This is a genomic window from Brucella pseudintermedia, from assembly GCF_008932435.1.
Lineage (GTDB): Bacteria > Pseudomonadota > Alphaproteobacteria > Rhizobiales > Rhizobiaceae > Brucella > Brucella pseudintermedia.
Genome location: NZ_WBWE01000013.1, coordinates 50,515 through 105,504, shown reverse-complemented (window position 1 = coordinate 105,504; position 54,990 = coordinate 50,515). Strand labels below are relative to the sequence as shown.

Here is a 54,990-nt window from a genome sequence, read left to right as displayed (position 1 = left end):
GCAGGACGCGCGGAATATTGTCCGGAAAACCGCCGCCAGTGATGTGCGCCAGCGCCTTGATGCCATCCGAAGCGCGGATCGTGGCGAGAAGCGGCTTCACATAGATACGTGTGGGGGTGAGCAGCGCTTCACCGAGCGTCGCGCCCGGCTGGAACGGTGCATCGGACTTCCAGCCGAGGCCGGAAAGCTCGACGATGCGGCGTACCAGCGAAAATCCGTTGGAATGAACACCGGACGAGGCAAGTCCCAGAATGACGTCACCTTCGGCAATGTCGCCGCGCGGCAGCAGGCGGTCGCGCTCAGCCGCGCCAACCGCGAAACCGGCAAGATCATAATCGCCGTCGCGGTACATGCCCGGCATTTCAGCGGTTTCGCCGCCGATCAGCGCGCAACCGGCCTGACGGCATCCTTCGGCAATGCCCGCAACGATATCGACACCCTGATCCGGCGAAAGCTTGCCGGTGGCAAAATAGTCGAGGAAAAAGAGCGGTTCGGCACCCTGCACGACCAGATCGTTGACGCACATGGCAACCAGATCGATGCCCACCGTGTCGTGCTTGTCGGCGTCGATGGCGATCTTCAGCTTGGTGCCAACGCCATCGTTGGCGGCAACGAGCACCGGGTCCTTGAAGCCAGCAGCCTTGAGGTCGAACAGGCCGCCAAAGCCGCCAATCTCTCCGTCCGCACCGGGGCGGCGCGTGGAGCGCACGAGGGGCTTGATCTTCTCGACCATCAGGTTACCGGCATCGATGTCGACACCAGCCTGCGCGTAGGTCAGGCCATTATGGCCGGCGGGCTTGTTTTCCATGGTCATGGCCTGCTCCTGAAAGGGGGTGCTTATCCACGCAGTTGTCTAATGCATTTTCGGCAAAAGCGTATAACGGTTTTGCTTGAGAAAATGCGATAAACAGAGAATGTGCGCGCAATGCCATGAGACGGCGCTGCCCGCAAGGCCACAAAGCCGGAAAAGAGCGAAATTGCGCAGGATTCTGCCTGGAATCGTGATGGATCATTCCTCTTGCGGTAGAGGGTTGTGCCTCGAGCGGTCTTTCGATCAGCCATTGCAATTCATGCAGGCCGTTCTAACTTGTCGCCGTTCGCACTAAGATATCCGTAACGCCATCCTGCTATCAGGGCAGGCTTATCGAGCTCATTTCCTGGAAAACAGACGGCTATGGTCAAGAAACCGACACCCACGCGCACCACCGCCAGCCGAACGATCCGTCAATCGGATGCAAAGGTTCGCGATGGCGACATTCACGTCAATGTGGAAGTCGGTGCGCTGACCGGCTCTTCGGTGCGCCGTCAGGCGATGTTCTGGGTGGGCGCAGTTGCGGTCTTCGTCCTGTTTCTGGTCGTGTTCAGTTCCGTCCTGTTGCCTTTTGTTGCGGGTATGGCGCTGGCCTATTTCCTTGATCCCGTTGCAGACCGGCTGGAGCGCCTCGGCCTTTCGCGGCTTGCAGCCACCGTCGTCATCCTGCTCATCTTCCTGATGGCGCTGATCCTCGGCCTGATGATCGTCGTGCCGATCCTCGCAACGCAGCTTGCGGATTTCATTTCCAAAATCCCCGAATACATCACCCAGCTGCAATCGCTGCTGGCAAATGAGGATTCGCAGTGGCTGAAGAAATATATCGGCATTGACAGTTCCGTCATTCAGCAGAATCTGAGCTCGCTGCTCCAGCAGGGCGCGGGTTTCCTCTCGACCTTGCTTCAGTCCCTGTGGAATTCGGGGAAATCGCTGATCGATATTGCGGGGCTTTTCGTCGTTACGCCGGTGGTCGCGTTCTACATGCTTCTGGACTGGGACCGCATGGTCTCAAGCATCGATTCATGGGTGCCGCGCCGCCAGCTTCACACCGTGCGCCGCATCGCACGCGAGATGAACGCCGCCGTTGCCGGTTTCATTCGCGGGCAGGGCACGCTCTGCCTTATTCTCGGAACCTATTACGCCATTGGCCTTACGCTGACGGGGCTCAATTTCGGCCTGCTGATCGGCTTTTTCGCCGGTCTCATCAGCTTTATTCCCTATATCGGCTCCTTTGTCGGGCTGGCGCTCGCCATCGGCGTGGCGCTGGTCCAATTCTGGCCCGACTGGATCATGATCTGTGCCGTTGCGGGCGTGTTTTTCCTTGGCCAGTTCGTGGAAGGCAACATCCTCCAGCCGAAGCTCGTCGGCTCGTCCGTGGGGCTGCATCCGGTCTGGCTCATGTTCGCGCTTTTCGCCTTTGGTTCGCTGTTCGGCTTCACCGGAATGCTGGTCGCGGTGCCTGCCGCGGCTGCGGTCGGGGTGCTTGTGCGCTTCGCATTGAATAGCTATCTCCAGTCACCGATGTATGATCCTGCCTATCATCAGCCGGACCCGGATGCCGGACCGCTGATCGAGGCAGGCGAGAATGCGGGCAGAGAGAAATGAGATTGGGTCGTAACCGGCCAGGCGTTACAACAGGATGTGCAGGAGGCTGCGATGCGTGAGGCACCGCGCCAGATTCCGTTGAACCTTGAGCATCAGCCCGGTTATCACCGGGAGGACCTGATCGTCACGGGCTCCAACCGCGCTGCCGTCGATCTCATTGATCGCTGGCCGAACTGGCTGTCGCCGGTCACCATTCTTGCCGGGCCGACTGGCTCGGGCAAGACGCATCTTGCGGAAATCTGGCGTGCCGGAACGGGCGCGCTTCTGGTCGACCCATCCAACATCACCGAAGAAGCCGTGAATGGCGCTGCCGAATATCCGGTGCTGATCGACGATATCGGCGGTACGCCTTTCGACGAAACCGGGCTTTTCCATCTCATCAACAGCGTCCGGCAGCACGCGGCGCAGGGGCTTGGGCCTTCACTGCTGATGACGTCCCGCCTGTGGCCCGCGAACTGGAACGTCAAGCTTCCCGATCTTGCCTCGCGCCTCAAGGCCGCAACCGTCGTGGAAATTGCCGAACCGGACGACCTCTTGCTTTCCGGCGTCATTCACAAGCTTTTCGCGGACCGGCAAGTGAGCGTGGAGCCGCATGTCGTCGCCTATCTGGTCAGCCGGATCGAGCGTTCGCTTCTGTCTGCAATCCGCATTGTCGACAAGCTCGACCGCGCGGCGCTGGAGCAGAAAAGCCGCATCACGCGCACGCTTGCCGCACAGGTTCTGGCCGACAGCGAACAGCCGGAACGCTGAGGATGAGGATAGCGGTCACCGGGGCAGGCGGTTTTATCGGAAGCGCATTGACGCAAATGCTGGCTGGGGAGGGGCACGAAGTGCTGCCTTTGTCCCGCAATGACCTGTCAGATCCGGACTTTTCAGGCGTGGAAACAATCGTTCATTGTGCAGCGCTCGCGCATCGCACCGGCGCGGAACGCCCGGATGCAGCAACGTTCGACGCGGTCAATCATCGGCTGGCGGTGGAGCTTGCCGTCAAGGCAAAAGCTGCCGGTGTCAGGCGCTTCGTCTTTGTCTCGACGATCTATACGATTGCCGGAAACCCGTCGCCGCTGACGCCGGACATGCGGCTGAACCCTCGCGATGATTATGGTCGCGCCAAGGCCAAGGCGGAAGCTGATCTGCGGGAATTAAGCGGGATCGAGATTGTCATCGCACGCCCGGTTCTCGTTTACGGTCCCGGAGCGCGGGCGAACCTGAAAGCGTTGATAAAGCTTTGCGATAGCGGATTGCCGTTGCCTTTCGGCCTGGCAAACAACAGGCGCAGTTTCGTGTCTCTTGAGAACGTCGCGCGTGCGCTGACGTTTTTAAGCGTTGCGCCTGCGGACAAGGTCGCCGGGCGCGTGTTCCATCTTGCCGAGCCGCAACCGCGCTCCACAAAGGAACTCGTGACGAAGCTTCGGGCTGCCTTGGGAAAGCCTTCGCGGCTTTTGCCCCTTCCGCCGGTCTTCATGCGGCTCCTGCTCACGGCTGCGGGCAAAAGCGGTCTTTACGATCAGCTTTATGGCGATCTGGTCGCGGACAGTTCATCGCTGATCGAAGCAGGGTTCGACTATCTGCCGGGCGACCGGCAACTGGAGGCAATGGTACGTCGTCCGGATTAGTTCTTCTGGCCGACAGCCTTGGGCGGCTCCATGCGCGAATGCGCTGGTCGGGGAGCCTGTTTGGGCGCGGCTGCGGTTGCAGTTTGCTGCTTCTTCGCAACGGAGCCGGTGATCAGGCTGGCGCTGTCCGGCTTGTTGCGTCCGCCGATAAGCTGGTCCTCGTGCACCCAGCCGATCATGTTGGTCTTCGGGACGATCACGCGATGCCAGCGCCCGGTCTTCCCATAGGAACGCATCTCGCGGCCTTTTTCCACGACGCCGATGGATGGTGACTTGTCCCAGGCGTTCTTGTGAATGGTGAGGCGCGCCTTGGCATAGATCACCGATGGCGAGCTTGCCGGCGTGTTGATGCCGCGCGGCGGCATTGAGCGCAGCGCAGCCGCTGGCGGCGGGGGCGGAGGCGCAACAACCTGACTTGCGGGGCGCGGCGGGGTGGCGGTCTGGATGGCAGCCTGCTGGACAGGCTTTTGCGGCGCGGGGGCCGCAACGGGCGCGGACGGGCGCGGCACAGGGCCGACGGCAGCGCCATAATCCTTCGCCGGTGCCTTGCTTTCAGGCGTGTTGCTGGTGACGGTCGCCTTCGGTTCCGTTCTCGCGGCGGGCTGCGCAACCGGCTTGGAGGCAGGGCGCTGGAACAGCGCTGTTAACGCGGCTTGCGGGCTCTTGTGCTGGGTGGTGGCCCACAGGCTGAAAGCACCGAGGCCCAGAATGGCGGCTAGCGCGAGCAGGGGGGCAGACGAGCCGGAAGACTGGCCCGACGACTTGCTTGAACGCTTGGGGGAGCGCTTGGGCGAGCGGGTGGTGCGTTTGCGTGCAGCCATCGTCTGTCTCCTGTTCGAATCGCAATGGGGAGACGCTACCAATTGTTCCTTCGCATTTGGTTACCGCAGCTTTCGGCGGGTGCGGCCCGGCCGATGCATCGCAAACAAAAAACGCCGCTTTCGCGGCGTTTCGAGGCAGGTTGGTAAGACTTACTGGTGGCCAGACGTCTTGTGATCGCAGGAAGTCTGGCCCGATGCCTTTTCCTGCTGCCGTTGGTTGGCTTCGCTTGCTTCAACCGCGTTGCGCAGCTCTGCCCATTCGCGTTCATGACGACGATAAAGCTCATCGGAAACAGTCTGGATACCCATTTGGTCCTCCGTTTTATCTGGTGCCCCAAATAACATGGCGAGGGCGAAAACGTTTCATCACAAAGCGTAAGCGCTTGAAATCTTAATCGGTTTATATGTTTATAACTTCGTTTCGATCCTAATTTTCCTGAATGGAAACGCCGTCTTCTCCGATTTTCATCTCGATCCCGGCGGGTTTGGTCTCTTCGCGATAGACATACACCGCCAAGCCGGCGGCCACGACGATCAGCGCGCCAATAATCAGATAAAGCCCGTTTCTGTTCACATTCAGTCTCCAGCTGGTTGCTCGTGAAGTGAGAACGCCAACCCGCGCGATTTGGTTCCGCCGGGCAAATCGTCGAAAAAGACGGATGTCCATCAATGAAATGCGCGTGGTGCGGGGAAAAAGCGCAATCTGATAATTTTGCCTCTTGCTTTATCCCGTTTGATTATCTAGTGAAGCCGCACCCGCTTGAAAGCGACGGAGCGTAGCGCAGTCTGGTAGCGCACCTGATTTGGGATCAGGGGGTCGCAGGTTCGAATCCTGCCGCTCCGACCATCTTCCCCAAGATTAAATGACCGACATATGAACGCTAGCCGCGGTTTGTGGCGTGCGTCTTTATCGCGTTGACATGCATTGCCGTGTAAACTATTGCCTTGGTGGATTTTCAGCTCCCCGGCGGGGCAAGAGAGTGGTTCAGGGTTCTTCAAATGGTTGCACGTATTTACCGTCCAGCTAAGACTGCAATGCAGTCCGGTCAGGCCAAAACAGACCAGTGGCTTCTGGAATATGAGCCGGAAAGCCCGCGCGTGGTCGAGCCTTTGATGGGCTACACTTCTTCCGGCGATATGAAGAGCCAGATTCGTCTGTTCTTCGCCACTCAGGAAGAAGCCGTCGATTATGCAAAGCGCAACGGCATTGCATATCGCGTTTTCGAGCCGAACGAGCCGAAGCGCCGCAAGGTTTCCTATTCGGACAATTTCCGTTTCGATCGGACAATGCCCTGGACCCACTGATTGCCTGTTCGGCCTGACACTTGTTTCAGGCCAAACAAAGCGATAATTCGGCAAGGCTTTGCCTTCAAAGCCTTGCATTCATTGAAATATCTTCGATTTTTTTCGAGGTCCCGTAGCTCAGCTGGATAGAGCACCGGCCTTCTAAGCCGATGGTCACAGGTTCGAATCCTGTCGGGATCGCCACCTTACTTTTCATGTCGATTGCCACACCGCGCGCAAACGCCACGAGGCGGCTCTTTTCGCGGCGTTGCTGTCTCTACCTGAATTGGCTGTTTACTGCCCGTGCGGTCCGTCAGGTCCGCGCTGCCTCAGGTAAACACGCGGACCGTGATTGCCATGCCAGCGGGGACGGTCGCGCCAGTCGCGGCGATCCCAATGTCTGTTCCGATAATAGCGACGGTCGCGATACCAATAGTCGTCACGGTCGTTGAGTGCCGAGCCTATGGCGACGCCAGCGATAAGCGGAATGCCGATCAGCGCAGCCGTTCGACCGAAATCGCCGGAATAACCGCCCGAGGTTCCCTCCCGGAATGCCAGATAACGCGACGAAGCCCAGCCAAAGGTCGGGCCGTAGCTAACCTGGCACCAGCCGTAACCCGACGTGCAGCCGCGCACCGTTACGGGCGCGCCGCTCGGAATGGAACCCAAAGTGGCATAGCGCGTACCGGGACCGGTGCGGATATTGAGATTGGTGGTGGATATGGCGTTTGCCGCCTGCGCTGCGCCCGCCGCAAAAACGCCAAGTGCGACAAGGGCGGCCTTGAGAACAAGCTTCATCGGAATTCTCCTCAACTGTCTCGATTGCGTATAGAACGACATCGGCGGTCAAAGGTTCCAATCAGGGTAGGCAGATCGAGGATATCGAAACGCAAAAGCGCCGGAAAACCGGCGCTTTCTGTAAGTATTGAAGTGCAGGACTATCGTCTGCAGCGAGCCACATAAATGCGGCCGTGGCGGTCGCGATACTGGCAATTGCCATTGCGCAGTTCACGCACCAGCAAGCCTCCCAGCGCGCCCGCGCCGGCACCAATCAATGCGCCGCGTCCGCCGCCGGCAATGCCGCCGATGATGGCACCTGCGCCGGTGCCGATGGAAAGATCTTTTTCCGTGGTGGTGCAGCCCGTGATCGCGAGCAGGGCAACCAACCCAAGCGCTACCTTCCGCATTCTTGTCTCCTCCTCAGGAATACCAGACCAAGCTTAAACGATCGACTTCATGTTCCGTTGCTTCGGAACTGGCGGGCCGTGCGAAAATACTGCGGATCGCCTGTCAGTGGCGGCGATGCCGCAGAATGACTGCGATGGCCAGTGCGGCCAGTCCGAACGCGATAACGCCCTGCAGAATGAAAACCCAGTTCATCATGATCCAGTCCTCTGACAATTCCCTCTTTTCGGGGTGCGCACGAATATGGCTTCTACCTAGCGCATTTCAGGCAAATGGGAAACGCAGGAACTCGATTTCGTTCCAGACCGGTGAAATCATTAAACTTATTTAATGCTCCCATTCACTTGGCATTCACATTAGCGGGCGCATTGTCACCCCATCGAATACAACAAAGGAAGCCGACATGAAGCGGATCGTTATTGCTCTCACTGCCCTTTCATTTCTTGCTGCGCCTGCTGCGATGGCCCAGTCTTATCCGTCGCAACACGGCAAGCCGTCCTACGGCCAGATGCACAAGAACGGCCCGAAATACGATGCGCGCAAATACGACAACCGCCGTCAGCACAACTGGAAGAAGGGCAACCGACTGCCGCCGAACTATCGCGGCCACGTGGTGAACAACTATTCGCGCTACAAGCTGCGCAAGCCGCCGCGCGGTTATCATTGGGTGAAGGTCAATAACGACTACATGCTGATCGGCATCGCAACCGGCATCATTTCGTCCATCGTCGCGGGACGGTAAAAATCCTCTGCGAGAATGAAAAAAGGCGGCCTATGGTCGCCTTTTTGCGTCCGTGTCATCAATTCTCGGGGCCGAAATATTTGGCTTTCAGCTTGGCGATTTCCTCATTCTCATGGGCGCTGATGATCGCCACGCTCGCCGGTTTGACAAGTTCGCTCTGGCGCGGGAAGCCGAAGCCATATTTGTCCGGGCTGAACACATTGCCGACGAGATCAATCGGCTGGTCGGCATGCTGATGGGCATAATAGTCCAGGACAGGGCCATCGCCGACGATTGCCGCAATTTCGTCATTCACGAGGGCCGCGACCGCGTCCGGCAAATGGTCGAAAGGGACGGTCGCGATGGAGCGCGATTTGAGGAACTGCTCCGCGACACTGCCCGCACGCACGCCGACCGATTTCCCTTGCAGGTCGGACAGGCTGGAAATGTTGTTGTCGATATGCGCAACGGTCATGACGCTGGTGATTGATGAAGTCAGGTAGGCGATAATCGCAATACCGAACACCATCCAGAATGTCTGCCAGATGCGCCCCACCCAGCCGAACAGGTTCTTGCGCGAGGTTTTGCCGGAGGTCGCAATTGAAACCACGTGGTAGAAGCTCTCGGCCAGCCCCTCGCGCCAGCGCTTTGGAAAGCCTTCGTCGAAACGCCGGTCGAATATCGTCAGCACCACAGTGGCGGCGATGAGAATGAACAATATCCAGGCATAGGTCGCCAAGTGCCCGGCATCATCCAGGCGATTAACAAGATCGTCCCATCCGCTGCCCGCCTGAGTGTGGATCATGATGCGCAAGCCCGCATCGAACCACGGATGCGTGAAATCGATGATTTCTGCCCGGCTCTCGGTAATCGTGAGATTGGTGACGGCGGCTTCGACCTTGCCTTCGGAAACGGCCTTCACCAGTTCCCCATAGTTGGGATATTCCACATATTGCGAAGCAAGCTTCATGCGTGTGGCGATATCGTGCCAAATGTCGATGGCCATGCCGGAGTAAGAATCGCCCTCCTTATTGACGAAAGGCTCGCTGACATACACGCCGACCTGAACAGGTCGAGGCGTTTGCTGGGCGTGTGCGAATGAAGAAGTTACCACCAAAAGTAGAGCGAGCAGAACTTTCCATAAATCGCGACTGAATAAACTCATTGCTGGCATTAATGACATAACGTCCCCCATAATTTTCCTGCATATTCTCCAATCCGGATCATTTATGTATTTAATTCATATTAATATTTACTTCCATTGAGGTAATAATTTTATCGAAATATTATCATTAGTATCCGCTAATTAAAGTTATTATTTGCTCCCTCGATCTATGGAACCGAACGCTCCTTTTTCAGTTACCCGGCTGACAAGCCGAAAGCCATAAAGCGGCAAGAGAGGGGTTCAATGGAGAATATCGACAATCCGGATTCTGCCGTTCGCCCGATCACGTCGGCGCCGCCGCGTCTGCCCACACTGGCTGCAATGGCGGTCGCTGTCGCCATTCTCTATTTTGCAAAGGATGTGTTTCTGCCGCTGGCCATCGCGGTGCTGCTGACATTCGCGCTGGCGCCGATTGTCGCCTTTCTGCGCAGGGCTGGTCTTCCGCGCCTGTTCGCGGTGATTACCAGCGTGGCGGGCGGCTTCCTGATCGTGGCCGTATTCAGTGCCGTGGTTGCCTTTCAGGTTTCCGAAGTCGCGCAGAATGTTACATTCTATCAGTACAACATCATCGAGAAGATCAGGACACTCAAGGAAGCAGGGTCTGACAACAGTTTCTTCGACAGGCTGAACAGCTTCGCCGAGCGCATCGGCACGGAAATAAACAGACCCGAGCAGAAAACGAAGGCTTTGCCTTCCGATGAACCGGAAGAAAAGCCGCTTCTTGTCCAGATATTCGCGCCGCGCCACCCGGTTGAAACATTGAGGAGCATCATTGAACCGCTCATCGGGCCGCTGGCGACGACAGGTCTCGTCGTTGTCGTGGTGATTTTCATGCTGCTCGAAAGGGAGGAGCTGCGCGACCGCTTCATAAGGCTAGTGGGCTACGGCGATCTTCACCGCACGACCGAGGCCTTGCAGGATGCGGGAAAGCGTGTCGGGCAATATCTGCTGACGCAGCTTGTGGTGAATATAACCTATGGCGTGCCTCTTGCCTTCGGCCTGTGGATTCTGGGCATTCCCAACGCGGCCCTGTGGGGGATGCTGGCAATTGTCCTGCGGTTCGTTCCCTATATAGGCCCGGTCATTGCGGCCATCCTGCCGATTTTCCTTGCCTTTGCCGTGGCGCCGGGCTGGAATCTGCTGCTCTGGACGATCGGGCTCTTCATCGTCATCGAGCTCCTTATCAATAACGTGGTTGAGCCATGGCTTTATGGCTCGCGCACCGGCCTTTCGCCGCTTGCGATCATTGTATCGGCCATTTTCTGGACGTGGCTTTGGGGGCCGGTCGGGCTTGTCCTGTCGACACCTTTGACAGTCTGCCTCGTGGTGCTCGGCCGTCATGTTCCGAAATTCGAGTTTCTGGAAATCCTGTTCGGCAACGAGCCTGTGCTTGACCCGAAGGAACGTCTCTATCAGCGGCTTCTGGCAGGTGATCCCGACGAAGCCACCGACAATGCAGAGGAAATGCTGGAACAGAAATATCTCGTCGAGTTTTATGGTTCGGTTGCGATTCCGGCACTTCTGATGGCGGAACGCGACCGGCTTCGCGGCGTGCTCACCGAACAGCAGTTGCAGATCGTCACCGAAAGCACGAAAACGCTGGTGGCCAATCTGGAGCAGATTGCCAGCGAGGAGGAGGGCGGTGACGAAGAGATCGCGATTGAAAGTCCCGATGGCGATGACAGCACAGCCGGTCTGGAACTGCCCTCCGGCGAAGGCCGGTCGCTTCTGACCTTCGGCGGACGAAGAGGGCTCGATGACACGGCTGCGGTCATGCTGGCGCAGGTGCTTGCCGTGCAGGGCGCTTCGGCAGAAGCCCTCGCCTACGATGCGCTCACGCCTGCAAGGCTGAAGGCGCTCGATGTTTCCGGCAGGGATACGCTGATAATCTGTTTTCTGGACCGGCAAGCGGCGCGCCATGCCCGGTTCGCGGTGCGCCGTCTGCGACGCCTGCAACCCGCAGTGAGGATTGGCGTGGTGCTTTGGCACGAGCCGAACGAAGCACGGTCTGTCGACCGGGAGGCGTTGCGGGAGGAGATGCAGGCGGATTTCGTCGCCTGCACCATGATAGAGGCCATTGTGGAAGGACTCTCCAAGGGAGAGCCGAAACCACTGAAGGCCGCAAGGAAGACGGCTGGCGCGCGGTCACGCAGGGTGACTGCGGCAAAACCGGCCTAGATTGCCGCGAAACCTTTCTCGAGATCGGCAATGAGGTCCGGCACGTCTTCCAGGCCGATCTGCAGGCGGATCACCGGTCCCGGATAGTTGCCCTTGGCTACCGTCCGGTCATTGAGGCGGACGTGAACCGCGAGGCTTTCATAGCCGCCCCAGGAATAGCCAAGGCCGAAAATCTTCAGCGCGTCGAGGAAGGCATGGGCTTCCTTCTGCCCGCCCTTGGCAAGCACGATGGAGAAAATGCCGGAAGAGCCGGAAAAATCCCGCTTCCAGATTTCATGGCCGGGATGACTTTCCAGCGCCGGATGCAGAACACGGTCAACCGCCGGGTGGCCTTCCAGCCATCGCGCGATTTCCAGCGCGCTTTTGCGGTGATGTTCCAGCCGCACGCCCATCGTGCGCATGCCGCGCAGGATTTGGTAGGTGTCGTCGGCCGAAGTGCAAAGGCCAAGCGTGCCGTGGGTTTCCAGAAGCTGCGGCCAGCATTTTTCATTGGCCGATACCGTGCCGAACAGAATATCGGAATGGCCGGACGGATATTTGGTCGAGGCATGGATGGAAATGTCCACCCCGAAATCCAGCGCCTTGAAGTAGAGCGGCGTGGCCCATGTATTGTCCATCATGACGATGGCGCCGCCCTTGTGCGCCTCTTCGACGATGGCCGGAATATCCTGCACCTCGAACGTGTTCGAGGCAGGCGATTCCGTGAATACGACCTTGGTGTTCGCCCGCATCAGCTTCGCGATGCCTGAACCGATCTCCGGATCGTAATATTCGACATCCACGCCCATGCGCTTGAGGATCGTATCGGCAAAATGGCGGGTCGGATTATAAATCGAATCGACAAACAGCGCGTGATCGCCGGGGGAGAGGAAAGCGAGAAGTGGAACCGTGACGGCCGCAAGCCCCGACGGGACGCAGACCGTGCCCGCCGAACCTTCCAGCGCGTCGATTGCCTTGCAAAGCGCATCGCTGGTCGGCGTGCCGCGCGTGCCGTAGGTATATTTCTGGTTGCCGGTCGCCATCGTTTCCGCATCGGGAAAAAGCACGGTTGAGGCGCGGACAACGGGTGGGTTCACGAAGCCATGATAATCACGCGGCTGATAACCGTCGTGAGCCAGCCGCGTGTTTATACCCAGCTTCTCTGTTTTCACCTGCTGCTTAGTCACGAAAATGCCTCCAGGCCATGTTGCATGCTATCCCGCCGATTCCCGCCCGCCGATTCTCGAAAGAGAGGATTCTGCCCGGTCGCATCAAGGTCGGCTGCGGCAAAAATATCTGCGGTTTCGGTTGCGGCGGAACTTTGAATATCTGGATAGGATGCGCGCGTGCCGGATGCAACCTCGCGTGCTGTTTGTTGCGTAATAAGCTTGTGAAAGGACATTTCAGTATGGCGGCGTCAGGCACGGGAAGCATGTTTCTTTATCCCTTTCGCGCGGCGCTGGAACTTCTCCAGGCTCTTTTGCGCCCGGCCCATAAGGGCGCACCATCCTCCTGGACGATGGAAATGACGGCAGTCGTCGTCCTTCTGCCCTTCATCATTCTCGTGCTGCATCTGTGGGATGCCGACATTATCCGCGTGACTGCGCAAAGCACCAATTTCGTCATGCAATTCCTGCGGACGGTCACGGATGCGATTCGCACCGTCGTCTGGCTCGCAATAGGCATCGTCGTGTGGCTCGCCACCGCGATCCTGCTTTCACCGAAACTGCGCACTGGCACAGGATCGTGGTTGGTGAGGCTCCACAGCTGGGCGACGCTCATCTTGCTCTCGATCGTTGTCGCAAGCGTGCCGGTGGAAATCGGCAAACTTGCAATTGGCCGGGCCCGCCCGTTTCTGCTCGATGACAGGGGCGCGGCCTATTTCTCGCCTTTCAACGGCCAGTTTCTTTATGAAAGCTTCCCCTCCGGTCACTCCATGATGGCAGGCGTCATGATGGTTTCGCTCTGGATATTCCTTCCCCGCTGGCGCATCCTTACGGTTCCGGTCTGCCTTCTCTTCGGGATTAGCAGGCTCGCCGCAGGCGCACATTATCCGACAGACGTCATTGCCGGTCTGACGATCGGATTCGTGGCCGCCTGGTGGGTTTCCCGCTACATGGCCACGCGAAATATTATTTTTTCTTTGGATGACGATGGCGTGATGCCGCGCATCTGATTTCCCGTAATGGTTGTCTCCTGCAGTGCGCATCTGGGATGGTAGTGAAGCTTAACTGGCTGTATTTATTATCATAAGCTATTGGTTTTCGCTCGCCTGCGACCGCGAGTGCACGCAACGGCCTTTCTACCCAGAAATCGGGAAATCATGTAAATTTCCGAATATTTCCCCCTCATCTTTTTTGAAAGCCTTTTCACCCGGCTGCGTTAATGCCTTGACCAAAGGCAAAATTTCGCCTTCGATAAGACCCGTGAAGGCGACAGGTTTGTCACTGCGCTCAAAAGAAAAATCGAAGACCGGATAGCGGTCTCGGGCGGGACAAGCTGTTGTAGGGCATGGGCTTGGGAGGTCACGCGACTTATCCAACGGGTTTATGCAAAAAATAAAGCAACAAGAGACGTCATGGACCGGAGGTCCGACGCTCTCCAGGGAACGAAAAAGGTTGCAGGCCAGATGAAAAAAACTCTTATGACGGGTGTATTGGGTGCGGCGGCGCTGTTTTGCGCAGCTTCGGGAGCATCCGCTGACACGCTTTCCGACGTGAAGGCGAAAGGTTTTCTGCAGTGCGGCGTTAATACGGGCCTCCTCGGATTTGCTTCGCCTAACGACAAGGGTGAATGGTCCGGCTTTGACGTGGATTACTGCCGCGCTGTGGCCTCAGCGATTTTCGGCGATCCGACCAAGGTGAAGTTTACGCCGCTGAACGCCAAGGAGCGTTTCACCGCCCTGCAGTCGGGTGAAATCGACGTCCTGATCCGCAACACGACCTGGACCATCAGCCGCGACACCGCGCTTGGTCTCGATTTCGCTGGCATCAACTACTTTGATGGCCAGGGCTTCATGATCAATTCGAAGAAGCTGTCGGGCATCAATTCCGCCTTGCAGCTTTCCGGCGCTTCCATCTGCGTTCAGGCCGGCACGACGACCGAAATGAACATGGCCGACTATTTCCGCGCCAACAAGATGGAATATAATCCGGTGGTCTTCGAGAAGATCGAAGAAGCCAACGCCGCTTACGATTCCGGCCGTTGCGACGCCTATACGACCGACCAGTCCAGCCTTTACGGCGTTCGTCTGGCGCTCGCCAATCCCGACGATCATGTCATCCTGCCGGAAATCATTTCCAAGGAACCGTTCGGCCTCACCGTTCGTCAGGGCGATTCCAAGTGGACGGACGTCGTCCGCTGGACGCATAACGCGCTGCTCAACGCCGAGGAATACGGCATCACGCAGGCCAATGTTGAAGAGATGAAGAAGTCCGACAACCCGGACATCAAGCGTCTTCTCGGCGTGGAAGCGGATACCAAGATCGGCACCGATCTCGGTCTCGACAATGACTGGGTGGTGAAGATCATCAAGGGCGTCGGCAATTACGGCGAAATTTTCGAGCGCAACATCGGCGCCGGCAGCCCGCTCAAGATCGCACGCGGCATCAACGCCCAGTGGAACAAGGGCGGCCTGCAATATGGCGTCCCCGTGCGCTGACGGGCGTCACTCTCCGGACTGATCAATCGGCGGGTGCAACAGCGCCCGCCGGATTTGTCGGCTTTGCAGTTTGTCCGTTTGCTTTCGGCCCGCATCTGGCGGGTGTGGGAATGTTGACAAGCTGCTTTTTGGAATTCAACCGCGTCTTGCCGTCTTCAAAGGCTCCTGAGGAGCCGGGATAGGAAACAGCAGGACCGAACGGTTCGGCATTCGATATTCCGATTTCAGACGTTGCCGTTCCGGCGTTGTCCGGCAAAGGCGCCCTGTCATTTTTTCGGAACGGATGCTGTCAGCCGAGAGGCACAGGAAACATATGGCTTCCTATTCTGCAACTGAACGCCGCCAGGATAGCGGCGGAACTTCGCTCTTGTACGATCCGCGGATTCGCGGCATCCTCTATCAGGTGATCGTCTTCGGGGTGGTCATCGGGGCGATCTACTGGATCGTGGGCAACACGATCGCCAATCTTCAGCGTGCAAATATCGCATCCGGTTTCGGCTTCCTTAATGGTCGCGCCGGTTTCGATATCAGTCAGACGCTTATTCAATACAGCAGCGATTCGAATTATGGCCGGGCCTTTCTGGTCGGCCTGATGAATACGCTTTACGTAGCCGCGCTCGGTGTCGTGACGGCTTCGATCATTGGATTTCTGGTCGGTATCGGGCGGCTCTCGCGCAACTGGCTGATCCGCAAGATCTGCACGGTCTATGTCGAAGTCTTCCGCAATATTCCCCCGCTGCTCGTCATCTTCTTCTGGTATTTCGGCGTGCTTTCGGTACTGCCGCAGGCTCGCGACAGCATTGCGCTTCCGCTCGGCACATATATGAACAATCGCGGCTTCTTCATGCCCTCGCCGGTGTGGGGCGAGGGGGCCTGGCTTCTGCCGGTGGCGCTTCTCATCGGTATAGTCGCTTCGGTCGTCGTCGCGCGCTGGGCAAAACGCCGCCAGATGGCGACGGGCCAGCCATTTCACACGATACGCGTAGCCGCTGCCTTGATCATCGGGCTGCCGGTTCTCGCGCTGATTGCAACCGGCTTTCCGATCTCATTCGATTTTCCGAAACTCGGCACCTTCAACCTGACGGGCGGTACGCAGGTCAAGCCGGAATTCTTGGCCCTGTTTCTGGCGCTGTCCTTCTACACGGCGTCCTTCATCGCCGAAACGGTTCGCGCCGGTGTTCTTGGCGTCCACAAGGGGCAGACCGAAGCAGCCTATGCCGTTGGCCTTCGTCCTGGCCAGACGATGCGCCTCATCATCGTGCCGCAGGCGCTGCGCATCATCATTCCGCCGCTCTCGAGCCAGTATCTCAACCTTATCAAGAACTCGTCGCTGGCCATTGCCATCGGCTATCCGGATCTTGTCGCGGTGGGCGGAACAATCCTCAACCAGACCGGTCAGGCGGTCGAGGTCGTGGCGATCTGGATGGTGATCTATCTTGGCATCAGCCTGATTACCTCGGGCCTCATGAACTGGTTCAATGCCAAGATGGCGCTGGTGGAGAGATGACAATGGAAAACGCAAATCTCCAATATGTCCGCACGCAGATGGTGGATGGCGAAGCGCCGCCGCGCTCGGTGCAGGGCATTTCGCACTGGCTGCGCGTCAATCTGTTCGCAACGCCCCTCGACGCGGCTCTGACCATCCTGGGCCTGCTGCTCGTAGCGTGGTTTCTTCCCCCGATCATCGAGTGGCTGTTCGTCAAGGCAGTGTGGACCGGTGCCGATCGCACCGCCTGTCTCACCGTCGCGCAAGGCGGTGCGCAGCCGGAAGGCTGGTCGGGCGCGTGCTGGGCTTTCGTGAATGCGAAATACGAGCAGTTTCTCTATGGCCGCTACCCGATTTCGGAGCGCTGGCGCGTCAACCTGACCGCGCTGATCTTCGTGGTCCTTCTGGTGCCGCTCTTGATTCCCAAGGCGCCGAGGAAAGGGCTCAATGCGATCCTGTTCTTCTTCGTCTTTCCGATCGTCGCCTTCTTCCTGCTGGTCGGCGGCTGGTTCGGCCTTCCCTATGTGGAAACGCCGCTCTGGGGCGGGCTGCTGGTCACGCTTGTTCTGTCCTTTGTCGGCATCGCAGTTTCGCTGCCGCTTGGCATCGTGCTGGCACTCGGGCGGCGCTCGAAGCTGCCGGTCATCAAGACGCTATCCATCATTTTCATTGAAATGGTGCGTGGCGTCCCATTGGTGACGGTGCTGTTTATGGCCAGCGTCATGCTACCCCTGTTTTTGCCGCCAGGCGTAACGTTCGACAAGCTGCTGCGTGCGCTTATCGGTGTGGCGCTTTTCGCTTCGGCCTATATGGCGGAAGTGGTGCGCGGCGGCTTGCAGGCTATCCCGCGCGGGCAATATGAGGGTGCGGATGCGCTTGGCCTCGGCTATTGGCAGAAAACGGGATTGATCATACTGCCGCAGGCGCTGAAGCTCGTCATTCCGGGAATCGTCAACACCTTCATCGGTCTCTTCAAGGATACGAGCCTTGTCTACATCATCGGCATGTTCGATCTGCTGGGCATCGTCCGCCAGAACTTTTCCGATGCAAACTGGGCTTCTCCACAGACGCCTGCTACCGGCCTGATCTTTGCGGGCTTCGTTTTCTGGATTTTCTGTTTCGCAATGTCGCGATACTCTATATTCATGGAACGACGCCTCGATACGGGTCATAAACGATAAGAATAAAGGGAATAATGGAAATGAGTGCACAAAGCGCCCTCCCGCAATCCGAGCTCGGAGTGGAAGTTGACCGTTCAAAGATGCAGGTTTCCAAAACCGATGTCGCCATCGAAATCACCAACATGCACAAGTGGTACGGGGAGTTCCACGTCCTGCGCGACATCAATCTGAAGGTCATGCGCGGCGAGCGCATCGTTGTGGCCGGCCCATCGGGCTCCGGCAAGTCGACCATGATCCGCTGCATCAACCGTTTGGAAGAACACCAGAAGGGCAAGATCGTCGTCGACAACATCGAACTGACCAACGACCTGAAGAAGATCGACGAAGTGCGCCGCGAAGTCGGGATGGTGTTCCAGCACTTCAACCTTTTCCCGCATCTGACGATTCTGGAAAACTGCACGCTCGCCCCGATCTGGGTGCGCAAGATGCCGAAGAAGCAGGCGGAAGAAATCGCCATGCATTATCTGGCGCGCGTCAAAATCCCGGAACAGGCCAACAAATATCCGGGCCAGCTTTCCGGCGGTCAGCAGCAGCGTGTGGCCATTGCCCGCGCATTGTGCATGAACCCGAAAGTGATGCTGTTCGACGAACCGACATCGGCTCTCGATCCGGAAATGGTCAAGGAAGTGCTTGATACGATGGTGAGCCTTGCCGCCGAAGGCATGACCATGATCTGCGTAACGCACGAAATGGGCTTTGCCCGTCAGGTCGCCAACCGCGTGATCTTCATGGATCAGGGCCAGATTGTCGAACAGAACTCGCCGGACGAGTTCTTCGACAATCCGCAGCACGAACGCACCAAGCTGTTCCTCAGCCAGATCCTGCACTGATCCGGCATTCGGCTTCTGAATTGAAGGCACCCGCCAGGCAATCTGGCGGGTGTTTTTGCAAGCACGGAGGGATCGTGAAGAACTTTCAATGGACGGAAGAGTTGCCGGTCGAGCGATACCGCGAATTCCATGCTTTCTATTGCGGGGAATGGTGGACGAAGGAGCGGAGCTTTGAGGACGTCACCCATATGCTCGCGCATTGCGACCTGCTTCAGTTCTGTTTCGATAGCGAGGGCCGGATCGCAGGTTTTGCCCGGGTGCTGAGCGATTTCACCTTCAAGGCGATGATCTTCGATGTCATCGTTGCGGAACAGCATCGAGGGCAAGGGTTGGGGCAAGCCTTGGTCGAACGCATCCTCAATCGTGAAAAGCTGAAGCGCGTGAAAAGCTTCGAGCTTTATTGTCCTGACCGCCTTGTGCCCTTCTACGAAAAGCTGGGCTTCGTGAAGGGCACGTCTTCGCTTCTATTCAGGCAAATCTAATCTTCCACGAACCGGCGCAGACGCTGGAGAGCATCATCCCACTGGCTGGAGACGGTTGCGAGATAGGCGCGGGCATCGACAAGCGGGGCGGGGTGAAGCCGAAACCGGCTTTCCCGACCGACCTTTTCCCGTTCGACCAGATTTGCCTGTTCCAGCACAGATAAATGCTTTGTCACGGCCTGCCGGGTGATGCTGCCATTTTGTGACAGCACCACAATCGAACGGCTTTCGCCGTCGCTCAGGGTTTCGATAAGCGCCAGCCGGGTCGGATCGGCAAGTGCGGCGAAAACCATGGACATATCCGTGCCGGTCATCTCTGGCCTATCGTTCATTTTCGACGTGTCTTTTGATGTTGCCGACCTGCTCCTCCCAGCCGCCTTCGTTCATCCGCAGCGCAATTGGCTTGCGCTCGGCGGGGAGGGCATCGAAACCGCTTTCGGTCACGGTCAGTCGTGTGCCGGTTTCGATAGGCTGCAACCGGAATTCGACGAGCGTCGGCGGTTCGCTGGAATAATCCGTATCCGGATCGACGGCATAGGGGTGCCAGGTGAAGGCGAAATAGTCCGGCGCATGCATGTCCTTGATGAAGGCCTCCCAGCGCACATGCTCGAAGCCCGGATAGGTGGTGCGGCCAAGCGAACGAGTGCCGACGATGAAAGGCCCCTCGATCTTCACCTGAAACCAGCTTCCGAACTCCTCATGATCGGTCAGCGCACGCCATACGCGGTCGATCCCGGCGCGAATATCAACAGTCTTCTCAATGCGGTCTGTACTGCTTGTCATGGCCTGCTTCCTCCGTAATTGGCAACTTTATGGTTGCCAATATAAAGGCTGAACGAAAATAAGCAACCAAAAAGTTGCATATTTCATTCGGGCAGCTCAGCCTTGTCCGGAAGCGGGAACAGCGTCACGAATTTTTCCGCAAGGGCGCGATCACCTATGATCTTGAGAACATTGGCGCTTTCCAGCACTGAAAGAGGTTGCCCGCCATAGATGGCGGCGGCCAGCATGCACGGCGAACTTTCGAAATGCAGATCATACTTCTGCGCCACGCCGCGCTCTATCCGAACTTCGGCATCGGCAAGATGAGCCGTGAAATCTTCCCCGTCCAGGCGAAGACCGATCACCCCGCGTAAACCGCCAGACCTGTGATGATCGATCATGGTCCGTAGCGAAAGCAGGAAGGAAACGGTCGAGATCGGCAGGTTGGGATCATGTTTTGGCGAGCGCGCCGCCCATCGGCCTAGTGCCTGAAGGATCGGCTCGCTTTCGTAGCCCCACTCGGTCAGTTCATAGACCTGCACAGCAGCAGGCGGCGGCAGCTTCGTCTTGCGAAGAATGCCGGCTTCTTCCAGTCCTTCCAGCCTTTGCGTGAGGACATTTGCGCTCACACCCGGCAGGTCAGCCCGCAAGTCACTGAAGCGTTTGGGTCCGAGCATCAATTCGCGCATCACCAGAAGCGCCCACCGTTCCCCAATCAAATCAAGGGCATGGGCCGCAGCGCAGGCATCGTCATAGCTGCGCTTCGCGGGTTGCTTTTCCGATTTGGTTATTTTTTCTAACTTCATGGTTGCTAATCATAACTTATATGCCATTATATACAAGCTAACTTTGAGCCAATCCGACCCCAATTGCATTGCGCTGTTCGCACCGGAAGGCTTGACCTTGTATCGCCGGGGAGCCGGGCAGGCGATAGATAATCGAAGAAACAGGAGCGGGCCGCCGAGCCCGCCAACGGAGGAAATCCCATGCCGAAAATGATTTTCGTGAACCTGCCAGTGAAGAATGTCGCGAAGTCGACGAGTTTCTACGAAGCGATCGGCGCTACCAAGAACGAGATGTTCTCGGACGAAACGGCCTCCGGCATGGTCTTTTCGGATACGATCCACGTGATGATCCTCGACCATGACAAGTTCAGCCAGTTCACGCCGAAGAAGATCGCCGATGCCAATGCGGTCAGCGAAGTGCTGGTCTGCCTGTCGGCGGAAAGCAAGGCCGAAGTGGATGCCACGGTGGAGAAAGCGGTAAATGCAGGCGGAAAGGCCGATCCCGCCCCGAAGCAGGATTATGGCTTCATGTATGGACGCAGCTTCGAGGATCTCGATGGCCATATCTGGGAGATCATGTGGATGGACATGGAGGAAGCCAAAAAGGTCATGGGCTAACGCGCCGGATAATGACCACACAAGGCAAAGGAGGAGAAAATGTCAGGTTTGACGATCTGTCTCTGGTTCGACGGAAATGCTGAAGAAGCCGCGAACCACTATGTCTCAATCTTCCGCGCGTGCGGAAGACCGGCTTCGATTGACGGCGCGATCCGTTTCACGCATGGCCACCAGCAAAATGAGGAACAGCCCGTCGTGGTGAATTTTACCCTCGACGGGCAAAAAATATGCGGCCTGAACGGTGGCCCGCAGTTCAAGTTCTCACCGGCAAGTTCGCTGATCGTGCGATGCAGGGATCAAGCGGAAGTGGATGCCTTCTGGGAAAGGCTGCTGGAAGGCGGCTCGCCAATGGAGTGCAGCTGGCTGACCGATAAATACGGTCTTGCATGGCAGATCGTGCCCGACATGCTGCTGGATATTCTGCAGGATGGTGCACCGGATGTCCGTCAACGCGTGGCGAACGCCATGATGAAGATGGTCAAGATCGATATTGCGACATTGGAGGCCGCGCGCGACGCGGCTTAATCCCGTATGGCCGCGACGGCGTCATAGCCATAAAGCCAGTCCAGATCCTTAAGGAAGCTGTCTGGACTGCGCATGGCGAAAAGCGCGTTGCGGCCAAGCGCAAAAATGCCGGTGGCGTGATAGGCAAACCTGTTCAGCTCGCCGCGTTTGGCGACCGCAGCGATGCGCTCCTTGCGGGCGGCATCGAAACGCTTCAGCCCAGCTTCGCGGTCGCTGTCGTCCAGCGCTTGTGCCAGCGCTGCCGCATCCTCGATCGCCATGGCTGCACCCTGCGCCGCAAAAGGCGTGACCGCGTGCGACGCATCTCCGAGAAAGATGGTGCGGTCCGGCCCGACGAATTGAGCATCCGGCATTTCAAAAAGCGGCCAGTAGGTCCAACCATCGGCAGCCGCCAGCACATCGCGGACGGCCGCGCCCCAGTCGTCATAGATGGACCGCAGACGCGCCGCATCGCCGGTTCTGGACCAGACCTCGCCGGGATTTTCACCCGTTGTGATGGCGACGAAGTTGAAGAAGCTGCCGCCCTTGACCGGGTAAGCGATGAAATGCGCCTTCTTGCCGAGCCATGCGGAGACAGATTTGCGTTCCGGCATGGCGTTCAGGAAGGAGGCGGGCAGGGCACTGGCGGCAAGCGTCGTGCGCCATGCGATATGGCCGCTGAACCGCGCCTTGCTTAAACCTGCCTTTGATCGTTCCGCCGACCAGACGCCATCACAGGCGATCACATAGGCCGCGCCGACAGATTCTTCGGAGTTGGCGCGGCGGATGGTTGCCGCAACGGCTCCATTTTCGACGCGATGATTTGTGATTTCAGCACCGAGGCTGATCTCGATGCTTGGCTGTTCGCGGCAGGTATCGAGGAGTGCCGATTGCAGGTCGGCGCGATGGCAAACGACATAAGGATGATGCCAGCGCTGGCGAGCCTTGTCGCCAAGCTTCATTTCCATCAGCGGACGCGCTTTACGCCCATCCATAAGATAGAGTGCTTCCGGCGTCACCGCTTGCGTGGAAAGACGGTCGGCAACGCCGAGCCGTTGCAGATGGCGCATCGCATTGGGGGCGAGTTGCAGGCCAGCGCCGACTTCCGAAAGGGTCTCTGCCTTTTCGACAAGCCGGACGTTCCAGCCGCGTGCTGCCAATTCCATCGCTGCCGACAAGCCCGCAACTCCGGCCCCGGCAATCAATATGCGCCCTCTGCTCATGTCGGTGAGGCCTCCGGAGTTCAGCCCCGGATCAGCAGCCGGGATCAGGCTGCTTTATCGGCAGGTGCTTCGTAAGCGCAGCCAGCCGGAACGGTTTCGTCGGCATGGAGCTTTGCATTGTAGCGATAGAGCGTCGAGCAATACGGGCAAACGGCTTCGCTTTCATCGCCCATGTCGAGAAACACATGCGGATGATCGAAAGGCGGGTTTGCACCGACGCACATGAATTCCTTCACGCCGATTTCGATGGCCGCATGGCCGGCGTCGTTCTGAAAGTGAGGAATGATGTGATCGGACATAACATGCTCCGGTTCTGGTCGATGGGCGGTATGGGCTTGGTCTTGCCGGTTTCCGGGCAAGATCATGCATAGACATTGGCATGCGTGTAGCGCGAAAGTCTTGTTTCCGGAAGCGTTTTCATCAATTCTGACGACATTTCAAGCTATATGCTATCAAACTGTCATATGACAGCCATAGGCTTATAGCGCACCCCGAAAAGTGTGAAGCGGTTTTCGGGATCAGATGTGCTTAAGGCAAAAAGGCAGAGCCGGAACGTTCCGGCGGAAGTCGGGACAGGAAAAATGAGCGAAAACAGCGTTATGGCGAGCGAAACCCCCAACGCACTCCAAGGCGGAACACACGAAATGACAGCCGGACAGGTCTCCACTCCATCCATCGTTCCCGACATGGATGCCGCCCCCGACATTCACAAAGCTTTGAATGGCGAGCTGATGGAAAGTGCCGACCGCTTCGTCAATCGTGAGTTTTCCTGGCTGCAATTCAATCGGCGCGTTCTCGATGAAGCCGCGAACATGCGCCAGCCCTTGCTCGAACGCCTGCGCTTCCTGTCCATTTCCGCCGCTAATCTCGATGAATTCTTCATGGTCCGCATCGCCGGTCTTGCCGCGCAGGTGCGCGCTGGCGTGGCGATGCGCAGCGCCGATGGACGCACGCCGCAGGAACAGCTCGATTTCGTTCTGGACGAAGTAGGGCGCCTGCAGGAAGAGCAACAGCAGCGCCTGCGCGCGCTGCGCGAGGAGCTGGAACAGGAAAGCATCGAGATCGTCCGCCCGTCCGCGCTTTCAAAGCCGGAGAAGGAATGGCTCGAAAACCACTTCCTTGAGACGATTTTTCCCGTCCTGACGCCGCTTTCCATCGATCCGGCGCATCCGTTCCCGTTCATTCCAAACCTTGGTTTTTCCATCGCATTGCAGCTTGCGCGGCGCGCCGATAACCATCCGATGACGGCGCTGCTGCGTATCCCCGTCGCTTTGAAGCGCTTTATCCAGCTGCCGACGGATCAGGCCAATGTCTATCGTTTCATCACCATTGAGGATGCAGTGAGCCTGTTCATCGGGCGGCTTTTTCCCGGTTATGAAGTGCGCGGCGCCGGTACGTTCCGCATCATCCGCGACAGCGATATTGAAGTCGAGGAAGAGGCGGAAGATCTGGTTCGCCTCTTCGAGACAGCGCTGAAACGCCGCCGCCGCGGGCAGGTGATCCGTATCGAGTTTGACGGCGAGATGCCCGAAGCGCTGCGCATCTTCGTGGCGACGGAACTGGGCGTTTCGGAAAACCGCATCAGCGTTCATGAGGGCCTGCTGGCGCTGAACATGATTTCGGAGATCGTTTCGATCCCGCGCGAGGACCTCAAATTCGTCTCCTACAATCCGCGTTTCCCCGAGCGCATCCGCGAACATGGCGGCGATTGCTTCGCAGCGATTCGCGAAAAGGACATCGTGGTTCATCACCCTTATGAATCCTTCGACGTGGTGGTGCAGTTCCTGCGGCAGGCCGCAGCCGACCCGGACGTGCTGGCCATCAAGCAGACGCTTTACCGCACCTCCAACGACAGCCCGATCGTGCGCGCGCTGGTGGATGCGGCGGAAGCGGGAAAGTCGGTGACGGCGCTGGTCGAGCTGAAAGCCCGTTTCGATGAGGAAGCCAACATTCGCTGGGCGCGCGATCTGGAACGTGCGGGCGTTCAGGTGGTATTCGGCTTTATCGAGTTGAAAACACACGCCAAAATGTCGCTTGTGGTGCGCCGTGAAGACCAGAAGCTGCGTTCCTATGTGCATCTTGGCACTGGCAATTATCATCCGATCACGGCACGCATCTATACCGACCTGTCATTCTTCACGTCCGATGCCGATATTGCGCGCGATGTGGCCCATATCTTCAATTTCATCACCGGCTATGCGCAGCCTGCCGAGGAGATGAAGATCGCGATTTCACCTTTCACCCTGCGTGCTCGCATCCTGAAACACATCGAGGACGAGGTCGCCCATGCGAAGGCAGGGCGTCCGGCGGCCATCTGGATGAAGATGAATGCGCTGGTCGATCCACAGATTATTGACGCGCTCTATATGGCGAGCCAGGCGGGTGTGCAGATCGACCTCGTCGTGCGCGGCATCTGCTGCCTGCGTCCGGGTGTTCCGGGGCTCTCGGACAATATTCGCGCCAAATCGATTGTAGGGCGTTTTCTGGAGCATAGCCGCATTTTCTGCTTCGGAAACGGCAACGACCTGCCTTCCGACAAGGCCATCGTCTATATCGGTTCCGCCGACATGATGCCGCGCAATCTGGATCGCCGCGTGGAGACCCTCGTTCCGATCACAAATGCCACAGTGCACCAGCAAATCCTGTCGCAAATCATGTTTGCCAACATAATTGATAACCAACAGAGCTATCAGCTACTTGCGGACGGCACCTCTCGCCGGATAGAAAAAGAGGCAGGAGAGGAAGCTTTCAACGCGCAGGAATATTTCATGACCAATCCTAGCCTGTCGGGTCGCGGAAAGTCGCTGAAGTCTTCGGCCCCCCGCCTTATCGCGCATCGCAAGCGTGCGCAGGCGGAAAGAAAAACGACTGCATGAGTCCAGCTGTAGCACAAGGCCGCCTCAAGGGGCTGAAACCCGTTGCGGTCATCGACATTGGCTCGAACTCGATCCGTGTCGTCATTTATGAAGGCATCGTCCGTTCGCCGACGGTGCTTTTCAACGAAAAGATTCTCTGCGGCCTCGGAAAAGGCCTCGCGAAGACCGGCAAGCTCAACGAGAAATCCGTTGAGGCGGCACTTCGCGCGCTGAAACGTTTTCGCGCTCTGGCCGAGCAGGCAGGCGCTGTTTCCATTCACGCGCTTGCAACCGCGGCAGCGCGTGAAGCGAAGAACGGCCCCGACTTTATCGCTCAGGCGGAAGCCATTCTTGGCCGGCACATCGAGGTGCTGTCCGGCAAGGAAGAAGCCTACTATTCAGCGCTCGGCATCATCTCCGGCTTCTACAAGCCGAAGGGCGTGACGGGCGATCTCGGCGGCGGCAGTCTTGAATTGGTCGCCGTGGACGATCACGAGGTGGGCGAGGGGATCACCTTGCCGCTCGGCGGCTTGCGCTTGCAGGATATGTCCAACGAGAAACTGCCCGAGGCGACGAAGATCGCGCGTGCGGAACTGGCGAAGGCGACGCTTCTGAAAGCGCATCAGGGGCAGGTTTTCTATGCGGTTGGCGGCACGTGGCGTAACCTCGCCAAGCTGCATATGACGGCGAAGAATTATCCGCTGCATGTGATGCACGGCTACGAGATGAACCCCGTGGAAGCGCAAAGCTTCCTGAAGCGCGTTGCCAAGGGCAATCTCGACACGATGCGCGGCATCGAGGCAGTTTCAAAAAACCGCCGCCAGCTCTTGTCTTACGGCGCGACGGTTCTGCTTGAGACGATCCGCCTCATGAAGCCTTCCAAGATCGTTTTTTCGGCGCTCGGCGTGCGCGAAGGCTATCTGTTTTCGCTTTTGCCCAAGAACGAACAGCTTCTTGATCCGCTCTTGGCTTCGGCGGAAGAGTTTTCCATTTTGCGCTCGCGTTCTCCGCGTCATGCCCGTGAACTGGCGACATGGACAACATTGTCCCTGCCGGTACTCGGTTTTGACGAAACCGACGATGAAGCGCGCTACAGGCAGGCTGCCTGCCTCGTGGCCGATATAAGCTGGCGCGCGCATCCTGACTATCGCGGCTCGCAGGCGCTCAACATTATCGCCCACGGCTCGTTCGGCGGTATCGACCATGCGGGACGTTCCTTCATGGCGCTTGCCAATTATTATCGTCACGAAGGGCTGATCGAGGACGAAATCGCGCCGGAGATCGTGCAACTCGCCACGCCGCGCTTGCGCGAACGGGCAAAGCTGCTTGGGGCCTTGCTGCGCGTTGTCTATCTTCTGTCCGCTTCGATGCCGGGCGTCATCCCGCGTCTGGTCTGGCGCGAGGAAGAAAACGGCATTGCGCTGGTGGTTCCCGGCGATCTTGCCGATCTGATTTCGGACCGTCCCGAGGGACGGTTGCAGCAATTGGCCAAACTGACGGGCAAAAACATCTATTTCGCGGTCGGCGACGGCGCGATTGAGGGAACGAGGGAATAAGGCAGTAAGGGAATAAGGCAGTATGTTCATGCTCGCGTTAAACATACTGCCTTACTGCCCTATTGCCCTACTGCCCTAACTCAACCGCCCTTATCCGCCGGTTCTCGAACTTGATGCCGATCTTGCCGTCGATGAGGTCGAGGGCCTTCTGGCCGAAAACCTCGCGGCGCCAGCCGTGCAGGGCAGGCACGTTTGCCTTGTCGCCTTCCGCGGCAATCTTGTCGATGTCGTCGGAACTCGCCACGATCTTTGCCGCGACCCCGTGTTCCTCTGTCACAAGCTTGAGCAGGACCTTGAGGATGTCGGCTGCCGCCGCGCTGCCTTCCGGCGAATGGGATTGCTTTGGCAGTTTGGGCAGGTCTTCCTTGGGAATTTCAAGCGCCGACTGGATCGCAGCGACCAGACCGGCGGCTTGCGCGGAACGCTCCCAGCCCTTCGGGATTGAACGAAGACGTCCAAGCGCTTCCGCGTCGCGCGGCTGCTGCTGGGCGATTTCGGCTATCGTGTCGTCCTTGATGATGCGTCCGCGCGGCACATTGCGTTCGCGGGCTTCGCGTTCGCGCCAGGCGGCGACGGCCTGCACGATTGCCTGCTCGATTGGCTTGCGAATACGCGCCTTGACCCGCCGCCATGCATCGTCCGGATGAAGATCGTAGGTCTCGCGAGAAGTGAGCACCGCCATTTCCTCGTTCACCCACTCGCTACGGCCTTCTTTCTCCAGTTCCTGCTTCAGATAGAGATAAATGTCGCGCAGATAGGTCACGTCCGCCAGCGCATAGTCGAGCTGCTTTTCGGAAAGGGGGCGGCGTCGCCAGTCGGTGAACCGCGACGACTTGTCGATATGCTTGCCGGTGACTTTTTGCACAAGCTGATCGTAGGAAATAGCATCGCCAAAACCGCAGACCATCGCTGCCACCTGACTGTCGAAGACAGGCGAAGGGATCAGGTCGCCGAGGTGGAAGACGATTTCGATGTCCTGCCGCGCGGCGTGGAAAACCTTGACCACCTTTTCGTCCGCCATCAGGCGGAAGAAGGGGGCGAGGTCCAGTCCCGGCGCAAGCGCGTCGACAAGCGCCGTATGGTCGGGCGAAGCCATCTGGATAAGGCACAATTCCGGCCAGAACGTCGTTTCGCGGATGAATTCCGTGTCGACCGTGACGAAATCGGACTTGGAAAGGGCGGATACGGCCTCTTCGAGGGCCTCTGTCGTCGTAATAAGATGCATGGTTACCTTTTAGAGAAAGCGCGGCCGCTTGTCGCGAAGAATGCGCAAAATGGGCTGCATAACAAGTGCAAATAGTGTTTTTTGTCGATACTTTGCGTCAAGGCGCCCGAACCTCGACGCTTGCAGAGAGTGCAGACTTGACAAAACCCGGTCAAAATGCGCTTTTCCGCCAGAAATTATGGCGCTTCCTATCATAAGTAAGCACTTACTTATCTTATTCCAAAAGGCAGAAATCATGCATCGTTACCGCAGCCATACCTGCGCAGCCCTTCGCAAAACGGACGTTGGTTCCAACGTTCGCCTTTCCGGCTGGGTTCACCGCGTCCGTGACCATGGCGGCATTCTCTTCATCGATCTTCGTGATCATTACGGCATTACCCAGATCGTGGCCGATCCCGATTCGCCCGCTTTCAAGGTTGCCGAAACCGTTCGCGGCGAGTGGGTAATCCGTGTCGATGGTGAAGTGAAGGCCCGCGCAGACGATGCGGTTAACGCCAACCTGCCGACCGGTGAAGTCGAAATCTTTGCAACCGAAATCGAAGTGCTGGCGGCCGCCAAGGAATTGCCGCTGCCGGTTTTCGGCGAACCGGACTACCCGGAAGATATTCGTCTGAAGTACCGCTTCCTCGACCTGCGCCGCGAAACGCTTCACAAGAACATCATGAGCCGCACCAAGATCATTGCCGCGATGCGTCGCCGCATGACCGAGATCGGCTTCAACGAGTTCACCACGCCGATCCTGACGGCCTCCTCGCCGGAAGGCGCGCGCGACTTCCTCGTGCCGAGCCGTATTCATCCGGGCAAGTTCTACGCGCTGCCGCAAGCACCCCAGCAGTACAAGCAGCTTCTGATGGTTGCCGGTTTCGACCGCTATTTCCAGATCGCGCCGTGCTTCCGCGACGAAGACCCGCGTGCCGACCGCCTGCCGGGTGAATTCTACCAGCTCGACCTCGAAATGAGCTTCGTGACCCAGGAAGAAGTCTGGGAAACGATGGAACCCGTCATGCGCGGCATTTTCGAAGAGTTCGCCGAAGGCAAGCCGGTCACGCAAAAATTCCGCCGCATCGCCTATGACGATGCGATCCGCACCTATGGTTCGGACAAGCCGGACCTGCGCAACCCGATTGAAATGCAGGCCGTGACCGAACATTTTGCAGGTTCGGGCTTCAAGGTCTTTGCAAACATGATCGCCAACGACCCGAAGGTCGAAGTCTGGGCAATCCCGGCCAAGACGGGCGGAAGCCGCGCATTCTGCGACCGCATGAACTCATGGGCGCAGGGCGAGGGTCAGCCGGGCCTTGGCTATATCTTCTGGCGCAAGGAAGGCGACAAGCTCGAAGGCGCCGGTCCGATTGCCAAGAACATCGGTGAAGAACGAACCGAAGCGCTGCGCAACCAGCTCGGTCTTGGCGATGGCGACGCCTGCTTCTTCGTGGCTGGTCTGCCATCGAAGTTCTACAAGTTCGCGGGCGATGCCCGCACGCGCGCCGGTGAAGAACTGAACCTCGTCGATCGCGACCGTTTCGAACTGGCATGGATCATCGACTTCCCGTTCTATGAATGGGACGAGGACAACAAGAAGCTCGACTTCGCGCACAACCCGTTCTCCATGCCGCAAGGCGGTTTGGACGCGCTGGAAAACCAGGACCCGCTGACGATCAAGGCCTACCAGTACGATCTCGTCTGCAACGGCTTTGAAATCGCTTCCGGCTCAATCCGTAACCAGCTGCCGGATGTTATGGTCAAGGCGTTCGAGAAAGTTGGTCTCAGCCAGCAGGACGTGGAAGAACGCTTCGGCGGTCTCTATCGCGCATTCCAGTATGGCGCGCCTCCACATGGTGGCATGGCTGCCGGTATCGACCGCGTGATTATGCTTCTGGTCGGCGCGAAGAACCTGCGCGAAATCTCGCTGTTCCCGATGAACCAGCAGGCGCTCGATCTTCTGATGAATGCCCCTTCGGATGTGACGCCCGCGCAATTGCGCGACCTGCATATCCGTCTGGCTCCGGTGCAAAAGAGCTGAAGCCCACATGAAAAAACCCGGCGTCGAGCCGGGTTTTTTTATTGCCTTTGAAAAAGTCCGGTGAGGAAACTCACCGGGCTTGTCTTTTAATTGTTGGCGTCGACGCTGACTTTCAGAAGCTGGATGATCTTCGTCGGGTCCAGCGATGCCGTGGCAACGATGGAAGCGAAGGTCACCGGCTGGTCGGGCGTCGCGCTGATGGTCAGCGATTTCGGATCGTCAAAGAACTTGTCGGATGCGGCCTTGAGCTGCTGGGCAAATTCCGGGTTCTTCAACTGTGTCGCCATCAGCGGAACCATCATCTTCATCTGCTGGCCAAGCTGCTTGCCATCCGCGCCCTGTTGTTTTCCGTAATAATCGAGAACCTTCTGGGTCAGGCTATCGTTGTCGAAACGGATCGACAGGTTCTTGAGGTTCAGCTGTTCCGCCAGACCGAGAATGGCGAGACCGGCGGCGTCCTTGTCCGCATCGGCCTTGCTCATGTTCTCCTGCGTCTTCTGAACGGCTTCGAGGAATGCCAGATCGTACCCGCCAAGGCTGCCGGTAATGTTGATCTTGCCGAGTTCCTTCGCCTGAATTTCCAGCTGGTCCAGCGAGGTGTCGCCGGAAGCAGGCGACCAGCTGCCCTTGGAGGTCAGCGAGCCGTTGAATGTGTTCATGTCGAGCGGCGCAAGCGGGTTCTTGCCGTCCTTTTCAAAGGTCGCATCGATGTGGGCGATGTTCCAGACATAGCCGATCTTCTCGGCCTTATTAGTGGTATCGAGCGACAGGTCGAAGCCCGTTACCGTGGCACCGTCTTTGCCGGGCGTGCCGAACAGGATCTCATCGATCTTCAGCTTGTCGTACATGACCATGCTGTCGAGCGGGCCCTTGGCCTTTTCCGACGGAATATGCACGTTCTGCATGGCAAGGCCCTTTAGCTCCGCCTTGTCGTTCTTGTCAGCCTCACCGGCGAGCGCCAGGTCGGGCAGGGTGACCTCATCGATGCTGTAGCCGCCGTCCGGTGCATCCTGAACGTTCCGGAGCGTCACGTCACCAATGGCGGTTTCATTTTCGCCCACCGTCGGCAGCTTGATCTTGGTGCCCTGAAGCACGATGTCGGAGCCACTCGCCTGAACATTGGCGAAGCTTAGCTCGCCGCCCTGTTTCGCGTAGAGCGCCTTGATGCGCTCGGCCACCGCATTGGCGTCGGCAGCCATGGCAGCACTGCCGAATACCAGCGAAAGCGCTGTACCGGCCGCCAAAACACGTGCCGCTGGCTTGATATTGACGAAAACCTGCATTCGAAGCTCCTGCCTAATCTTTAATGTAGCGCGGCATTCATAGGCGGAAATCACGCGCAACAACAACATGATTTCCTCAGCCTGCGATTGCAGCAGGGGAAATCAAACCCGAATAGCTCTATAGGACGCAAATGGCGGCAGGATTGCGACTATTGCACATGAATGTACTGGATTGGTTCTCCTGAACTCTTGCTGGCGAATCGCGCAATTGGTACTGAGAGACATGGGAAAAAGTCTGATTCCGCCGGACGACGGCGAAGAACACATCGAGCGGGTCGATCTCAAATCGGCTCTCGAGGAACGTTACCTCGCTTATGCGCTCTCGACGATCATGCATCGTGCGCTGCCGGACGTGCGCGACGGCCTGAAGCCGGTGCATCGCCGCATCATGCACGCCATGCGCCTGCTGCGCCTCAATCCCGATCAGGCCTATGCGAAATGCGCGCGTATCGTCGGCGATGTGATGGGTAAGTTCCATCCGCATGGCGATGCGTCAATCTATGACGCGCTGGTGCGTCTGGCGCAGGATTTCGCAGTGCGCTATCCGCTCGTGGACGGACAAGGCAATTTTGGCAATATCGACGGCGATAACGCTGCCGCCATGCGCTACACCGAAGCGCGCATGACGGAAGTCGCGACGCTGCTGCTCGAAGGCATCAACGAAAACGCCATCGATTTTCGTCCAACCTATAATGAGGAGGACGAGGAGCCCATCGTCCTTCCGGGCGCTTTTCCGAACCTGCTGGCCAATGGTTCGGCTGGCATCGCGGTCGGCATGGCGACCAACATCCCGCCGCATAATGTGGCGGAGCTTTGCTCGTCGGCGCTCTATCTGATCAATCATCCCGATGCGCCGGTGGAGGAGCTCGTTACCTCGCCGGAACAATGGGAAGAGCTGAAGCGTGAAGCCGAAACCGATCCGGCTGCTCTTTTGAAATGCAAGGTGCGCGGGCCGGATTTCCCAACCGGCGGCATCCTTGTCGAAGAGCATGGCAATATTGTCGATGCTTATCGCACGGGTCGCGGTGCGTTTCGCGTTCGCGCGAAATGGGAAAAGGAAGAAGGCAATCGCGGTACATGGGTGATTGTCGTCACGGAAATTCCCTATCAGGTGCAGAAGTCGCGCCTGATCGAAAAGATCGCCGAGCTGCTGCTGGCGAAGAAGCTGCCGCTGCTCGACGATATCCGCGACGAGTCGGCGGAAGATATTCGCATCGTTCTGGAGCCGAAAAATCGGACGGTCGATCCTGAACTGCTGATGGAATCGCTGTTCAAGCTGACCGAGCTTGAAAGCCGCGTTTCGCTCAACATGAACGTGCTCTCGCACGGCAAGGTGCCGAATGTCCTGTCGCTGGGAAGCGTTCTGCGTGAATGGCTCGACCACCGCAAGGAAGTGCTCGTCCGCCGCTCGCAATATCGTCTGGCGGAAATCGAAAGACGGCTGGAGATTCTTGGCGGCTTTCTGATCGCTTATCTCAATCTGGATGAGGTGATCCGCATCATCCGCGAGGAGGATGAGCCGAAACAGGAACTGATGCGGGCCTTCGAGCTGACAGACGTTCAGGCCGAGTCGATCCTCAACATGCGCCTGCGTTCTCTGCGCAAGCTTGAAGAGTTCGAGATCCGCAAGGAGTTCGACGATCTCACCGCCGAGAAGACGGATCTCGAAGGTTTGCTCGCTTCCGGCACGCGTCAGTGGAAGAAGATCAGCGCGGAAATCAAGGCGGTACGGGAAAAGTTCGGTCCGAAGACCGAGCTTGGTGCCCGCCGCACGGCCTTCGCCGAAGCGCCGACCCATGATCTGGAAGATATTCATCAGGCAATGATCGAGCGTGAGCCGGTTACGATCGTTGTATCAGAGAAGGGCTGGCTGCGTGCCATGAAGGGGCATCTGGCCGATTTCTCGACGCTCGCTTTCAAGGAAGGCGACAAGCTCAAGCTCGCTTTCCATGCGGAAACTACCGACAAGCTTCTGTTTTTTACAACGGGCGGCAAGTTCTTCACCATCGGCGCGAACACGCTTCCGGGCGGTCGCGGCCATGGCGAGCCGATCCGCATCCTTGTGGACATGGAGAACGATCAGGATATTTTGACAGCCTTCGTCCACGATCCGGCAGCCAAGCTGTTGCTCGTCAGCCATGAGGGCAACGGCTTCATCGTTCCCGAAAGCGAGGCCGTCGCCAATACCCGCAAGGGCAAACAGGTGATGAACGTGAAGGCGCCGGATGAGGCGAAGCTTTGCCAGCGCGTTTCCGGCGATCATATCGCAGTCGTCGGCGAAAACCGCAAGATGGTGGTCTTCCCGCTTTCCGACATTCCCGAAATGACCCGCGGCAAGGGCGTGCGCCTGCAAAAGTACAAGGATGGCGGCGTGTCCGACGTCCGCACCTTTGCCATTGCCGAAGGGCTATCCTGGCAGGATTCGGCGGACCGCACCTTCAACCGCAGCAAGGAAGAGCTTGTCGAATGGATCGGCGCGCGTGCTTCTGCGGGCCGTCTGGTGCCGAAGGGTTTTCCGCGTTCGGGCAAGTTTTAAATTCGTTCGGAACCGCTAGAAGTTGCGGTCGATTTGCGGGTAGTTGCTGAATAACATGGGATGCGGTCGTACAGGCCGCGCTCCACGGAGGTTCCATGCACGTTCGCTCGGCACTATCTGACGATGCCGTCAAAATTTGTGACATTTTGAGGCGCTCCATTACGGACCTTTGCACGGCCGATCACGAGGGGCGCGACGATATTCTGCTGCCGTGGCTCGCCAACAAGACACCCGAAAATGTAAGCAAGTGGATAGGAGCGCCGTTTCAAACCTTGCTCGTCGCGGAAATCGGCAGCGTCATGGCGGGTGTCGGACTGGCGACGGACGAGGGAGAAATCCTGCTGAATTATGTCGCGCCGGAGTTTCGCTTCCACGGTGTCAGCAAGGCGCTCATGTCAGAACTCGAGAGCTACCTTTTACGCCGCGAGGTGACGGTTGCCCACCTTGTCAGCACGGAAACGGCGCGTCGATTTTATCGAGAGAGAGGCTATGGGGCGGCAGGCGAACCGCAGATATGGCGGGGCGGGAAACTGTCATATCCCATGAAAAAGCAGCTAACGCCTTAACCCTCAAACCGCTGCCAGCCTCGTGGGCCCAGATGCTCCTGCGGGGTGAAGCGGATCTTGTATTGCATCTTGCGCGATCCTTCGACCCAATAGCCGAGATAGACATGCGGTAGACCGGCGGCATGTGCCCGCTGGATGTGGTCGAGGATCATATAGGTGCCGAGCGAGCGCTCGTGCATATGCGGCGAGAAGAACGAATAGACCATCGACAGGCCATCGGCCATCACGTCGGTCAGCGCCACGGCAACAAGCTCGCCATCGCCTTTCGGATCGATGAAGCTGTCCGGCCCGCGCCGGCGGTATTCGATAATCTGCGTGTTGACGTGGGTATCCTCGACCATCATCGCATAATCGAGCACCGTCATGTCGGACATGCCGCCCGAGCGATGGCGCGCATCGAGATAGTCGCGGAAAAGCGCATATTGTTCGGTGCTGGGCTGGGCCTTGTGCACACGCCCGATCAGGTCGCGGTTCTGGCTCCACACGCGGCGCATATTGCGCGTCATCTTGAACTCGCCAGCGAGGATGCGAACGGAAACGCAGGCCCTGCACAATTCGCAGGCCGGACGGTAGGCTATGTTCTGGGAACGGCGGAAACCGCCCTGGGTCAGAAGATCGTTAATCTCATTCGCTTTGTCTCCGACCAGATGCGTAAAGACTTTCCGCTCCATCTGGCCTTCGAGATAAGGACAGGGTGATGGAGCTGTCAGAAAGAACTGCGGAGACTGCTGCGGTTGATGGGTCATTCAATATCCACGAAATGGCAATACCGAAACCATCACGATACGGCATAAGGATTGAACCGGCAGTGCAAAACGTCAATAGGTATTTTGCGCAGCCGGCTCTGAATTTTTTTGAAGCGTCGCCTCAACAGGGCAGCGAAGGGCTCAACGGTCCGAACGAATGACAGCCGTGCCGAGCAGAAGATCGTGCACGGTGCGCTTGCGGTCGAGAACCAGCGACGCAAGCAGGATCAGCGGCGTCAGTACCACATTAAGACCCCAGAAGAGGACCGTGTGGACGATTGCGAGCATCGGGTCGACCGTGCCGCCTTCGAGCCTGACGAGCTTGATGTTCATCATCTGCATGCCCTTCGTGGCCTGCTGCGGCCCGCCAAGCGTGCGCGCAACGTAGAACAGCGCCACCATGGGAAACATGATACCATAGAGCATCCAGCCAAGGCTGAGCGTAATGATGCCGAGGATTGCAATGACGATCGCTGCTGGGATGCAGAGCAGGAAAACAATCAGGTAATCGATCAGAAAAGCCATAATGCGGCGGGTTCGCACGCCTTCAAAAAATGCGCGGCTTTCATAACGCGGACCCATGACTTCGCCGTGCAGGATATGGTCGGACATTGTTCCTTCCAGTCGTTTCAAAAGAAGCGTCCGGGGGGATGTGACAACCGGCGCTGTCCCGCCACCTCGGCGGAACAGTCATCAACATGGGAACCAAAACCGGCGGTTTCAAGGAAATTTGATGATTTCCCGAAAGCAGGACTTGCCGGTCAGTCCTGTTGTTTAAGCTTTTCAGCCACTTCGATTGCAAAATAGGTGAGAATGCCGTCACAGCCCGCGCGCTTGAACGCCAGAAGGCTCTCCATCATCACCTTTTCTTCGTCGATCCAGCCGTTGATCCCGGCGGCCTTGATCATCGCATACTCGCCTGACACCTGGTAGGCGTAGGTGGGAAGGCGGAACTCGCTTTTCAGGCGATGGATGATGTCGAGATAGGGCAGGCCCGGCTTGACCATAAGCATGTCCGCGCCTTCGGCAATGTCCTGCTCGGCCTCGCGCACGGCTTCTTCCGGGTTGGCCGGATCGAGGTAATAGGTCTTCTTGTCGCCTTTCAGCAGGCCCTGCGTGCCGATGGCATCGCGATAGGGACCGTAAAATGCGGAAGCGAACTTGGTGGCATAGGACATGATCGGAATGTGGCAGAAGCCATGTTCGTCCAGCGCCTGACGCACGGCGCCGACGCGGCCATCCATCATGTCGGAAGGTGCGATGATATCGGCACCTGCTTCAGCTTGTGAAAGCGCGCCGCGCACGACCATGGCAACCGATTCGTCGTTGATGATTTCGCCGTTGCGCAGGATGCCGTCATGGCCATGCGTGGTGAACGGGTCGAGCGCCGCATCGGTGATGATGCCGATTTCCGGCACTTCCTTCTTGATTGCGCGCACGGCACGATTGATCAGGTTGTCAGGGCTGGCGACGAAAGAGCCGTCCTCGGTTTTGACCTCCAGCTTTTCGCGCGGGAAGGGGGCAATGGCGGGAATGCCGAGCTTGGCGGCTTTTTCCGCCATGCGCACGGCCATATCGACCGAATAGCGTTCCACGCCAGGCATTGCTTCCACAGGTTCGGACACGTCCGTGCCATAGGTCAGGAAAAAAGGCAGGATGAGATCATCGACCGTCAGCCGGGTTTCCTGCACGAGCCTGCGCGACCAGTCGGCCTTGCGCATGCGGCGCAGGCGTCTGCTGCCGGTAACGTCATCGACATGCTTGCTGATATTGACGGGCAGATATTTGGACTGGCGTTCGGTCATGAAATCGTTCCCGAGAATTGATGCCTTGTGATTTGCAAGGCTGATATCGGATGCGCACGGTTTATCATGGGAAAAGCGACGAAACCAAGAACATTGAGCTGTGCAGGATTGACGCGGGGCGTCTCACTTTCTACCCATTTACAGGAACGGGAGACACGACATGCAGATTGACTTCGGCGGTGGCAGCGAAATCGGCTTTGAACGCAAGGGAAAAGCAGGGCTAATAAAACTCACGCGGACCGCAGCCCTTAATGCGTTGACGCATAAAATGATTCTGGCGCTGGACCGTGCGTTGCAGGCGTGGGAAGATGATCCTGAAGTCGCTTGCGTGATTCTGGAAGGCGAGGGGCGCGCGTTCTGTGCGGGGGGCGATGTCGTTGCTGCCTACAAGGCAGGTCAGGCCGGAACGCCGGCCTATGAATTCTTCCGCGACGAATATCGTCTCAATGCGCGCATTGGCCGTTTTCCAAAACCTTATATTTCCCTGATCAACGGCATCGTCATGGGTGGCGGTGCTGGCATTTCCGTTCACGGTTCGCACCGCATCGTGACGGAAAACACCATGTTCGCCATGCCGGAAACCGGCATCGGCTTCTTCCCGGATGTGGGCGGCAGTGCCTTCCTGCCGCATCTGCACGACAATTTCGGCTATTATCTGGCGCTGACCGGCAACCGCATCCGCTGGGGCGATTGCCTGCAAAGCGGGATTGCGACCCATGCGGTCGCCGCAAGCGATCTGAATGATTTGCGCGAAGACATCATCGCCACCGCCGACATTGATGCGGCGCTGACGCGCAGCCAGTACCCTGATTTTGAAACCTCTGTCGAAGCGCGCCAGATCATCGCGGAGTGCTTTTCCGGCGCAACGCTTGCCGACTGCATGGCGGCGCTGGAAAGGGAAGCCGAAGCAGGCAACAAGGCCGCCATGGATATTGTGAAGGTGATCGCCACGCGCTCGCCGACCAGCGTCGCGGTGACTTTCCGCCAGATTGCCGATGGACGGGCGCTCGACCTCGACGATTGCATGCGCATGGAATACCGCATCGCCAACCGTATGCTGGAAGGGCACGATTTCTACGAGGGCGTTCGTGCATTGCTCATCGACAAGGACGGCGCGCCGACATGGAAACCTGCAACGTTGGATGAAGTGAAGCCCGAACAGGTCAATGCCTATTTTGCCAATCTGGGCGAGAGGGAACTGACCTTGTGATGAGGAACTGCTGATGCATATGAACGAGTTGCGCCAGCATATCCAGCCAAGCGGAACCGAATGGGCCTTTACATGGTTCGTTCGGACACTCGCGCTTGTGGCGCTGGCCAGCGGTGTGTTCTACTGGGTCCGGCTGATCGGCATTCACCCCGGACTTCTGTGGCGGTTCGATCTGATGCCATGGCCCTGGCAGACAGCCGTTGTGGCTCTGGCCGTCCTGATGCCCGTCGCGGCAACGGGACTGTGGATGCGTGCGCCCTGGGGTCCTGTGCTCTGGTTCGTGGCGGCGCTCGGCGAAATCGCCATTTATTCCGTCTTTTCGCGGCATTTCGAATACAAGCCGCTGACAGTCGGGTTCAATGCCGCCTGTATCGTTATTTTCATCGCATTTCGTATTCTGCTCTTCTTCGAGAAGAAACGGCAGGCCCGCGCGAGCCTGCCGACTTAGATTTTATAATGCCTGTGTTCCTTCATAACGGGCGAAGGGCTTCGTAGTCTGCCCTTTGAAAAGCAGCACATCATAGGTATCGGCTTTGCTGCCCGGCATTTCCATGCCCGGCGATCCCATGGGCATTCCCGGCGCGGTCAGCCCCGTTGCCTGCGGACGTTCGGCCAGCAGCCGCTTGACGGCGCCAGCCGGAACATGCCCTTCGATGACATATCCATCAACGACCGCCGTATGGCACGAGGCAAGATTGGCGGCGACGCCATGCTTTGCCTTCACGGTGTCCATCGCTTCCTCGACCTTGACCGTCACATCGAAGCCCGCGGCTTTCATATGCTCGGCCCAGCCGTCGCAGCAGCCGCAATAGGGGTCCTTATAAATGGTCATTTGCGGAGCGGCGGTAATCGGATCGGCGTGAGCCAAGCTTGTGAAGCCGGTAAGGCTTAACAGCCCGCCAACGACAAAATATCGTGCAAGACGAAGCGCCATGGTCCCTCCAATGGAATGTTGACCGTCTGAAACTAGCTCCTATCCACACGCTTCTCAAATGACGAAAGTTTAATGTGACACGGCTGTGCGAGCCCGGAAAACCGGCACTTCGGTGCGTGAACGGGGCTCCTCGGTGAGCTCTCTCAATCGGCGCGGAGTAAGCAAACATTAAGCCTGAATGGCCAATTTTGCCGGTAAGTTACTGTTAAGGCTGACTTTTAAGTCGAATTTTATGCATCTCCCCTAAATTCCTCTCAGAACGGTGAGAAATAATACACCGCATAAAACAGGACAGAGAGCTGCATCATGATTTCATGAAATGCGGCTCCGGCAGAGAGGCAAAAGAAATGATCAATGCACAGCGCAAGACGGACATGTCCGCTCCGCTCACGACACCGGAAACCGCACTTCGTTCGCTTTATCTGGAAGCCCTCCAACTGGTTGAGCGCCTGCACCGCCGCTTGCTCGACGTCGTCAAGGATGAGTTCGACCGCAACGGCCAGAGCGACATCAATGCGACGCAGGCGCTTCTGCTTTTCAACATCGGCAATTCGGAACTGACGGCAGGTGAACTGCGCTCGCGCGGTTATTATCTCGGCTCCAACGTTTCGTATAATCTGAAGAAGCTGGTCGAAATGGGCTTCATCCATCACCAGCGCTCGCGTGTCGACCGCCGCTCGGTGCGCGTCAGCCTGACGGACAAGGGCAATGCGATCGCCGATCAGGTTGCAGCGCTCTATGAACGCCATATTTCCTCGATTGAGCAGGTTGGCGGCATTCAGGTCGATGAATTCATGGCGATGAACAAGTCGCTGCAGCGTCTCGACCGCTTCTGGAACGACAGCATCGCCTACCGGCTCTGATCCCGGCTGCCCCTGCTGGCTGACGGACGGTTTTGTTGCAGAACTGTCACAACAGGCTGCCATTGAGAAGAAATAAGGCGCTGAGAGCTCCCAATCGTAAGACGCATGGCTTGAAATTCTGGCCATGCGACATGATTAAGCCACAAAAAACGACATAAGCGTTTTAAAAATGGCACGGGCAATATTGTGCCTCTTTCATTCAGGAATGGGCTCCAAAGTCGAATTTCGGATAAGCGAGCAGTTTCGCATCGCTTGCTGTCCGGATATCGCCTTGTCGACGCATTGCTGATATTCTCTGGGAAGATTCCGCGCGAGCGGTTAGCCTTTTGGGACTACGCAAGATGACCAAGACCGACAGATCAGCCGATGCTTTCAGGGTAGATCGCCGCAGTTTTCTGCGCGGCGCGGCAACCGCCGGCCTTTCCGTGGCTGCCTCCGCCATGGTTTCCTCGGCCTATGCCCAGCAGGTTCTGACCGATGTTATCTCAGCCCCGCGCCGCGGCAACTGGGACGACCAGTTCGATGCCCGCGCGACAGGTGGCCAGCGTGTGGCGACCAACCAGCCGGTACTGAGCCAGCAGACGGTGGCAAACCTCCAGAATGCAATTGCGCAATATACGGATATTGCCGGCCGCGGCGGCTGGCCGAATGTGCCGGGCAATGCGAAACTCCAGATCGGGGTGACCGATCCTGCTGTGCAATATTTGCGCAAGCGCCTGATGGTTTCCGGCGATCTGCCGCAGGAAGCCGGGCTTTCCAGCGCGTTCGACACTTATGTCGACGCTGCCGTGAAGCGCTTCCAGTCCCGTCACGGCCTGCCCGCCGATGGTGTCATGGGCCAGTTCACCTATGCGGCGATGAATGTGGACGCGAATACGCGCCTCGGACAGCTCCAGACCAATCTCCAGCGCCTTGCGCCGCTGGCAAACGAGGGCATGCAGGAACAGCGCTTCGTGATGGTCAACATTCCGGCAGCGCGCATCGAGGCCGTCGAGGGTGGCAGCGTCGTACAGCGTCATACGGCTGTGGTAGGCAAGATCGACCGGCAGACGCCGCTCCTCACGTCAAAGATTCACGAGGTCATCCTCAATCCTTACTGGACCGCGCCGAAATCGATCATCCAGAAGGATATCATTCCGCTCATGCGGAAGGATCCGCAATATCTGGCGAAGAACAAGATTCGCCTTTACGACCAGTCCGGTCAGGAGGTTGCGCCCGAGACCGTGGATTGGAATACGGATGATGCGGTGAAGCTGATGTTCCGTCAGGACCCCGGCAAGATCAATGCCATGTCCTCAACCAAGATCAACTTCCACAATCCGTATGCCGTCTATATGCACGACACGCCGCAGAAGAGCTATTTCAACAAGCTCATGCGCTTCGACTCGTCGGGCTGCGTCCGCGTTCAAAACGTCCGTGACCTTGATGTCTGGCTTCTGAAGAACACCGCGGGCTGGGACCGCCAGGCCATCGAAAGCACGATCAAGTCGGGTACCAATACACCGATCCAGCTCGCCGATCCGGTTCCGTTGCACTTTGTCTATATCAGTGCATGGTCCACCGGCGATGGTGTGGTGCAGTTCCGCGACGACATCTACAAGATGGACGGTGCAACGGCGCTCGCGCTCGGCACGGACACCTGATTCTGATCTCGGGTTTGAGTTTTAAAGCCGTCCGGACCCGTTCCGGGCGGCTTTTTCATCTCCGCTCAATTATCAAATCGGTTTGCCGCATTTTGGAATAAGCTTTTCGCTTTGCGGCCATTGGCCTTGTGCGCTCAAGTGTGATAATGCGCCTCATCCATATAGCTTTTACCGGCTAACCCGGAGGGTGTGAAACATGTCTCAAGCCAACGCCGCCGCCAGGAACACGTCTTCCGACGTTTTCTTCAATGCAAGCCTCGAGGACATCGATTCCGAGATTTTCGGTGCCATTCGCAACGAGCTCGGTCGCCAGCGCCATGAAATCGAGCTGATCGCCTCGGAAAACATCGTTTCGCGCGCTGTTCTGGAAGCACAGGGCTCCATCCTCACCAACAAATATGCCGAAGGCTATCCGGGCAAGCGCTATTATGGCGGCTGCCAGTATGTCGACGTCGTGGAAGAGCTGGCCATTGAACGCGCCAAGAAGCTCTTCGGCGCCGAATTTGCCAACGTTCAGCCGAATTCCGGCAGCCAGATGAACCAGGCCGTGTTCCTCGCGCTGCTCCAGCCGGGCGACACCTTCATGGGCCTCGATCTCAATTCGGGTGGCCACCTGACGCATGGTTCGCCGGTCAATATGTCCGGCAAGTGGTTCAATGTCGTATCCTATGGCGTTCGCAAGGACGACCACCTGCTCGACATGGACGAAGTTGCCCGCCTCGCGCGTGAAAACAAGCCGAAGCTGATCCTCGCAGGCGGCACGGCCTATTCGCGTATCTGGGATTGGAAGCGCTTCCGCGAGATTGCCGACGAAGTCGGCGCCTATCTCATGGTCGATATGGCGCATATCGCCGGTCTGGTCGCCGGTGGCGTTCATCCTTCCCCGGTCCCGCATGCGCATGTCTGCACCACGACGACGCACAAGTCGCTGCGTGGCCCGCGTGGCGGCATGATCCTCACCAACGATGCCGACATTGCCAAGAAGATCAATTCGGCTGTCTTCCCCGGCCTGCAGGGTGGCCCGCTGATGCACGTCATCGCTGGCAAGGCCGTCGCCTTCGCCGAAGCGCTGAAGCCGGAATTCAAGCTCTATGCCAAGAACGTCGTGGATAATGCGCGCGCTCTGGCTGAGGAACTGAAGTCTCACGGTCTCGACATCGTTTCGGGCGGCACCGACAACCATCTGATGCTGGTTGATCTGCGCCCGAAGAATGCGACCGGCAAGCGCGCGGAAGCGGCCCTCGGACGCGCAAACATCACCTGCAACAAGAATGGCATTCCGTTCGATCCTGAAAAGCCGTTCGTCACGTCCGGCGTCCGTCTTGGCACGCCTGCCGGCACGACGCGCGGTTTCGGTGTAACTGAATTCAAGGAAATCGGCTCGCTGATCGCTGAAGTTCTTGACGGTCTGAAAGTCGCCAATTCCGACGAAGGCAATGCCGCCGTCGAACAGGCTGTCAAGGAAAAGGTCATCGCCCTGACCGACCGCTTCCCGATGTACGGCTATCAGGGATAAGCCGGTTTCCCTGATCGAGATAGAACCCCGTTCAACTTTGTTGGGCGGGGTTTTTCACACCGCTTTTTCATCGTCGCATCCGGTAGGTGGAATGCCGCGAATGGGCTATGATCGACAGGAATCGTTTGCGGGGATAGCGCTCTTGAGTTTGTACCGGGAGCAACCCCATATAGGTGAGTTCCCGCCTTTGCTTCGCTGCAAGGGTGCGGCAGTTAAAGTCGAAAGTGTTCCATGCGTTGTCCCTATTGCCAGTCTGAAGATACGCAAGTGAAGGATTCCCGCCCGGCGGAAGATGGCGCTGTCATTCGCAGGCGTCGCGTCTGTTCGGTCTGCGGCGGGCGTTTCACCACCTTTGAGCGCGTGCAACTGCGCGACCTGATGGTTGTGAAGAAAAGCGGGCGTCGCGTACCCTTCGATCGCGACAAGCTCACGCGGTCCATCGAAGTGGCGTTGCGCAAGCGCGATGTCGATAATGACCGGGTTGAACGCGCCATTTCCGGTATTGTTCGGCAGCTGGAAAGCTCAGGCGAAGCGGAGGTCACGTCCGACGAGATCGGGCGGCTGGCGATGGATGCGCTGAAAGGCATCGATGACATAGCCTATATCCGCTTTGCATCGGTCTATCGCAATTTCAGCAAGGCTGTCGATTTCCACAATGTCATCGACGAGTTGACGGTCCCCGAAACCGGGGATGATCTGGACGCTTGAGCATGAGTGGCAACAGGTTTGCGCATTCGAACGCGACTTCGAATGATGTTCGCTTCATGGAGGCGGCGATCCGCTATGCGCGGCGTCACAAGGGACTGACGGGGACTAATCCGTCGGTTGGCACGATCATCGTCAAGGATGGCGTCATCATCGGGCGCGGCGTGACCGCTTTGGGCGGCAGGCCCCATGCAGAACCGCAGGCGCTGGCCGACGCGGGAGAAGCCGCGCGCGGTGCGACGGCTTATGTGACGCTGGAGCCATGTGCCCATCACGGACGCACGCCGCCCTGTGCCGAAACGCTGGTGCGGGCAGGGGTGGCGCGCGTCGTGGCGGCGGCGACCGATCCGGACGAGCGGGTCAGCGGAAAGGGCTTCGCTATCCTGCGCGAAGCAGGGATTGAGGTTGTCCCGGGCGTTCTTGCCGATGAGGCCGCTGACGACCTGGCAGGCTACCTGAATCGATCTGCGAAGAAGCGCCCGGAAGTGATTCTGAAACTTGCTCTTTCTGCCGATGGCATGATCGGTCTCCGGGGCCAGGGACAGGTCGCCATAACAGGTCCGATTGCGCGTGCGCAGTCGCATATCCTGCGCGCCCAGACCGACATTATCCTGATCGGTATCGAAACTGCGCTCGCTGATGATCCCGTTTTGAACTGCCGCCTGCCGGGGCTGGAGCAGCGTTCGCCGGTTCGTGTGGTGCTGGATGGTGGATTGCGGCTGCCGCTTTCATCAAGACTTGTGCAGACCGCCGATGCCCAGCCACTGTGGATTGCTTGCGGCGAGGAAGCATCGCCGGAACGGCGTTATGAACTGCAGTCGGCAGGTTGCCGCATTCTCGCGACCGAAGCTGACGATTGCCGCATCGCCTTGCCCGAGCTGATGGACGATCTTGCCGCGCAGGGCATTTCCTCTGTTCTCGTCGAGGGCGGCGCGGGCGTTGCAAAGAGCTTTCTGGAAGAGGGGCTGGTGGACCGGCTTGCCATCTTCCGTTCGCCCATTGAAATCGGCGTGGAACACGGGGTTGCTGTGGACGGCCTGGAAACCCATATCGCAGACGAATTCAAAATTCTGAGGCAGGCTCGCTATGGTGACGATGCCTATGCGGAATATGTAAGGAAGATTTGATGTTTACAGGCATTATCACAGATATCGGCAAGGTTGACCGGATCAAGCCGCTGAATGAAGGCGTCCTTCTGCGTATCGAGACCGCATATGATCCGGAAACGATCGAGCTTGGCGCATCGATTGCCTGTTCCGGCGTATGCCTGACGGTGGTGGCGCTGCCGGAAAAAGGCACCAATGCCCGCTGGTTCGAGGTGGAGGCATGGGAAGAGGCACTGCGCCTGACCACGATCTCCAATTGGCAGAGCGGACGGAACATCAATCTGGAACGTTCGCTGAAACTCGGCGACGAAATGGGCGGTCACCTCGTTTCCGGCCACGTCGATGGACAGGCTGAAATCATCGAGCGCAAGGAAGAAGGCGACGCCGTGCGCTTTACCTTGCGCGCACCGGAAGAACTGGCGCCGTTTATCGCCCAGAAGGGATCGGTTGCGCTCGATGGCACCTCGCTTACGGTCAATGGCGTCAATGGAAACGAGTTCGATGTGCTGCTGATCCGTCACTCGCTGGAAGTCACCACTTGGGGAGAGCGGAAAGCAGGCGACAAGGTAAATATCGAGATCGACCAGCTGGCACGCTACGCAGCAAGGCTTGCGCAATATCAGAAATAGGCTTAGAGCCTAGAACTCTAAAGCTGTAACAGCATTTCCCGATTTAAGCGTTGACCGCAATCGTTGCGGTCCGCAAAATTTGTCATGGAGTCTCTCATGTCCAAGCACGAGGCGCATGCGCCGCATTTGCTTATTGTCGAAGCGCGTTTCTACGATGATCTCGCCGACGCGCTTCTGGATGGCGCAAAGGCAGCCTTGGATGAGGCGGGAGCGACCTACGATGTCGTAACCGTGCCTGGAGCTCTCGAAATTCCGGCTACGATTTCTTTCGCGCTCGACGGCGAGGAAAATGGCGGCACGGAATATGATGGCTATGTCGCCCTCGGCACGGTTATCCGTGGCGAAACCTATCATTTCGATATCGTCGCCAATGAATCCTGTCGCGCGCTCACCGACCTTTCGGTCGAGGAAAGCATTGCCATCGGCAACGGCATCCTGACCGTCGAGAATGAAGAGCAGGCATGGGTTCGCGCCCGCCGTGAAGACAAGGACAAGGGCGGTTTTGCTGCTCGCGCCGCGCTGACCATGATCGATCTGCGCAAGAAGTTCGGAGTCTGATCGTTATGAGTTCTTCTACCGGAGGCCGCTCGACTTCCAATGCCCCGCGCATGGCCAACAAGCGCGGCGTCGCCCGTCTTGCCGCCGTGCAGGCGCTCTACCAGATGGATGTAGCCGGGACGGGTGTCTTGGAAGTGGTTGCCGAATACGAAGCCTTCCGCCTCGGCAAGGAAGTGGACGGCACGCAGTATCTCGATGCCGATCCGCAATGGTTCCGTGCAATCGTCGCGGGGGTCGTCGATGAACAGCTGAAGCTCGATCCGATGATCCACCAGGCGCTGACGGAAGACTGGCCGCTGTCGCGTCTCGATTCCACGCTGCGCGCCATTCTCCGCGCCGGTGCGTGGGAATTGCAGACGCGCAAGGATGTGCCGACAGCGGTGATCGTGTCTGAATATGTCGATATCGCCAAGGCGTTTTATACGGAAGAAGAACCGAAGCTGGTCAATGCCGTGCTCGATCGCCTCGCATTTGTCATTCGCGGCGAGAGCCGTGGCGTGAAGCCCCGCTGACGCATTCTCTCGGCAATTGAAATGAAAAAAGGGCTGTGAGAAATCGCAGCCCTTCTTTCATTCTACGTTGGCAAAGAACGACTTGACGTTTGTTGAACCGTTTCGCATGTTGGTTGCGCGGCATTGAGAATGCTGAAATGCAGGGAATCGCGCCAATTGATTGATTCCAAGGCGTAAGTTCCCCAGTAAATATACCGTTGAAGCCTGGTTCTCTTATTCGGCTTCAGGCACTTCCATGCCGCTCAGTCGGGTCCGGGGAGGGGTTTTCGGGCCTATCCTGCGCATGCGCCTGCTGGCAATCGCGGTTTGCGGTCTGACGGCGCCAGCGCGAACGATGGAGCGCGTTTCGGTCTGTTGAAACAGGCCGGCGCTCCAGTTGAGTGGCCGCGCATCTTTCCCGAAAGTCACTTCACATTTTTCGGGATGCGCTCAATGGGAGTTGGCCTTTATGCAAATGGGAGTGGCAGTCTTAGTTCTCGTCATTGCCTGCGGTGTGCTTTCCGTTCTTTTCGCCATATGGGCGATCCGTTCGGTTCTCGCTGCCGATCAGGGGACGCAGCGCATGCAGGAAATTGCTGAAGCCATCCGGGAGGGTGCCTCAGCCTATCTCACAAGACAATATTCAACGATTGCTATCGTCGGCATCGTAGTTTTTCTGGCCGCCTGGTATCTGCTGTCGCTCAGCGCCGCAATCGGTTTCCTGATCGGCGCAGTTCTGTCGGGCGTCACTGGCTTTATCGGAATGCACGTTTCGGTTCGCGCCAATGTGCGCACCGCGCAGGCCGCATCGCTCAGCCTTGCCGGAGGGCTTGAACTGGCCTTCAAGTCAGGGGCCATTACCGGCCTGCTGGTGGCCGGGCTCGCGCTGCTCGGCGTCTCCGTCTATTATTTCATTCTCACCGTCTGGCTTGGTTACGCGCCCTCTGACCGCACCGTTATCGATGCGCTGGTGTCTCTCGGCTTCGGTGCTTCGCTGATTTCGATCTTTGCGCGTCTAGGCGGCGGCATCTTTACCAAAGGGGCCGATGTGGGCGGCGATCTTGTCGGCAAGGTGGAAGCCGGTATCCCGGAGGACGATCCGCGCAACCCTGCGACCATTGCGGATAATGTCGGAGATAATGTCGGCGATTGCGCGGGCATGGCCGCCGACCTGTTCGAGACCTATGCGGTGACTGTTGTCGCGACCATGGTTCTCGGCGCGATCTTCTTCAACGGATCAGACGTTCTTTCAAGCGTCATGCTCTATCCGCTGATGATCTGCGGCGCCTGCGTGATTACGTCGATCGTGGGCACCTTCTTCGTCAAGCTCAGCGTGGATGGCTCCATCATGGGGGCGCTCTACAAAGGGCTGATTGCAACCGGTCTTCTTTCCATCATCGGCCTTGCGGTCGCCAATACGCTGACCGTTGGCTGGGGCGAGATCGGAACGGTTGCCGGAAAAAGTATCACCGGCACTAATCTCTTCATCTGCGGATTGATCGGTCTCATTGTTACCGGCCTGATCGTGGTGATTACGGAATATTACACCGGCACCAACAAGCGTCCGGTCAATTCCATCGCCCAGGCCTCCGTCACCGGCCACGGCACCAATGTTATTCAGGGACTAGCCGTTTCGCTTGAATCGACAGCCCTTCCGGCCATCGTGATTGTCGGCGGCATTATCTCGACTTATCAGCTTGCCGGCCTGTTTGGGACCGCTATTGCGGTCACCGCCATGCTCGGCATTGCGGGCATGATCGTGGCGCTTGATGCATTCGGTCCGGTCACGGACAATGCGGGCGGTATCGCGGAAATGGCCGGTCTCGACCCGGAAGTCCGCAAGGCCACCGATGCGCTCGATGCGGTCGGCAACACCACCAAGGCTGTCACCAAGGGCTATGCCATCGGTTCGGCAGGTCTCGGCGCGCTGGTGCTCTTTGCCGCCTATTCCAACGACCTTGCCTATTTTGCCGCGAACGGGCAGACCTATCCCTATTTCGCGGATATGGGGCCGGTCTCCTTCGATCTCTCCAACCCTTATGTGGTTGCAGGCCTGATCTTCGGCGGACTGATCCCCTATCTGTTCGGCGGCATGGCCATGACGGCCGTGGGACGAGCCGGCGGCGCCGTGGTGCAGGAAGTGCGCCGCCAGTTCCGCGAAAAGCCGGGCATCATGACCGGCAAGGAACGCCCGGACTATGCCCGCGCTGTCGATCTTCTGACGAAGGCGGCGATCCGCGAAATGATCATCCCGTCGCTCCTGCCCGTATTGGCGCCAATTGTCGTCTATTTCGGTGTGCTGCTCATTTCGGGTTCCAAGGCCGCAGCCTTTGCAGCGCTTGGCGCATCGCTTCTCGGCGTCATCATCAACGGGCTGTTCGTGGCGATTTCCATGACGTCCGGCGGCGGTGCCTGGGACAATGCCAAGAAAAGCTTCGAGGACGGTTTTACCGATGCCGATGGCGTGAAGCACCTGAAAGGGTCGGAAGCGCACAAGGCATCGGTGACCGGCGATACGGTGGGCGATCCCTACAAGGATACGGCAGGTCCGGCGGTCAATCCGGCCATCAAGATCACCAATATCGTGGCTCTGCTGCTATTGGCCGTGCTGGCGCATATGGCTTAGAACATTTCCGAACGCAAAGCCGTTTCACACTTTTGCTGGAATGCTCAAACGCAAAGAGCACTAAATGAAGAAAACCCGCCGTGAAGGCGGGTTTTCTGCTTGTATATATCCGTTCGGATCAGTTGTTGGGGCCGCCAGAAGCGCCCGGCAACGAGGTCGGGGCCTTGGAAACGCCCTGGATGATCTGGCCGAGGAAGGTCTGGTCCTTGCCGCCGGTCGGCGTGGTACGCGATACGAAATCGAACAGCTTGCCGTCCTTCAGGCCGTAATTGGCGATATGTTCGACTTTGCCGTCCTTGTCGAAATAGATGGCGAGGATCTGACGCTCGATAATCTTCGGCTTCATGAACTGCGCGGCGCGGTAACGCTTCTGCGAAATGTAGTAGAACACTTCATTGTCGAAGGTCGCGGTGGTGGATGGGGTGCCGAGCGCCAGAAGCACCTGCTCGCGGCTGGAGCCGACAGGAACCGAATCAAGCGCATTCTGATCGAGCACGTAACCCTCTGTCAGCGTTTCGGACGGATTGAGCGTGGATGCAGTGTTGCACCCCGCAAGCGCCACTGAGACGAGAATTGCCGTGCCTGCGAGAAGAGCACGCTGCGTGCGCATGCTTGGAAAAATTCGCTGCAACAAAGACCTCTCCATACATTCTAAATCAGCGCGGCACTTTCGCCGTCGGGAGAACTTCGGTAAACCACCTTGCTTATTTATGCAACTGGAACGGTCGTACGGACATGATTCTCCAACTATTCCGCCGCAAATCCAAAGCAAACGAGGCAATTATGCTTCGCGTTTACGAGGTGATCGTGGCGGCGGCGCGGCAAAAGCGGTTCTATGCACAATTTCAGGTGCCTGATACGCCGTTAGGCCGCTATGAAATGCTTTCCCTGCATATTTTTCTCGCGCTTCACCGCATGAGGGGAGAAAACAGGGCGCTTGCCGATCTCGCGCAGGAAATTGCCGACGAGTTTTTCAAGGATGTCGATCATTCGCTGCGGGAACTCGGTATCGGGGATCAGGGCGTGCCGAAACGCATGAAAAAGCTCGCGCGCATGTTCTATGGCCGCGTTGCGGCTTATGGCGAGGCACTGGACGCAAACGATGGGGAAGCGCTTGCAGCAGCTCTTACGCGGAATATCCGCCCGGACCTCGAATTCTGGCCGCACGCCCACCATTTAAGTGAGTATGTTCTGGCATGCCGGGACCGGCTGCAAAAAATTGCGGACGACGCTTTGGCGGCTGGCGACATTTCCTATATGGATGCAGGGTAAGCATGTCTTCCAAAAGTGGGAACCGGTTTTGGGACAAGACGTGCATGGAAACAAAATTTTAGAGCGCATCCCGAAAAGTGTGAAACGGTTTTCGGACAAGATGCGTGTCGACGATGGACTTTGCGCCAACGAACAATGCTGAAAAAGGCTAATGAGAATGACTGATAAACCGGCGCTTACCTATCCTGTTCCGGTTCTTCACCTGCCACAAAAGGGCGTGACGGTGAAAATAGGCACGGATGAGAAAGAGCGCGCAGCGCTTGCCACTGATCACGGAGTTGAAGCCGTGAACGCTTTTGCTGCCGAATTTCTGATTACGCCGTGGAAAAAGGACGGCATTCGGGTGCGCGGCCGCATCGATGCGGAAATCGTTCAGTCCTGCGTCGTGACGCTGGAGCCGCTGACCAACCGCATCGCCGAAGAAGTCGACACGATCTTCGTGCCGGAAAATTCCAGGCTCGCGCGGATACAGCTTGATGACAGAGGCGAAATGCTGCTCGATGCGGAAGGTGCTGACAGCCCGGAAGTTTTTGTCGGTGACAAGATCGATGTGGGTGCGATTGCGGAGGAATTCTTCGATCTCGCCATCGATCCCTATCCCCGTAAACCGGGCTTGCCGGAAGACGGCGAGCCAAAGGTTTTCGGGGACGATGATGGAGAAGAGAAGCCCGTTTCGCCGTTTGCGAAGCTTTCGGAATGGCAGAAGAAGCCGTAATTCACAGTGCGTTTGTCAGAATTTGGTTGTGTGGAAACGCAAAAGCACTATTTTCGCCGAAAACCTGTCTGCTGCAGAGGCAGGACAGGAGCAGGGTCGCACAGGAATAATCAAGAGTGATCAAAATTTCGATTGACGCGATGGGCGGTGATTTTGGCCCTGAAGTGGTCATCCCCGGCGCAGCGAAGGCGCTTGAGCGTCATCCTGACATCCGCTTCATATTTTTCGGTCTCCCCGCACAAGTGGAGCCGGTGCTGGCACGCTATCCGAAGCTGAAGGCCGCATCGGAGTTCCGCGCGAGCGAGGTTGCCATCAGCATGGACGACAAACCCAGCCAGGCCCTGCGCGCCGGTCGGGGCAAATCGTCCATGTGGCAGGCCATTGAGGCTGTAAAGACGGGCGACGCCCAGGCGTGTATCTCCGCCGGCAATACCGGTGCGCTTATGGCCATGTCCAAATTTTGCCTGCGCATGATGTCGGACGTCGAACGCCCGGCAATTGCCGGCATCTGGCCGACGCTGCGCGGTGAAAGCATCGTGCTCGACATTGGCGCCACCATCGGCGCCGATGCGCGCCAGCTGGTCGACTATGCCGTCATGGGCGCCGGAATGGCGCGTGCATTGTTCGAGGTGCGTAAGCCGACTGTCGGGCTTCTCAATGTCGGTACTGAAGAGGTCAAGGGTCTCGACGAGATCAAGGAAGCAGGCCAGATTCTGCGCGATACCCCGCTGGAAGGACTTGCCTATTCCGGTTTCGTTGAAGGTAACGATATCGGCAAGGGCACGGTGGATGTGGTTGTGACCGAAGGTTTCACCGGCAATATCGCACTCAAAACCGCGGAAGGCACGGCGCGCCAGATGGCGGAGCTGCTGCGTCAGGCCATGAGCCGTACGCTGCTTGCCAAGATCGGCTATGTTTTCGCCAAGGGCGCCTTCGACCGCCTGCGTGAGAAGATGGACCCGAACAAGGTCAATGGCGGCGTTTTCCTGGGCTTGAGCGGAATTGTCATCAAAAGTCATGGCAGCGCGAATGCGGAAGGCTTCTGCTCGGCGGTGGAAGTCGGCTATGACATGGTGAGAAACCGCCTTCTGGAAAAGATCGAGGCTGATCTGGCGCATTTCCACCACAGTCATCCGCATGTTTCGAATGATGGTGGCGAGGCTGCGAAAGCTTGAATTCCGACAACGCCGTTCAGAAAGTGCATTTGATTGTTTTGCGGATTGCCGAATATCTTTCGGCGCCGAAGCGGCGAAGTAACTTTTGCCGATTAGTGTAGGGCCAGAATTCTCGGCTGCGCGCGTGAACGTTCGTTGCGCCGGTCGCATGTAAGGACAGGAAATAAGAGATGATAAGATCTGTCGTGCGGGGTATCGGTTCGGCATTGCCGAAGCGGGTCATGAAGAATACCGATTTCGAAGGTATCGTCGAAACCTCGGACGAATGGATCGTGCAGCGCACGGGTATCCGCGAGCGGCACATTGCAGGCGATGACGAAACCACGGTTTCGCTTGGCGCCGCCGCCGCGCGCGCGGCGATCGAGAATGCCGGCCTGCAGCCGACCGATATCGATCTCGTTTTGCTGGCTACCTCCACACCCAACCACACTTTTCCCGCCAGTGCCGTGGAAATCCAGCGGGAGCTTGGAATCACCAGCGGTTTTGCATTCGACATGCAGGCCGTGTGCAGCGGCTTCATCTATGCCATTACTACGGCGGACCTCTATATCCGCGGCGGCATGGCGAAGCGGGTTCTGGTCATCGGCGCGGAGACCTTTTCGCGTATTCTCGACTGGAGTGACCGCACGACCTGCGTTCTTTTCGGCGATGGCGCTGGCGCGCTCGTACTGGAAGCCGCCGAGGGCCATGGCCTGACCTCGGATCGTGGCGTTCTTGCCGCCAACCTGCGTTCGGACGGCAATCACCGGGAAAAGCTTTTTGTCGATGGCGGTCCGTCCACGACCCAAACGGTCGGCCACCTGCGCATGGAAGGCCGCGAAGTCTTCAAACACGCGGTCGGCATGATAACCGACGTTATCGAGGCCTCTTTCGATGAAACGGGTCTTACAGCCGAAGATATCGACTGGTTCGTTCCGCATCAGGCCAACAAGCGCATTATCGACGCCTCCGCCAAGAAGCTGAATATTGCGGAAAGCAAGGTGGTCATCACCGTTGACCGTCACGGCAACACCTCTGCCGCGTCGGTTCCGCTGGCGCTCGCAACCGCCGTTGCGGACGGCCGCATCAAGAAGGGCGACCTCGTTCTTCTGGAGGCAATGGGCGGTGGATTCACCTGGGGCGCGGTTCTGTTGCGTTGGTAAGCGATAAATTTGATCCGCAATGAGGGAACTCGCTGCTTGACCGTTGCGCTTTTATTTGTGTAACGTCCTGTCACGTAAGGATATTATCTGTTCAAACGCTAACCAGGCAGGTTCGGTCATGGGAGGTAAAACGGTCACGCGAGCTGATCTGGCAGAGGCTGTTTACCGGAAGGTAGGCCTTTCCAGAACGGAGTCGGCGGCTCTTGTCGAGATGATCCTCGATGAAGTCTGTGACGCTATCGTCAACGGCGAAACTGTGAAATTGTCGTCTTTCGCGACATTTCAGGTTCGCGACAAGAACGAGCGCATTGGCCGTAATCCGAAAACAGGCGAGGAGGTTCCAATTCTTCCCCGCCGTGTAATGACTTTCAAGGCTTCCAACGTTCTCAAGCAGCGCATTCTGCAGGAACATCAGAAGCGCGAAGCCAAAAGCCGGAAATAGTTCCTGAAATGCCGTCCGAGGGGCGACATTTTTGTTTTTTGCGCCATCATCTCAAACCCACAGCGGTTGCTTCCGTGCCTGACCTTGGTCGCAGGCGGGGATTGGTTTTGCTTGCCGCAGGATGCCATGGCGTGGCTGGCTGTTCATGCCGGGGACCGGCCAGCGCTGCCTTCCGTTTCGCGTGAAGGGATGCTTATAAAGCTCTGATATTATATAATGGATTTTGCGGGGCGAATCGCTCTGCTAAAATTGCAATCTGGAAAGCGGCACGTTTTTCAGAAGGAGTTTGCGTTGAGCGCCGTCCGGTTTTGAATGACGTTGAGCTGTGCCTTTTACATGCTGGAGATTGTTAACTCCCGTCCTTTAAAATCCGATGCTAAAACGCCTTGTGTGTAGCAACGCATTTGCGTTGGCGAGTTGAACTATCTGGATCGGCGAGGTTGCGCCGCGATGGCGAAACCCGAACCTCTG

56 protein-coding genes and 2 tRNA genes (1 of these 58 only partly in view) are annotated in these 54,990 nt (G+C 57.8%); 37 read left to right on the top strand and 21 right to left on the bottom strand.

Annotated elements, in window-relative coordinates:
• On the bottom strand, positions 1 to 814 hold the 5' portion of the coding sequence (gene purM, locus F9K78_RS17270) for a phosphoribosylformylglycinamidine cyclo-ligase (protein ID WP_121982730.1). The gene continues 266 nt to the left of window position 1, outside the view; the window shows 814 of its 1,080 coding nt (coding positions 1–814); the start codon lies at positions 812 to 814; its stop codon lies off the left edge, out of view.
• Between the two features lie 360 nt (positions 815 to 1,174).
• On the opposite strand from purM, the gene F9K78_RS17265 reads away from it, so the two are divergent.
• From F9K78_RS17265 to F9K78_RS17255, 3 genes are read left to right on the top strand one after another with little or no spacing between them, the layout of a single operon-like run.
• Entirely contained in the window at positions 1,175 to 2,416 is a 1,242-nt protein-coding gene (locus F9K78_RS17265; protein ID WP_208851930.1) for an AI-2E family transporter, read from the top strand.
• 51 nt (positions 2,417 to 2,467) lie between these two features.
• The gene (gene hdaA, locus F9K78_RS17260; protein WP_121982729.1) at positions 2,468 to 3,166 is read left to right on the top strand and encodes a DnaA regulatory inactivator HdaA; all 699 of its coding nucleotides are present in this window, start codon (positions 2,468 to 2,470) and stop codon (positions 3,164 to 3,166) included.
• Positions 3,167 to 3,168: 2 nt separating this feature from the next.
• Positions 3,169 to 4,032, top strand: a complete 864-nt coding sequence (locus F9K78_RS17255; protein WP_121982728.1) for an NAD-dependent epimerase/dehydratase family protein — start codon at positions 3,169 to 3,171, stop codon at positions 4,030 to 4,032.
• Here F9K78_RS17255 and F9K78_RS17250 read toward each other — a convergent pair.
• From F9K78_RS17250 to F9K78_RS21940, 3 genes are all read right to left on the bottom strand, one after another.
• A complete protein-coding gene (locus F9K78_RS17250) occupies positions 4,029 to 4,853 on the bottom strand; it encodes a hypothetical protein (protein ID WP_121982727.1) in 825 nt (274 codons plus the stop codon). The two genes, F9K78_RS17255 and F9K78_RS17250, sit on opposite strands and share 4 nt — an antisense overlap.
• A gap of 150 nt (positions 4,854 to 5,003) precedes the next feature.
• Positions 5,004 to 5,162: a hypothetical protein gene (locus F9K78_RS21945; protein WP_006472432.1), complete on the bottom strand. Its 159-nt coding sequence runs from the start codon at positions 5,160 to 5,162 to the stop codon at positions 5,004 to 5,006.
• 118 nt (positions 5,163 to 5,280) lie between these two features.
• Positions 5,281 to 5,427 (bottom strand): hypothetical protein, encoded by a 147-nt coding sequence (locus F9K78_RS21940; protein WP_104753803.1) that lies wholly within the window; start codon positions 5,425 to 5,427, stop codon positions 5,281 to 5,283.
• Positions 5,428 to 5,623: 196 nt separating this feature from the next.
• Between F9K78_RS21940 and F9K78_RS17245 the strand changes: the two genes are divergently transcribed.
• From F9K78_RS17245 to F9K78_RS17235, 3 genes are all read left to right on the top strand, one after another.
• Positions 5,624 to 5,700: transfer RNA gene (locus tag F9K78_RS17245), tRNA-Pro, on the top strand.
• A 152-nt stretch (positions 5,701 to 5,852) separates the two neighbouring features.
• Entirely contained in the window at positions 5,853 to 6,158 is a 306-nt protein-coding gene (locus tag F9K78_RS17240; RefSeq protein WP_121982726.1) for an ETC complex I subunit, read from the top strand.
• Positions 6,159 to 6,264: 106 nt separating this feature from the next.
• Positions 6,265 to 6,341: transfer RNA gene (locus F9K78_RS17235), tRNA-Arg, on the top strand.
• Between the two features lie 90 nt (positions 6,342 to 6,431).
• Here the strand turns inward: F9K78_RS17235 and F9K78_RS17230 are convergent.
• Both F9K78_RS17230 and F9K78_RS17225 read right to left on the bottom strand, forming a co-directional pair.
• Complete coding sequence (locus tag F9K78_RS17230) at positions 6,432 to 6,935, bottom strand: SH3 domain-containing protein (RefSeq protein ID WP_121982725.1); 504 nt, start codon at positions 6,933 to 6,935, stop codon at positions 6,432 to 6,434.
• A 140-nt stretch (positions 6,936 to 7,075) separates the two neighbouring features.
• Entirely contained in the window at positions 7,076 to 7,324 is a 249-nt protein-coding gene (locus F9K78_RS17225) for a YMGG-like glycine zipper-containing protein (protein ID WP_021587819.1), read from the bottom strand.
• 401 nt (positions 7,325 to 7,725) lie between these two features.
• On the opposite strand from F9K78_RS17225, the gene F9K78_RS17220 reads away from it, so the two are divergent.
• The gene (locus F9K78_RS17220; RefSeq protein ID WP_121982724.1) at positions 7,726 to 8,064 is read left to right on the top strand and encodes an RcnB family protein; all 339 of its coding nucleotides are present in this window, start codon (positions 7,726 to 7,728) and stop codon (positions 8,062 to 8,064) included.
• Between the two features lie 58 nt (positions 8,065 to 8,122).
• On the opposite strand, the gene F9K78_RS17215 is transcribed toward F9K78_RS17220, so the two are convergent.
• Positions 8,123 to 9,049 carry a transporter substrate-binding domain-containing protein gene (locus F9K78_RS17215; protein ID WP_328593525.1) on the bottom strand — a complete coding sequence of 309 codons (927 nt, stop codon included), beginning with the start codon at positions 9,047 to 9,049 and terminating at the stop codon, positions 8,123 to 8,125.
• A 402-nt stretch (positions 9,050 to 9,451) separates the two neighbouring features.
• Between F9K78_RS17215 and F9K78_RS17210 the strand changes: the two genes are divergently transcribed.
• Positions 9,452 to 11,386, top strand: a complete 1,935-nt coding sequence (locus F9K78_RS17210; RefSeq protein WP_121986557.1) for an AI-2E family transporter — start codon at positions 9,452 to 9,454, stop codon at positions 11,384 to 11,386.
• On the opposite strand, the gene F9K78_RS17205 is transcribed toward F9K78_RS17210, so the two are convergent.
• Positions 11,383 to 12,552 (bottom strand): cystathionine beta-lyase, encoded by a 1,170-nt coding sequence (locus F9K78_RS17205; RefSeq protein ID WP_121982722.1) that lies wholly within the window; start codon positions 12,550 to 12,552, stop codon positions 11,383 to 11,385. The two genes, F9K78_RS17210 and F9K78_RS17205, sit on opposite strands and share 4 nt — an antisense overlap.
• A gap of 221 nt (positions 12,553 to 12,773) precedes the next feature.
• On the opposite strand from F9K78_RS17205, the gene lpxE reads away from it, so the two are divergent.
• Positions 12,774 to 13,541 (top strand): lipid A 1-phosphatase LpxE, encoded by a 768-nt coding sequence (gene lpxE, locus F9K78_RS17200; protein ID WP_121982720.1) that lies wholly within the window; start codon positions 12,774 to 12,776, stop codon positions 13,539 to 13,541.
• A 126-nt stretch (positions 13,542 to 13,667) separates the two neighbouring features.
• On the opposite strand, the gene F9K78_RS17195 is transcribed toward lpxE, so the two are convergent.
• The gene (locus tag F9K78_RS17195) at positions 13,668 to 13,907 is read right to left on the bottom strand and encodes a hypothetical protein (protein ID WP_235925466.1); all 240 of its coding nucleotides are present in this window, start codon (positions 13,905 to 13,907) and stop codon (positions 13,668 to 13,670) included.
• 87 nt (positions 13,908 to 13,994) lie between these two features.
• On the opposite strand from F9K78_RS17195, the gene F9K78_RS17190 reads away from it, so the two are divergent.
• The 5 genes from F9K78_RS17190 to F9K78_RS17170 all read left to right on the top strand — a co-directional run bounded on the left by F9K78_RS17190 (position 13,995) and on the right by F9K78_RS17170 (position 19,005).
• Positions 13,995 to 15,026 carry an amino acid ABC transporter substrate-binding protein gene (locus F9K78_RS17190; protein WP_121982771.1) on the top strand — a complete coding sequence of 344 codons (1,032 nt, stop codon included), beginning with the start codon at positions 13,995 to 13,997 and terminating at the stop codon, positions 15,024 to 15,026.
• A 313-nt stretch (positions 15,027 to 15,339) separates the two neighbouring features.
• Entirely contained in the window at positions 15,340 to 16,533 is a 1,194-nt protein-coding gene (locus F9K78_RS17185; protein ID WP_151682479.1) for an amino acid ABC transporter permease, read from the top strand.
• Positions 16,534 to 16,535: 2 nt separating this feature from the next.
• Entirely contained in the window at positions 16,536 to 17,693 is a 1,158-nt protein-coding gene (locus F9K78_RS17180) for an amino acid ABC transporter permease (protein WP_122066694.1), read from the top strand.
• A gap of 20 nt (positions 17,694 to 17,713) precedes the next feature.
• Positions 17,714 to 18,523 carry an amino acid ABC transporter ATP-binding protein gene (locus F9K78_RS17175; protein WP_021587807.1) on the top strand — a complete coding sequence of 270 codons (810 nt, stop codon included), beginning with the start codon at positions 17,714 to 17,716 and terminating at the stop codon, positions 18,521 to 18,523.
• Between the two features lie 74 nt (positions 18,524 to 18,597).
• Entirely contained in the window at positions 18,598 to 19,005 is a 408-nt protein-coding gene (locus F9K78_RS17170) for a GNAT family N-acetyltransferase (protein ID WP_151682478.1), read from the top strand.
• Here F9K78_RS17170 and F9K78_RS17165 read toward each other — a convergent pair.
• From F9K78_RS17165 to F9K78_RS17155, 3 genes are all read right to left on the bottom strand, one after another.
• Complete coding sequence (locus F9K78_RS17165) at positions 19,002 to 19,319, bottom strand: ArsR/SmtB family transcription factor (RefSeq protein ID WP_151682525.1); 318 nt, start codon at positions 19,317 to 19,319, stop codon at positions 19,002 to 19,004. The two genes, F9K78_RS17170 and F9K78_RS17165, sit on opposite strands and share 4 nt — an antisense overlap.
• A gap of 7 nt (positions 19,320 to 19,326) precedes the next feature.
• Entirely contained in the window at positions 19,327 to 19,788 is a 462-nt protein-coding gene (locus F9K78_RS17160; protein WP_151682477.1) for an SRPBCC family protein, read from the bottom strand.
• An 83-nt stretch (positions 19,789 to 19,871) separates the two neighbouring features.
• Positions 19,872 to 20,573, bottom strand: coding sequence for a winged helix-turn-helix transcriptional regulator (locus tag F9K78_RS17155; RefSeq protein ID WP_151682476.1), 702 nt, complete (start codon positions 20,571 to 20,573; stop codon positions 19,872 to 19,874).
• Between the two features lie 180 nt (positions 20,574 to 20,753).
• On the opposite strand from F9K78_RS17155, the gene F9K78_RS17150 reads away from it, so the two are divergent.
• Both F9K78_RS17150 and F9K78_RS17145 read left to right on the top strand, forming a co-directional pair.
• A complete protein-coding gene (locus F9K78_RS17150; RefSeq protein WP_122066696.1) occupies positions 20,754 to 21,170 on the top strand; it encodes a VOC family protein in 417 nt (138 codons plus the stop codon).
• A gap of 39 nt (positions 21,171 to 21,209) precedes the next feature.
• Entirely contained in the window at positions 21,210 to 21,695 is a 486-nt protein-coding gene (locus F9K78_RS17145; protein ID WP_121982711.1) for a VOC family protein, read from the top strand.
• Here the strand turns inward: F9K78_RS17145 and F9K78_RS17140 are convergent.
• Both F9K78_RS17140 and F9K78_RS17135 read right to left on the bottom strand, forming a co-directional pair.
• Positions 21,692 to 22,897 carry an FAD-binding protein gene (locus F9K78_RS17140; RefSeq protein ID WP_151682475.1) on the bottom strand — a complete coding sequence of 402 codons (1,206 nt, stop codon included), beginning with the start codon at positions 22,895 to 22,897 and terminating at the stop codon, positions 21,692 to 21,694. The genes F9K78_RS17145 and F9K78_RS17140 overlap by 4 nt on opposite strands.
• A 44-nt stretch (positions 22,898 to 22,941) precedes the next feature.
• On the bottom strand, positions 22,942 to 23,196 hold the full coding sequence (locus F9K78_RS17135; RefSeq protein ID WP_006472410.1) for a zinc-finger domain-containing protein: 255 nt from the start codon (positions 23,194 to 23,196) through the stop codon (positions 22,942 to 22,944).
• A gap of 345 nt (positions 23,197 to 23,541) precedes the next feature.
• Here F9K78_RS17135 and F9K78_RS17130 point away from each other — a divergent pair, with 345 nt between their 5' ends.
• Positions 23,542 to 25,773 (top strand): RNA degradosome polyphosphate kinase, encoded by a 2,232-nt coding sequence (locus F9K78_RS17130; protein ID WP_235925465.1) that lies wholly within the window; start codon positions 23,542 to 23,544, stop codon positions 25,771 to 25,773.
• Complete coding sequence (ppx, locus tag F9K78_RS17125; RefSeq protein ID WP_121982708.1) at positions 25,770 to 27,308, top strand: exopolyphosphatase; 1,539 nt, start codon at positions 25,770 to 25,772, stop codon at positions 27,306 to 27,308. The genes F9K78_RS17130 and ppx overlap by 4 nt, the downstream gene beginning before the upstream one ends.
• Before the next feature lie 67 nt (positions 27,309 to 27,375).
• On the opposite strand, the gene rnd is transcribed toward ppx, so the two are convergent.
• Positions 27,376 to 28,533 (bottom strand): ribonuclease D, encoded by a 1,158-nt coding sequence (gene rnd, locus F9K78_RS17120; RefSeq protein ID WP_151682473.1) that lies wholly within the window; start codon positions 28,531 to 28,533, stop codon positions 27,376 to 27,378.
• A gap of 235 nt (positions 28,534 to 28,768) precedes the next feature.
• On the opposite strand from rnd, the gene aspS reads away from it, so the two are divergent.
• On the top strand, positions 28,769 to 30,556 hold the full coding sequence (gene aspS, locus F9K78_RS17115; protein ID WP_121982706.1) for an aspartate--tRNA ligase: 1,788 nt from the start codon (positions 28,769 to 28,771) through the stop codon (positions 30,554 to 30,556).
• A gap of 86 nt (positions 30,557 to 30,642) precedes the next feature.
• Here aspS and F9K78_RS17110 read toward each other — a convergent pair whose 3' ends face one another.
• Positions 30,643 to 31,839 (bottom strand): hypothetical protein, encoded by a 1,197-nt coding sequence (locus tag F9K78_RS17110; protein ID WP_121986559.1) that lies wholly within the window; start codon positions 31,837 to 31,839, stop codon positions 30,643 to 30,645.
• Between the two features lie 223 nt (positions 31,840 to 32,062).
• On the opposite strand from F9K78_RS17110, the gene F9K78_RS17105 reads away from it, so the two are divergent.
• Together F9K78_RS17105 and F9K78_RS17100 are read left to right on the top strand one after the other, a co-directional pair.
• On the top strand, positions 32,063 to 34,375 hold the full coding sequence (locus tag F9K78_RS17105) for a DNA topoisomerase IV subunit A (RefSeq protein ID WP_121986560.1): 2,313 nt from the start codon (positions 32,063 to 32,065) through the stop codon (positions 34,373 to 34,375).
• Positions 34,376 to 34,470: 95 nt separating this feature from the next.
• The gene (locus tag F9K78_RS17100) at positions 34,471 to 34,941 is read left to right on the top strand and encodes a GNAT family N-acetyltransferase (protein WP_121986561.1); all 471 of its coding nucleotides are present in this window, start codon (positions 34,471 to 34,473) and stop codon (positions 34,939 to 34,941) included.
• Here F9K78_RS17100 and F9K78_RS17095 read toward each other — a convergent pair.
• The 3 genes from F9K78_RS17095 to hemB form a co-directional block, all read right to left on the bottom strand.
• A complete protein-coding gene (locus F9K78_RS17095) occupies positions 34,938 to 35,687 on the bottom strand; it encodes an arginyltransferase (protein WP_121986562.1) in 750 nt (249 codons plus the stop codon). The genes F9K78_RS17100 and F9K78_RS17095 overlap by 4 nt on opposite strands.
• A gap of 141 nt (positions 35,688 to 35,828) precedes the next feature.
• On the bottom strand, positions 35,829 to 36,299 hold the full coding sequence (locus F9K78_RS17090; RefSeq protein ID WP_061347371.1) for an RDD family protein: 471 nt from the start codon (positions 36,297 to 36,299) through the stop codon (positions 35,829 to 35,831).
• Positions 36,300 to 36,448: 149 nt separating this feature from the next.
• Complete coding sequence (gene hemB / locus F9K78_RS17085; RefSeq protein WP_121986563.1) at positions 36,449 to 37,492, bottom strand: porphobilinogen synthase; 1,044 nt, start codon at positions 37,490 to 37,492, stop codon at positions 36,449 to 36,451.
• A 160-nt stretch (positions 37,493 to 37,652) separates the two neighbouring features.
• Here hemB and F9K78_RS17080 point away from each other — a divergent pair, with 160 nt between their 5' ends.
• Both F9K78_RS17080 and F9K78_RS17075 read left to right on the top strand, forming a co-directional pair.
• Positions 37,653 to 38,702, top strand: a complete 1,050-nt coding sequence (locus tag F9K78_RS17080) for an enoyl-CoA hydratase/isomerase family protein (RefSeq protein ID WP_121986564.1) — start codon at positions 37,653 to 37,655, stop codon at positions 38,700 to 38,702.
• A 13-nt stretch (positions 38,703 to 38,715) separates the two neighbouring features.
• Complete coding sequence (locus F9K78_RS17075; protein WP_121986565.1) at positions 38,716 to 39,150, top strand: DUF6163 family protein; 435 nt, start codon at positions 38,716 to 38,718, stop codon at positions 39,148 to 39,150.
• Positions 39,151 to 39,153: 3 nt separating this feature from the next.
• Here the strand turns inward: F9K78_RS17075 and F9K78_RS17070 are convergent, their stop codons facing one another.
• Positions 39,154 to 39,636 carry a DUF411 domain-containing protein gene (locus F9K78_RS17070; RefSeq protein WP_121986566.1) on the bottom strand — a complete coding sequence of 161 codons (483 nt, stop codon included), beginning with the start codon at positions 39,634 to 39,636 and terminating at the stop codon, positions 39,154 to 39,156.
• Positions 39,637 to 39,983: 347 nt separating this feature from the next.
• Here F9K78_RS17070 and ldtR point away from each other — a divergent pair, with 347 nt between their 5' ends.
• From ldtR to F9K78_RS17025, 9 genes are all read left to right on the top strand, one after another.
• A complete protein-coding gene (ldtR, locus tag F9K78_RS17065; RefSeq protein ID WP_121982697.1) occupies positions 39,984 to 40,499 on the top strand; it encodes a transcriptional regulator LdtR in 516 nt (171 codons plus the stop codon).
• A 341-nt stretch (positions 40,500 to 40,840) separates the two neighbouring features.
• On the top strand, positions 40,841 to 42,142 hold the full coding sequence (locus tag F9K78_RS17060) for a L,D-transpeptidase family protein (RefSeq protein ID WP_121982696.1): 1,302 nt from the start codon (positions 40,841 to 40,843) through the stop codon (positions 42,140 to 42,142).
• A gap of 196 nt (positions 42,143 to 42,338) precedes the next feature.
• Positions 42,339 to 43,658 carry a serine hydroxymethyltransferase gene (gene glyA / locus F9K78_RS17055; RefSeq protein WP_121986567.1) on the top strand — a complete coding sequence of 440 codons (1,320 nt, stop codon included), beginning with the start codon at positions 42,339 to 42,341 and terminating at the stop codon, positions 43,656 to 43,658.
• Positions 43,659 to 43,889: 231 nt separating this feature from the next.
• Positions 43,890 to 44,366: a transcriptional regulator NrdR gene (nrdR, locus tag F9K78_RS17050; protein WP_121982694.1), complete on the top strand. Its 477-nt coding sequence runs from the start codon at positions 43,890 to 43,892 to the stop codon at positions 44,364 to 44,366.
• A gap of 2 nt (positions 44,367 to 44,368) precedes the next feature.
• A complete protein-coding gene (gene ribD, locus F9K78_RS17045) occupies positions 44,369 to 45,490 on the top strand; it encodes a bifunctional diaminohydroxyphosphoribosylaminopyrimidine deaminase/5-amino-6-(5-phosphoribosylamino)uracil reductase RibD (RefSeq protein WP_151682472.1) in 1,122 nt (373 codons plus the stop codon).
• Positions 45,490 to 46,098: a riboflavin synthase gene (locus F9K78_RS17040; protein ID WP_121982692.1), complete on the top strand. Its 609-nt coding sequence runs from the start codon at positions 45,490 to 45,492 to the stop codon at positions 46,096 to 46,098. Before ribD ends, F9K78_RS17040 begins: the two co-directional genes overlap by 1 nt.
• A gap of 96 nt (positions 46,099 to 46,194) precedes the next feature.
• Complete coding sequence (locus F9K78_RS17035; protein ID WP_121986569.1) at positions 46,195 to 46,656, top strand: 6,7-dimethyl-8-ribityllumazine synthase; 462 nt, start codon at positions 46,195 to 46,197, stop codon at positions 46,654 to 46,656.
• A 5-nt stretch (positions 46,657 to 46,661) separates the two neighbouring features.
• Entirely contained in the window at positions 46,662 to 47,168 is a 507-nt protein-coding gene (gene nusB, locus F9K78_RS17030) for a transcription antitermination factor NusB (RefSeq protein ID WP_121986570.1), read from the top strand.
• A gap of 448 nt (positions 47,169 to 47,616) precedes the next feature.
• On the top strand, positions 47,617 to 49,773 hold the full coding sequence (locus F9K78_RS17025) for a sodium-translocating pyrophosphatase (RefSeq protein ID WP_121986571.1): 2,157 nt from the start codon (positions 47,617 to 47,619) through the stop codon (positions 49,771 to 49,773).
• A 118-nt stretch (positions 49,774 to 49,891) separates the two neighbouring features.
• On the opposite strand, the gene F9K78_RS17020 is transcribed toward F9K78_RS17025, so the two are convergent.
• Positions 49,892 to 50,407 carry an outer membrane protein assembly factor BamE gene (locus F9K78_RS17020; RefSeq protein ID WP_121986572.1) on the bottom strand — a complete coding sequence of 172 codons (516 nt, stop codon included), beginning with the start codon at positions 50,405 to 50,407 and terminating at the stop codon, positions 49,892 to 49,894.
• A 101-nt stretch (positions 50,408 to 50,508) separates the two neighbouring features.
• Between F9K78_RS17020 and F9K78_RS17015 the strand changes: the two genes are divergently transcribed.
• The 5 genes from F9K78_RS17015 (at position 50,509) to F9K78_RS16995 (ending at position 54,519) form a co-directional block, all read left to right on the top strand.
• Complete coding sequence (locus F9K78_RS17015) at positions 50,509 to 51,045, top strand: ubiquinol-cytochrome C chaperone family protein (RefSeq protein ID WP_121986573.1); 537 nt, start codon at positions 50,509 to 50,511, stop codon at positions 51,043 to 51,045.
• Positions 51,046 to 51,202: 157 nt separating this feature from the next.
• The gene (locus tag F9K78_RS17010) at positions 51,203 to 51,760 is read left to right on the top strand and encodes a YceD family protein (protein WP_121986603.1); all 558 of its coding nucleotides are present in this window, start codon (positions 51,203 to 51,205) and stop codon (positions 51,758 to 51,760) included.
• Between the two features lie 116 nt (positions 51,761 to 51,876).
• A complete protein-coding gene (plsX, locus tag F9K78_RS17005; RefSeq protein WP_121982686.1) occupies positions 51,877 to 52,935 on the top strand; it encodes a phosphate acyltransferase PlsX in 1,059 nt (352 codons plus the stop codon).
• A gap of 170 nt (positions 52,936 to 53,105) precedes the next feature.
• A complete protein-coding gene (locus F9K78_RS17000; RefSeq protein WP_121986574.1) occupies positions 53,106 to 54,077 on the top strand; it encodes a beta-ketoacyl-ACP synthase III in 972 nt (323 codons plus the stop codon).
• 118 nt (positions 54,078 to 54,195) lie between these two features.
• Positions 54,196 to 54,519, top strand: a complete 324-nt coding sequence (locus F9K78_RS16995; RefSeq protein ID WP_104753969.1) for an integration host factor subunit alpha — start codon at positions 54,196 to 54,198, stop codon at positions 54,517 to 54,519.
• The last annotated feature ends 471 nt before the right edge of the window (positions 54,520 to 54,990 follow it).

What these genes read in the sequence shown, in the direction of transcription:
- F9K78_RS17265 (WP_208851930.1), top strand. Translation starts at nt 1,175, where the DNA reads ATGGTCAAGAAACCGACACCCACGCGCACCACCGCCAGCCGAACGATC.
- hdaA (WP_121982729.1), top strand. Translation starts at nt 2,468, where the DNA reads ATGCGTGAGGCACCGCGCCAGATTCCGTTGAACCTTGAGCATCAGCCC.
- F9K78_RS17255 (WP_121982728.1), top strand. Translation starts at nt 3,169, where the DNA reads ATGAGGATAGCGGTCACCGGGGCAGGCGGTTTTATCGGAAGCGCATTG.
- F9K78_RS17250 (WP_121982727.1), bottom strand. Translation starts at nt 4,853, where the DNA reads ATGGCTGCACGCAAACGCACCACCCGCTCGCCCAAGCGCTCCCCCAAG.
- F9K78_RS21945 (WP_006472432.1), bottom strand. Translation starts at nt 5,162, where the DNA reads ATGGGTATCCAGACTGTTTCCGATGAGCTTTATCGTCGTCATGAACGC.
- F9K78_RS17240 (WP_121982726.1), top strand. Translation starts at nt 5,853, where the DNA reads ATGGTTGCACGTATTTACCGTCCAGCTAAGACTGCAATGCAGTCCGGT.
- F9K78_RS17230 (WP_121982725.1), bottom strand. Translation starts at nt 6,935, where the DNA reads ATGAAGCTTGTTCTCAAGGCCGCCCTTGTCGCACTTGGCGTTTTTGCG.
- F9K78_RS17225 (WP_021587819.1), bottom strand. Translation starts at nt 7,324, where the DNA reads ATGCGGAAGGTAGCGCTTGGGTTGGTTGCCCTGCTCGCGATCACGGGC.
- F9K78_RS17220 (WP_121982724.1), top strand. Translation starts at nt 7,726, where the DNA reads ATGAAGCGGATCGTTATTGCTCTCACTGCCCTTTCATTTCTTGCTGCG.
- F9K78_RS17215 (WP_328593525.1), bottom strand. Translation starts at nt 9,049, where the DNA reads ATGGCCATCGACATTTGGCACGATATCGCCACACGCATGAAGCTTGCT.
- F9K78_RS17210 (WP_121986557.1), top strand. Translation starts at nt 9,452, where the DNA reads ATGGAGAATATCGACAATCCGGATTCTGCCGTTCGCCCGATCACGTCG.
- lpxE (WP_121982720.1), top strand. Translation starts at nt 12,774, where the DNA reads ATGGCGGCGTCAGGCACGGGAAGCATGTTTCTTTATCCCTTTCGCGCG.
- F9K78_RS17190 (WP_121982771.1), top strand. Translation starts at nt 13,995, where the DNA reads ATGAAAAAAACTCTTATGACGGGTGTATTGGGTGCGGCGGCGCTGTTT.
- F9K78_RS17185 (WP_151682479.1), top strand. Translation starts at nt 15,340, where the DNA reads ATGGCTTCCTATTCTGCAACTGAACGCCGCCAGGATAGCGGCGGAACT.
- F9K78_RS17180 (WP_122066694.1), top strand. Translation starts at nt 16,536, where the DNA reads ATGGAAAACGCAAATCTCCAATATGTCCGCACGCAGATGGTGGATGGC.
- F9K78_RS17175 (WP_021587807.1), top strand. Translation starts at nt 17,714, where the DNA reads ATGAGTGCACAAAGCGCCCTCCCGCAATCCGAGCTCGGAGTGGAAGTT.
- F9K78_RS17165 (WP_151682525.1), bottom strand. Translation starts at nt 19,319, where the DNA reads ATGACCGGCACGGATATGTCCATGGTTTTCGCCGCACTTGCCGATCCG.
- F9K78_RS17160 (WP_151682477.1), bottom strand. Translation starts at nt 19,788, where the DNA reads ATGACAAGCAGTACAGACCGCATTGAGAAGACTGTTGATATTCGCGCC.
- F9K78_RS17155 (WP_151682476.1), bottom strand. Translation starts at nt 20,573, where the DNA reads ATGAAGTTAGAAAAAATAACCAAATCGGAAAAGCAACCCGCGAAGCGC.
- F9K78_RS17150 (WP_122066696.1), top strand. Translation starts at nt 20,754, where the DNA reads ATGCCGAAAATGATTTTCGTGAACCTGCCAGTGAAGAATGTCGCGAAG.
- F9K78_RS17145 (WP_121982711.1), top strand. Translation starts at nt 21,210, where the DNA reads ATGTCAGGTTTGACGATCTGTCTCTGGTTCGACGGAAATGCTGAAGAA.
- F9K78_RS17140 (WP_151682475.1), bottom strand. Translation starts at nt 22,897, where the DNA reads ATGAGCAGAGGGCGCATATTGATTGCCGGGGCCGGAGTTGCGGGCTTG.
- F9K78_RS17135 (WP_006472410.1), bottom strand. Translation starts at nt 23,196, where the DNA reads ATGTCCGATCACATCATTCCTCACTTTCAGAACGACGCCGGCCATGCG.
- F9K78_RS17130 (WP_235925465.1), top strand. Translation starts at nt 23,542, where the DNA reads ATGACAGCCGGACAGGTCTCCACTCCATCCATCGTTCCCGACATGGAT.
- ppx (WP_121982708.1), top strand. Translation starts at nt 25,770, where the DNA reads ATGAGTCCAGCTGTAGCACAAGGCCGCCTCAAGGGGCTGAAACCCGTT.
- rnd (WP_151682473.1), bottom strand. Translation starts at nt 28,533, where the DNA reads ATGCATCTTATTACGACGACAGAGGCCCTCGAAGAGGCCGTATCCGCC.
- aspS (WP_121982706.1), top strand. Translation starts at nt 28,769, where the DNA reads ATGCATCGTTACCGCAGCCATACCTGCGCAGCCCTTCGCAAAACGGAC.
- F9K78_RS17110 (WP_121986559.1), bottom strand. Translation starts at nt 31,839, where the DNA reads ATGCAGGTTTTCGTCAATATCAAGCCAGCGGCACGTGTTTTGGCGGCC.
- F9K78_RS17105 (WP_121986560.1), top strand. Translation starts at nt 32,063, where the DNA reads ATGGGAAAAAGTCTGATTCCGCCGGACGACGGCGAAGAACACATCGAG.
- F9K78_RS17100 (WP_121986561.1), top strand. Translation starts at nt 34,471, where the DNA reads ATGCACGTTCGCTCGGCACTATCTGACGATGCCGTCAAAATTTGTGAC.
- F9K78_RS17095 (WP_121986562.1), bottom strand. Translation starts at nt 35,687, where the DNA reads ATGACCCATCAACCGCAGCAGTCTCCGCAGTTCTTTCTGACAGCTCCA.
- F9K78_RS17090 (WP_061347371.1), bottom strand. Translation starts at nt 36,299, where the DNA reads ATGTCCGACCATATCCTGCACGGCGAAGTCATGGGTCCGCGTTATGAA.
- hemB (WP_121986563.1), bottom strand. Translation starts at nt 37,492, where the DNA reads ATGACCGAACGCCAGTCCAAATATCTGCCCGTCAATATCAGCAAGCAT.
- F9K78_RS17080 (WP_121986564.1), top strand. Translation starts at nt 37,653, where the DNA reads ATGCAGATTGACTTCGGCGGTGGCAGCGAAATCGGCTTTGAACGCAAG.
- F9K78_RS17075 (WP_121986565.1), top strand. Translation starts at nt 38,716, where the DNA reads ATGCATATGAACGAGTTGCGCCAGCATATCCAGCCAAGCGGAACCGAA.
- F9K78_RS17070 (WP_121986566.1), bottom strand. Translation starts at nt 39,636, where the DNA reads ATGGCGCTTCGTCTTGCACGATATTTTGTCGTTGGCGGGCTGTTAAGC.
- ldtR (WP_121982697.1), top strand. Translation starts at nt 39,984, where the DNA reads ATGATCAATGCACAGCGCAAGACGGACATGTCCGCTCCGCTCACGACA.
- F9K78_RS17060 (WP_121982696.1), top strand. Translation starts at nt 40,841, where the DNA reads ATGACCAAGACCGACAGATCAGCCGATGCTTTCAGGGTAGATCGCCGC.
- glyA (WP_121986567.1), top strand. Translation starts at nt 42,339, where the DNA reads ATGTCTCAAGCCAACGCCGCCGCCAGGAACACGTCTTCCGACGTTTTC.
- nrdR (WP_121982694.1), top strand. Translation starts at nt 43,890, where the DNA reads ATGCGTTGTCCCTATTGCCAGTCTGAAGATACGCAAGTGAAGGATTCC.
- ribD (WP_151682472.1), top strand. Translation starts at nt 44,369, where the DNA reads ATGAGTGGCAACAGGTTTGCGCATTCGAACGCGACTTCGAATGATGTT.
- F9K78_RS17040 (WP_121982692.1), top strand. Translation starts at nt 45,490, where the DNA reads ATGTTTACAGGCATTATCACAGATATCGGCAAGGTTGACCGGATCAAG.
- F9K78_RS17035 (WP_121986569.1), top strand. Translation starts at nt 46,195, where the DNA reads ATGTCCAAGCACGAGGCGCATGCGCCGCATTTGCTTATTGTCGAAGCG.
- nusB (WP_121986570.1), top strand. Translation starts at nt 46,662, where the DNA reads ATGAGTTCTTCTACCGGAGGCCGCTCGACTTCCAATGCCCCGCGCATG.
- F9K78_RS17025 (WP_121986571.1), top strand. Translation starts at nt 47,617, where the DNA reads ATGCAAATGGGAGTGGCAGTCTTAGTTCTCGTCATTGCCTGCGGTGTG.
- F9K78_RS17015 (WP_121986573.1), top strand. Translation starts at nt 50,509, where the DNA reads ATGATTCTCCAACTATTCCGCCGCAAATCCAAAGCAAACGAGGCAATT.
- F9K78_RS17010 (WP_121986603.1), top strand. Translation starts at nt 51,203, where the DNA reads ATGACTGATAAACCGGCGCTTACCTATCCTGTTCCGGTTCTTCACCTG.
- F9K78_RS17000 (WP_121986574.1), top strand. Translation starts at nt 53,106, where the DNA reads ATGATAAGATCTGTCGTGCGGGGTATCGGTTCGGCATTGCCGAAGCGG.
- F9K78_RS16995 (WP_104753969.1), top strand. Translation starts at nt 54,196, where the DNA reads ATGGGAGGTAAAACGGTCACGCGAGCTGATCTGGCAGAGGCTGTTTAC.